This is a genomic window from Synechococcales cyanobacterium CNB (assembly GCA_030263455.1).
Lineage (GTDB): Bacteria > Planctomycetota > Phycisphaerae > Phycisphaerales > UBA1924 > CAADGN01.
This window is the reverse complement of record SZOZ01000002.1, coordinates 344,973-402,643: the sequence shown is the minus strand read 5'-3', so window position 1 is coordinate 402,643 and position 57,671 is coordinate 344,973. Positions and strand designations below refer to the sequence as shown.

48 protein-coding genes (2 of these 48 cut by a window edge) are annotated in these 57,671 nt (G+C 70.8%); 33 read left to right on the top strand and 15 right to left on the bottom strand.

Going from position 1 to position 57,671, the window contains the following annotated elements; translation table 11 throughout:
- The 3 genes from FBT69_03310 to FBT69_03300 form a co-directional block, all read right to left on the bottom strand.
- On the bottom strand, positions 1-397 hold the 5' portion of the coding sequence (locus tag FBT69_03310) for a bifunctional DNA primase/polymerase (protein ID MDL1903826.1). 2,114 nt of this gene lie to the left of the window's left edge; only the first 397 of its 2,511 coding nucleotides appear in the window; its start codon is at positions 395-397; the stop codon falls past the left edge of the window.
- The gene (locus tag FBT69_03305) at positions 394-594 is read right to left on the bottom strand and encodes a helix-turn-helix domain-containing protein (protein ID MDL1903825.1); all 201 of its coding nucleotides are present in this window, start codon (positions 592-594) and stop codon (positions 394-396) included. Before FBT69_03305 ends, FBT69_03310 begins: the two co-directional genes overlap by 4 nt.
- Before the next feature lie 589 nt (positions 595-1,183).
- Positions 1,184-2,101, bottom strand: coding sequence for a hypothetical protein (locus FBT69_03300; protein MDL1903824.1), 918 nt, complete (start codon positions 2,099-2,101; stop codon positions 1,184-1,186).
- A 448-nt stretch (positions 2,102-2,549) separates the two neighbouring features.
- Here FBT69_03300 and FBT69_03295 point away from each other — a divergent pair, with 448 nt between their 5' ends.
- The 3 genes from FBT69_03295 (at position 2,550) to FBT69_03285 (ending at position 4,738) form a co-directional block, all read left to right on the top strand.
- On the top strand, positions 2,550-3,485 hold the full coding sequence (locus tag FBT69_03295) for a hypothetical protein (protein MDL1903823.1): 936 nt from the start codon (positions 2,550-2,552) through the stop codon (positions 3,483-3,485).
- A gap of 116 nt (positions 3,486-3,601) precedes the next feature.
- Positions 3,602-3,802 carry a sulfur carrier protein ThiS gene (thiS, locus tag FBT69_03290; protein MDL1903822.1) on the top strand — a complete coding sequence of 67 codons (201 nt, stop codon included), beginning with the start codon at positions 3,602-3,604 and terminating at the stop codon, positions 3,800-3,802.
- Between the two features lie 15 nt (positions 3,803-3,817).
- Positions 3,818-4,738 (top strand): thiazole synthase, encoded by a 921-nt coding sequence (locus tag FBT69_03285; protein ID MDL1903821.1) that lies wholly within the window; start codon positions 3,818-3,820, stop codon positions 4,736-4,738.
- 46 nt (positions 4,739-4,784) lie between these two features.
- On the opposite strand, the gene FBT69_03280 is transcribed toward FBT69_03285, so the two are convergent.
- Positions 4,785-5,288, bottom strand: a complete 504-nt coding sequence (locus FBT69_03280; GenBank protein MDL1903820.1) for a DinB family protein — start codon at positions 5,286-5,288, stop codon at positions 4,785-4,787.
- 268 nt (positions 5,289-5,556) lie between these two features.
- Here FBT69_03280 and FBT69_03275 point away from each other — a divergent pair, with 268 nt between their 5' ends.
- The 3 genes from FBT69_03275 to FBT69_03265 are packed head-to-tail and all read left to right on the top strand — an operon-like array spanning position 5,557 to position 9,085.
- Positions 5,557-6,921 (top strand): hypothetical protein, encoded by a 1,365-nt coding sequence (locus FBT69_03275; GenBank protein ID MDL1903819.1) that lies wholly within the window; start codon positions 5,557-5,559, stop codon positions 6,919-6,921.
- A gap of 39 nt (positions 6,922-6,960) precedes the next feature.
- Positions 6,961-8,361, top strand: a complete 1,401-nt coding sequence (mgtE, locus tag FBT69_03270) for a magnesium transporter (GenBank protein ID MDL1903818.1) — start codon at positions 6,961-6,963, stop codon at positions 8,359-8,361.
- A 19-nt stretch (positions 8,362-8,380) separates the two neighbouring features.
- On the top strand, positions 8,381-9,085 hold the full coding sequence (locus FBT69_03265) for a methyltransferase (protein ID MDL1903817.1): 705 nt from the start codon (positions 8,381-8,383) through the stop codon (positions 9,083-9,085).
- 73 nt (positions 9,086-9,158) lie between these two features.
- Here FBT69_03265 and FBT69_03260 read toward each other — a convergent pair whose 3' ends face one another.
- Entirely contained in the window at positions 9,159-10,970 is a 1,812-nt protein-coding gene (locus FBT69_03260; protein MDL1903816.1) for a HAMP domain-containing histidine kinase, read from the bottom strand.
- Here FBT69_03260 and FBT69_03255 point away from each other — a divergent pair.
- The 5 genes from FBT69_03255 (at position 10,969) to FBT69_03235 (ending at position 15,601) form a co-directional block, all read left to right on the top strand.
- On the top strand, positions 10,969-11,331 hold the full coding sequence (locus FBT69_03255) for a hypothetical protein (protein ID MDL1903815.1): 363 nt from the start codon (positions 10,969-10,971) through the stop codon (positions 11,329-11,331). The two genes, FBT69_03260 and FBT69_03255, sit on opposite strands and share 2 nt — an antisense overlap.
- Before the next feature lie 137 nt (positions 11,332-11,468).
- A complete protein-coding gene (locus tag FBT69_03250; protein MDL1903814.1) occupies positions 11,469-12,299 on the top strand; it encodes a prepilin-type N-terminal cleavage/methylation domain-containing protein in 831 nt (276 codons plus the stop codon).
- 37 nt (positions 12,300-12,336) lie between these two features.
- Positions 12,337-13,110 (top strand): hypothetical protein, encoded by a 774-nt coding sequence (locus tag FBT69_03245; protein MDL1903813.1) that lies wholly within the window; start codon positions 12,337-12,339, stop codon positions 13,108-13,110.
- A gap of 75 nt (positions 13,111-13,185) precedes the next feature.
- Positions 13,186-13,767: a hypothetical protein gene (locus FBT69_03240; GenBank protein ID MDL1903812.1), complete on the top strand. Its 582-nt coding sequence runs from the start codon at positions 13,186-13,188 to the stop codon at positions 13,765-13,767.
- On the top strand, positions 13,673-15,601 hold the full coding sequence (locus FBT69_03235; GenBank protein MDL1903811.1) for a MiaB/RimO family radical SAM methylthiotransferase: 1,929 nt from the start codon (positions 13,673-13,675) through the stop codon (positions 15,599-15,601). Before FBT69_03240 ends, FBT69_03235 begins: the two co-directional genes overlap by 95 nt.
- 96 nt (positions 15,602-15,697) lie before the next feature.
- Here FBT69_03235 and FBT69_03230 read toward each other — a convergent pair whose 3' ends face one another.
- The 3 genes from FBT69_03230 to FBT69_03220 are packed head-to-tail and all read right to left on the bottom strand — an operon-like array spanning position 15,698 to position 21,771.
- Entirely contained in the window at positions 15,698-16,510 is an 813-nt protein-coding gene (locus tag FBT69_03230) for a class I SAM-dependent methyltransferase (protein MDL1903810.1), read from the bottom strand.
- A complete protein-coding gene (locus FBT69_03225; GenBank protein ID MDL1903809.1) occupies positions 16,507-19,599 on the bottom strand; it encodes a VWA domain-containing protein in 3,093 nt (1,030 codons plus the stop codon). Before FBT69_03225 ends, FBT69_03230 begins: the two co-directional genes overlap by 4 nt.
- Before the next feature lie 3 nt (positions 19,600-19,602).
- Complete coding sequence (locus FBT69_03220; protein ID MDL1903808.1) at positions 19,603-21,771, bottom strand: hypothetical protein; 2,169 nt, start codon at positions 21,769-21,771, stop codon at positions 19,603-19,605.
- 55 nt (positions 21,772-21,826) lie between these two features.
- Here FBT69_03220 and trpD point away from each other — a divergent pair, with 55 nt between their 5' ends.
- Positions 21,827-22,861 carry an anthranilate phosphoribosyltransferase gene (gene trpD / locus FBT69_03215; GenBank protein ID MDL1903807.1) on the top strand — a complete coding sequence of 345 codons (1,035 nt, stop codon included), beginning with the start codon at positions 21,827-21,829 and terminating at the stop codon, positions 22,859-22,861.
- An 8-nt stretch (positions 22,862-22,869) separates the two neighbouring features.
- Here the strand turns inward: trpD and FBT69_03210 are convergent, their stop codons facing one another.
- Together FBT69_03210 and FBT69_03205 are read right to left on the bottom strand one after the other, a co-directional pair.
- Complete coding sequence (locus tag FBT69_03210) at positions 22,870-25,152, bottom strand: hypothetical protein (GenBank protein MDL1903806.1); 2,283 nt, start codon at positions 25,150-25,152, stop codon at positions 22,870-22,872.
- A gap of 38 nt (positions 25,153-25,190) precedes the next feature.
- Positions 25,191-25,940, bottom strand: a complete 750-nt coding sequence (locus tag FBT69_03205; protein ID MDL1903805.1) for a sigma-70 family RNA polymerase sigma factor — start codon at positions 25,938-25,940, stop codon at positions 25,191-25,193.
- Between the two features lie 340 nt (positions 25,941-26,280).
- Here FBT69_03205 and FBT69_03200 point away from each other — a divergent pair, with 340 nt between their 5' ends.
- The 5 genes from FBT69_03200 to FBT69_03180 all read left to right on the top strand — a co-directional run bounded on the left by FBT69_03200 (position 26,281) and on the right by FBT69_03180 (position 31,339).
- Positions 26,281-27,261 carry a hypothetical protein gene (locus FBT69_03200; protein ID MDL1903804.1) on the top strand — a complete coding sequence of 327 codons (981 nt, stop codon included), beginning with the start codon at positions 26,281-26,283 and terminating at the stop codon, positions 27,259-27,261.
- A gap of 289 nt (positions 27,262-27,550) precedes the next feature.
- Complete coding sequence (locus FBT69_03195) at positions 27,551-28,606, top strand: rod shape-determining protein (GenBank protein MDL1903803.1); 1,056 nt, start codon at positions 27,551-27,553, stop codon at positions 28,604-28,606.
- A 29-nt stretch (positions 28,607-28,635) separates the two neighbouring features.
- The gene (locus FBT69_03190) at positions 28,636-29,523 is read left to right on the top strand and encodes a hypothetical protein (protein MDL1903802.1); all 888 of its coding nucleotides are present in this window, start codon (positions 28,636-28,638) and stop codon (positions 29,521-29,523) included.
- Positions 29,520-30,089 carry a hypothetical protein gene (locus FBT69_03185; protein ID MDL1903801.1) on the top strand — a complete coding sequence of 190 codons (570 nt, stop codon included), beginning with the start codon at positions 29,520-29,522 and terminating at the stop codon, positions 30,087-30,089. Before FBT69_03190 ends, FBT69_03185 begins: the two co-directional genes overlap by 4 nt.
- Before the next feature lie 35 nt (positions 30,090-30,124).
- A complete protein-coding gene (locus FBT69_03180; GenBank protein MDL1903800.1) occupies positions 30,125-31,339 on the top strand; it encodes a hypothetical protein in 1,215 nt (404 codons plus the stop codon).
- Between the two features lie 12 nt (positions 31,340-31,351).
- On the opposite strand, the gene FBT69_03175 is transcribed toward FBT69_03180, so the two are convergent.
- Positions 31,352-33,319 carry a response regulator gene (locus FBT69_03175; protein ID MDL1903799.1) on the bottom strand — a complete coding sequence of 656 codons (1,968 nt, stop codon included), beginning with the start codon at positions 33,317-33,319 and terminating at the stop codon, positions 31,352-31,354.
- On the opposite strand from FBT69_03175, the gene FBT69_03170 reads away from it, so the two are divergent.
- From FBT69_03170 to FBT69_03160, 3 genes are read left to right on the top strand one after another with little or no spacing between them, the layout of a single operon-like run.
- Positions 32,925-34,139, top strand: a complete 1,215-nt coding sequence (locus FBT69_03170) for an ABC transporter ATP-binding protein (GenBank protein MDL1903798.1) — start codon at positions 32,925-32,927, stop codon at positions 34,137-34,139. The two genes, FBT69_03175 and FBT69_03170, sit on opposite strands and share 395 nt — an antisense overlap.
- Positions 34,136-34,858 (top strand): ABC transporter, encoded by a 723-nt coding sequence (locus FBT69_03165; GenBank protein MDL1903797.1) that lies wholly within the window; start codon positions 34,136-34,138, stop codon positions 34,856-34,858. Before FBT69_03170 ends, FBT69_03165 begins: the two co-directional genes overlap by 4 nt.
- Entirely contained in the window at positions 34,855-36,960 is a 2,106-nt protein-coding gene (locus tag FBT69_03160; protein MDL1903796.1) for a hypothetical protein, read from the top strand. Before FBT69_03165 ends, FBT69_03160 begins: the two co-directional genes overlap by 4 nt.
- A 35-nt stretch (positions 36,961-36,995) precedes the next feature.
- Here FBT69_03160 and FBT69_03155 read toward each other — a convergent pair whose 3' ends face one another.
- From FBT69_03155 to FBT69_03145, 3 genes are all read right to left on the bottom strand, one after another.
- Positions 36,996-38,204 carry a PEP-CTERM sorting domain-containing protein gene (locus FBT69_03155; GenBank protein ID MDL1903795.1) on the bottom strand — a complete coding sequence of 403 codons (1,209 nt, stop codon included), beginning with the start codon at positions 38,202-38,204 and terminating at the stop codon, positions 36,996-36,998.
- Positions 38,204-39,601 carry a VCBS repeat-containing protein gene (locus tag FBT69_03150; GenBank protein MDL1903794.1) on the bottom strand — a complete coding sequence of 466 codons (1,398 nt, stop codon included), beginning with the start codon at positions 39,599-39,601 and terminating at the stop codon, positions 38,204-38,206. Before FBT69_03150 ends, FBT69_03155 begins: the two co-directional genes overlap by 1 nt.
- A 219-nt stretch (positions 39,602-39,820) precedes the next feature.
- Positions 39,821-40,393, bottom strand: coding sequence for a GNAT family N-acetyltransferase (locus FBT69_03145; GenBank protein MDL1903793.1), 573 nt, complete (start codon positions 40,391-40,393; stop codon positions 39,821-39,823).
- Between the two features lie 494 nt (positions 40,394-40,887).
- Here FBT69_03145 and FBT69_03140 point away from each other — a divergent pair, with 494 nt between their 5' ends.
- From FBT69_03140 to FBT69_03125, 4 genes are all read left to right on the top strand, one after another.
- On the top strand, positions 40,888-41,313 hold the full coding sequence (locus FBT69_03140; GenBank protein MDL1903792.1) for an acyl-CoA thioesterase: 426 nt from the start codon (positions 40,888-40,890) through the stop codon (positions 41,311-41,313).
- A gap of 38 nt (positions 41,314-41,351) precedes the next feature.
- Positions 41,352-42,326 carry a TIM barrel protein gene (locus tag FBT69_03135; GenBank protein ID MDL1903791.1) on the top strand — a complete coding sequence of 325 codons (975 nt, stop codon included), beginning with the start codon at positions 41,352-41,354 and terminating at the stop codon, positions 42,324-42,326.
- Between the two features lie 85 nt (positions 42,327-42,411).
- Positions 42,412-46,818: a hypothetical protein gene (locus tag FBT69_03130; GenBank protein ID MDL1903790.1), complete on the top strand. Its 4,407-nt coding sequence runs from the start codon at positions 42,412-42,414 to the stop codon at positions 46,816-46,818.
- A complete protein-coding gene (locus FBT69_03125; GenBank protein ID MDL1903789.1) occupies positions 46,725-47,945 on the top strand; it encodes an LOG family protein in 1,221 nt (406 codons plus the stop codon). The genes FBT69_03130 and FBT69_03125 overlap by 94 nt, the downstream gene beginning before the upstream one ends.
- A 346-nt stretch (positions 47,946-48,291) precedes the next feature.
- On the opposite strand, the gene FBT69_03120 is transcribed toward FBT69_03125, so the two are convergent.
- Positions 48,292-48,855, bottom strand: a complete 564-nt coding sequence (locus FBT69_03120) for an inorganic diphosphatase (GenBank protein ID MDL1903788.1) — start codon at positions 48,853-48,855, stop codon at positions 48,292-48,294.
- 46 nt (positions 48,856-48,901) lie between these two features.
- Here FBT69_03120 and FBT69_03115 point away from each other — a divergent pair, with 46 nt between their 5' ends.
- The 9 genes from FBT69_03115 to FBT69_03075 form a co-directional block, all read left to right on the top strand.
- Positions 48,902-50,320, top strand: a complete 1,419-nt coding sequence (locus FBT69_03115) for a glucose-6-phosphate isomerase (protein ID MDL1903787.1) — start codon at positions 48,902-48,904, stop codon at positions 50,318-50,320.
- A gap of 129 nt (positions 50,321-50,449) precedes the next feature.
- On the top strand, positions 50,450-51,229 hold the full coding sequence (locus tag FBT69_03110; GenBank protein MDL1903786.1) for a flagellar hook basal-body protein: 780 nt from the start codon (positions 50,450-50,452) through the stop codon (positions 51,227-51,229).
- Between the two features lie 24 nt (positions 51,230-51,253).
- On the top strand, positions 51,254-52,063 hold the full coding sequence (flgG, locus tag FBT69_03105; protein ID MDL1903785.1) for a flagellar basal-body rod protein FlgG: 810 nt from the start codon (positions 51,254-51,256) through the stop codon (positions 52,061-52,063).
- Positions 52,064-52,082: 19 nt separating this feature from the next.
- A complete protein-coding gene (flgA, locus tag FBT69_03100) occupies positions 52,083-53,123 on the top strand; it encodes a flagellar basal body P-ring formation protein FlgA (GenBank protein ID MDL1903784.1) in 1,041 nt (346 codons plus the stop codon).
- Entirely contained in the window at positions 53,120-53,809 is a 690-nt protein-coding gene (locus FBT69_03095; GenBank protein MDL1903783.1) for a flagellar basal body L-ring protein FlgH, read from the top strand. The genes flgA and FBT69_03095 overlap by 4 nt, the downstream gene beginning before the upstream one ends.
- An 18-nt stretch (positions 53,810-53,827) precedes the next feature.
- The gene (locus tag FBT69_03090) at positions 53,828-54,922 is read left to right on the top strand and encodes a flagellar basal body P-ring protein FlgI (protein ID MDL1903782.1); all 1,095 of its coding nucleotides are present in this window, start codon (positions 53,828-53,830) and stop codon (positions 54,920-54,922) included.
- A 182-nt stretch (positions 54,923-55,104) separates the two neighbouring features.
- The gene (locus FBT69_03085; GenBank protein MDL1903781.1) at positions 55,105-55,884 is read left to right on the top strand and encodes a flagellar protein FlgN; all 780 of its coding nucleotides are present in this window, start codon (positions 55,105-55,107) and stop codon (positions 55,882-55,884) included.
- A gap of 10 nt (positions 55,885-55,894) precedes the next feature.
- Entirely contained in the window at positions 55,895-57,631 is a 1,737-nt protein-coding gene (gene flgK / locus FBT69_03080) for a flagellar hook-associated protein FlgK (GenBank protein ID MDL1903780.1), read from the top strand.
- A gap of 13 nt (positions 57,632-57,644) precedes the next feature.
- On the top strand, positions 57,645-57,671 hold the 5' end (the start) of the coding sequence (locus FBT69_03075) for a hypothetical protein (GenBank protein ID MDL1903779.1). Its footprint extends 2,049 nt past the window's final position; the window shows 27 of its 2,076 coding nt (coding positions 1-27); it begins with the start codon at positions 57,645-57,647; the stop codon falls past the right edge of the window.

The window sequence follows — 57,671 nt, the reverse complement described above, 5'->3', positions numbered from 1 at the left end:
GGCAGGTGGCGAGGTAGTGCCCCGGGGGCCTGCCCTCGCGCCCGAAGCGAGGGAAGTCGGGGAACAGGTGCGGCGCGAGCGCCGCGGCCTCGGGCCAGTCGCAGTCGACGTCCGACAGGCCGCCGGACGTCTCGCCAAGCGCGATGCCCAGATTGCAGCCGGGGACGAACTCGTCCTGCAGCTGCGCCATGGGGCGTTCGGCTTGCTCAGGCCAACCCTTCCGCGCCCGCTTGGTCAGCGGCGGCAGCGGGAACGGCTTCCACTTCATCATCACGCGGTAGTCGGCCGCCGCCCGGCGCGCGGTCTGCTGGTTCGCGATTCCTGTCGCTGCCTCCGGGGCCTCGCCTTCCCCATCCCGGCGCGCCTCTGCGCCGTCCGCCGGATTCTCGTTGGTCACCGCGCACCACCCTTCCGCTGGGCGGCTTCCGCGGTGTTCGCCACCCGGAGCCCGGCCATGAAGTCGTCAAGCTCCGAGCGCTTGTAGCGCACGGCGTTGTCCATCTTGTGATAGACCGGGCCGCCGCCGCGGCATCGCCAGATCTCCAGGCGCTGCGTGCTCAGGCCCAGGTACGCCGCCGCCTGCCGGGTGTCCATGTACTCCTGCGCGGGCAGGCCCCGGCGCAGGATCGCGGCGACGGCCTGCTCCGCCGCCTTGGCCGCCGCCGCCTTGATCGTCGACTCGATGTCTACCGCCACCGTCAGCCTCCTTCGGGCTGGCGATGGGCGTCGCGCGTGCTGACGGTCTGCTTGGTGGGGCCGTCGGCCTGCCGACGCCCAGCGCGAGGTTCGTGGAACTTCGTTGCTGGACGTCGGCGGGGGCGGAGAGAACTTCCCTTTGAGGCCCGAGCCGAGCTCGAACGGGCCACCGAGCCGCGCCCCGGACTGTCACCGGCACGTCGGGCGGCGAGCCCGGGGGCGCGCCATCACTCTTCGCGGCACAGGCATATACGGCGGGCCTTTTCAGGGCGTTCGGCGGCGGGCGCTTTACTGGCTCGGAAACGGCTTTCCGGACGCTGCGGGGTCCACCCGCCCGGGCGACCGGCGCGGCTCCACCCCTCGCCTTGTTACCGCCTTGTTAGACCGGGCGTGGTGCGGTAAACTACACTGCTTTTCCAGTGCAGAACGAGGTGCCCCCGAGGTTTCCTAAACGACAGGTCGGCGGTTCGAATCCGCCCCCGAGTGTTCAGCCCCCCCCTGTCCGTCCCCGTGCCGCCATCGCGCGTTCGTACGCGACGAGTGCCATTGCCGCCGGGAAGAACGCCTTCTCGCCCGCGGACCGTGACAGGTCTTCCAGCGACGCGTGCTTCCCGGCCTCGACCTCCTTCGTCAGGTCCACGATCACGTTGTCGAAGACCTGCACGATGCTCTCCCAGATCGAGTACTCCTCCTCCGTCCGCGGCAGGTACCGCGACACGCCGGGCACGTTCAGCGGGGGCACCACGTACCACTTCTCGTCCAGGTCGCGCTGCACCGCCAGCCCCATCGGCGGCAGGATCGGCGCGCCGTCCCACGTCAACGCCGCCAACTCGTCGTGAATCACCACGACGCCCAGCCGCTCCTCCGACTCCGCCAGCCACCCGAACGGGTCCGCGAACACACGCTTCAACGCCCCACCCATCTGCTCCTCGCGCGCCCGCCGATCCTCCCCGCGCCGCGGCGGCCCGCCCATCCCCATCGACAACCCGTCCAGCAGCGACGCCCCGCGCCCTTCCTCCGCCGCCTCGCGCGCCTGCTTCGCCAGCGCCTCCACTTCCGCCGGATACCGCGCCTGCACCGCCACCCCCAACTCGTACAGGTGCTCCAGCATCAGCCCCACGCGCGCATACACGCGCCGCATCCCGTCCCCGTCCGCGTACAGCAGCTCCGACAGCCGCCGCGCATCCCCGTTCTCCACCATCGCCTTCGCCGATCGGATCACCGCCTCCGGCGAAGACTGGTCATAGAACCGCGGCGGCGGCTCGCGCGTGAACCACCATGCCCCCCCCAGCCCCACCAGAAACACCACCACCGCCGCCGCGCCCCAACCAGCCAACACCCGTCCCACCGACTTCGGCTGCTCTGAACCGGCACACCCCACGCCTGTTCTCTGTTGCGGAGGCATAAATGTTCTCCCAAAGTACGAACAAACGCCGCACCAGCTACATCAACCAAGTTACGCACCGAAGAATCCAAGCCCCAGGCATTCCTTAGTGTACGAGCTAACGAGCAAGATGATGCAGCCTATCCCGCCTCACCCGGGCAAGACGAATAGCTGTGGTTGACACTGGCCTGCCCCCCGTGCTTCCGATAGGCTAGAAGCCGCTAGCGATGCATGTGGCTCTGCGAGGGAGTACGCCATGTCGAACAGGTGTCGCAAGTGTGCTTGTGGGGTCGTTGCACTTGTTGTGCTGTTCCTGCTTCCCACGACCACAACGGCCCAGCCCGGCGGAGGAGGCGGTAGTGGCCAGGTACCACCCTCAAGTGTAATAGAACCGTTCCAACAGGCGCTTTCCGCTGCGGAATCGGATGCTGCAAGGGCTCAAATTGCCGAGCATGCCGCCAGCGAAGCGATGCTGCTCACCGCCCAAGGCTCTCCGTCAGCCGACACTCTGATGCGGTTTGCGGCCTCTGTGTTCGCCTCCGCAGGCCGCCGCGACGACGCGCTGTCCTGTTTGGAACTCGTTACCGCTGGGGACGGCTCGGCGTTTGACAGAGCCAGCGCATGGCGGATGATGGGCGATTTACTCTCGCGAAACGACGCTGTCGGAGCGGAAGCGGCATACCGCAATCAAATAGCGACGTTGCCCCTTGCACTCAAGACCTCCATCCCCGCTCTCTCCGGGCGTCGTGGCTTGGCGAAAGCCTTACGCGACCAGAAGCGGTTTGCCGAGGCAGTCGATGAACGTACCAGGATACTGAGTGATTTCGGGAACCGGCTTTCCGATACCCAACGCGTCTCAATCTACGTCGAATCAGGACGCGACAGCTTTGCCCTCGGGGATGCGGCCGCCGGCTTGTTCTGGTTTGATCGCGTTTTTCAAGAGTTTCCCCGCTGGGGTGAAGGCGAGGTTACTGCGGTTGCTCTTCGTCTGGAGGCCATCAAGCAGGCCCACACCCTGAGTGGCGATCGCGCCGCCTATGGAGCCAGACTGCTGGCGCTCTGGCAGAATGACTCCCTCTCAAAGAACCCCTATTCCCTGCTGATCGGCCATGAACTGGTACTGCTTCATGCCAAAGATGCAACGATGAGGGACATCAACATTCTGGACGTGATCGACCGGTACCGCCTCAACGGGCCGAACTGGAGAACTGAGCACTCGGCAACTCGCGCGGGGAAGACAGTCGAGAAGATACTTGAATCAGACCTGCGTTGGCTCTGCCTTACCCCATCTCCGGATCTCCCGGTGGATGTCGTCCTCGACGCGTGCTTGGATTTTCTCGATCTGTTTCCCGATTCGCCTCACGTGCCCGACGTTCACGACCGGATCTCGAAGCACTGCAACTAAGCACGAAGCCGATAAGCCTGCGCGCGGGCGTGCGTCTTGGTGACTTCTTCCCTGCCGCGGTTTTCCCTGGGTGATCTCAGCCTCACCCCCAGTGGCACCGCCGACTACCCTTCCACATGCGCATCCGCCTCAACGGCCAATCCCACGAGGCCCCCGACGGCGCCACGCTCGCGGACCTGCTCCGCGACCTCGGCCTCGTCGACCGTCCCGCCGCCGCCGAGGTCAATCGCAAACTCGTCCCCAAGGCCGAGCACGCCTCACGACGCCTCACCGAGGGCGACGAAGTCGAACTCGTCACACTCGTCGGCGGCGGCTGACCACGAGCAACCACCATGACCAACCACCCAACCACTACTCGCGCCACCGACCGTGCCACCGACCTCGGCTCTGCGAGGTCGGTGCCCCCCCCTCCCCCGACCCCCCCCGAACCCGGCCTCCACCCCCTCACCATCGCAGGCCGCACTGTCCGCTCGCGCCTCTTCGTCGGCACCGGCAAGTACCGCGATTTCCCCATCATGCAGGCCGCACTCGACGCCTCCGGCTGCGAGGTGGTTACCGTCGCCGTCCGGCGCGAACGCCTCTACAACGACCGCGGCCAGTCCCTCCTCGACTTCATCGACCTCGACCGCTACCTCATCCTCCCCAACACCGCCGGCTGCTTCTCCGCCGAAGATGCCGTCCGCGTCGCCCGCCTCGGGCGCGAACTCCTCGAGCAACTCGCCAACCCCGGCGCGGGTTGGGTCAAACTCGAAGTCCTCGGCGACCGCAAGACCCTTCTCCCCGACCCCGTCGGCACCCTCGAAGCCACGCGCGAACTCGTCGCAGACGGCTTCAACGTCCTCTGCTACACCAGCGACGACCCCATCTCCGCCGAACGCATCAAGGCCGCCGGCGCGGCCAGCGTCATGCCCGCAGGCTCACCCATCGGCTCCGGCCAGGGCGTCCTCAACCCCAGCAACATCGTCCTCTGCCTCGAACTCCTCAAGCAGGGCGACCCCGACTACCCCGTCATCGTCGACGCCGGCGTCGGCGCGGCCAGCGACACCGCCATCGCCATGGAACTCGGCGCGGACGGCGTCCTCCTCAACACCGCCATCGCACACGCCCGCGACCCCGTCACCATGGCCCACGCCATGCGCAAAGCCACCGAAGCCGGCCGCCAGTCCTACCTCGCCGGCCGAATCCCCAAAAAACGCTACGCCACCGCCAGCAGCCCCCTCGAAGGCGCGATCTCCTACATCCCCGGGGAGTAACCTCCCCATTTCCCATTCGGGTCGGGGCTTTTCTGGCCCCGTCTCCTCACCCTTGTTCATCCCCCGAAGGCCCGTACACCGCCGGCACCGCCACCCCGACCATCCGGTAGTACGCCGTCAGGATCGCGCGGTGGTGGATCGTGTGGCTGATGACCCACATGCGGAACGCCGCCGCGCGCGTCATCTCGAACAGTGTCTTTCCCGTCTCCTTGAACTGCCACGCCTCGCCCACCGCCGAGTCCTTGAATCCCTTGAGCGCGCGCACCGCCGCGGCCACGTTCGCGTCGAACAGAGCCAGCATCTCCGCCCGGGTTCGGAACGTCGGCGACCGGTACGGCTCGTTCCCCGACGGATTCATGTCGAAGAACGGCTCCGTCAGGATGTTCGCCGCCCACCCCGGAATCTCCGCCAGGTGGTTCGCGTTCCACCCGATCGTGTTCGACTTCTCGCACGGCTTGAAGTCCAGCCGATCCTCAGGCACGCGCTCGAGCACCTTCCGCGTCACGACCATCTCCCGCTCGAACTCCGGCAGCGTCATCTCCGCGTACATCACGCCCACTCCTTTCATGCGCACTTCGTTGCCCGCAAGCATACCCCGACCCGACCACCCCTCCGAAGCGCTGCTTCGCGGAGCGCGGAGCGTGAGCGAGGGCATCTTCCCTCCCCAGCGTAAGCCCTCCCATCGCTGTTGGATGTTGACTGGCCGCTATCCCCGGTGGCGAGGGGGAAGCAGCATCGGATCGATGGTCAGGGCGTGGCTTCCCTCCGCCTCTCGGTCTGCCAAGGATTGACCGTTCCGTGAGATGGAGAGCCGAACGATGGCGATGCAGACTGGCGGGTTGGCGTCCGAGCGGGCGTTTCACTGGGAGCCGCAGCCGAGGGCGCAGGCGGTGGTGGACGAGTTGGTCGCTTCGTTCCTGGCGGCGTGCCCCCCCGCCCGTGGGCTGGCCGAGCGGATGCGAACCCAGACCGGCACCCGATTCCGCGACTGGATCGACTTCATCGAGGCTCCCGAGGCGGGCGGCCTGCGCGGACGGCTGGAAGGTGCGGGTTTCACGGCGCGGCCGCAGCCTGGGGCGATGAACCGGCTCGTTCATGAGGGGGGCCTGTTCCCGGCGGTGCTGCTCGGGCGCGGCCCGGGGATGCGCGTTGGCATCAAGGTCGAGCGCGTGGAGGACTTCCTGGCGGCGCAGGGCGTGAGCGGGCGAGTCGAGATCGAGGGCGAGCCGCTGTCGCGGTTCCGGTGGGCGAGGGCGTTCGCGTCGCCGGGGGCGGAGTTGTGGGCGGTGGAGCGGCACGGGTATCACCTCGCGTCGCTGCGGCACTTCGATCGCCTGTGCCGGCGCGAGCGGGCGTTCGACCGCGACGAGGACGGCTTCGCGCATCTGCACCGGCTGCTGGACGATGCGATCACCGACCTGGGCACGGACTGGGCGTGCGACGTCTTCTTCGCCGCCGAGCGCGACTACTGGATGCGCCGCAACAAGGCCGGTCGCTTCCAGAAGTTCCGGCAGGACGGGCTCGGCCTCGGCTGGGCGAACCACGACCACCACACCTACCGCTGCGGGCGCGCGACGTACACGCGCGTGATCGCCACGCTGGAGAAGGTCGGCCTGCACTGCCGGGAGCGGTTCTACGCGGGTGAGGAGGCGGGCTGGGGAGCGCAGGTGCTGGAGCACCCGGTGACGGGCATCACGGTCTTCGCGGACGTGGACCTCGGGCCGGAGGAGATCGCGGGCGACTTCGCGCACCAGCCGCTGCCGCGGCGCGGGGGCGTCGGCACGATCGGGCTGTGGGTGCGTCTGCACGGTGAGTCGATGCTGCAGGCCGGGATGCACCACCTCGAGGCGCAGTTCGACTGGCATGCGCTGAAGGAGCAGCTGGAGAAGGAGGGGGGGGTGAAGACGATGGACCCCTTCACCACGCTGCCGTACCTGCGACAGGCGTTCACCGAGGCCGAGATGTGGCCGGTGGATGAGCGACGGCTCGCGGGGCTCGTCGCGGACGGCTCGATCACCGCGGCGCAGGCGGAGAACTTCCGCAGGCACGGGGCGATGGGGTCGCACCTTGAGAACCTGCAGCGTGAGGACGGGTTCAAGGGGTTCAATCAGAAGGGCGTGAGCGACATCATCGCGCGGACCAACCCGGCGAAGGCCCACGCTCCCGTCGCGGCCGGGGCGTGATGCCCGACCGGGGCGTGGCCTGGGTGTACCATCCCCGCGATGAGCGGCACGGGTCACCTGCTGGCGCCGGACCTGAAGGAACTGATCGTCGAACGCCGGTTCGTCGATCTGCGGGCAGCGCTGCGCGAGCTCGACCCGGCCGACGTCGCTGACGTCCTTACGGAGATGGACCCGGAGGATGCCGCGCTGGCCTTCCGGGTGTTGAAGCGAGACGTGGCGGCGGAGGCGTTCACGTACCTCGAGAGCGACCTGCAGGAGCGGCTGATCGAGGAGTTGGGCGCGGAACGATCGATGCGTCTGCTCGAGGACATGGACCCGGACGACCGCGTCGCGTTCCTCGACGAACTGCCGGCTGAGGTGGCGACGCGCCTCATCAACGCCCTCAGCCCGGACAACCGTCGCGTGACGCAGGCGATGCTCGGCTACCCGCCCGAGAGCGTCGGGCGCATGATGACGCCCGACTATGTCCGCGTCGATGCGGCGTGGACGGCGGCCCACGCCATCGAGCACGTCCGCAAGCACGGGCGCGACGCTGAAACCATCCACTGGATCTACGCGGTGGGGCCGGACGGGCGGCTGGTGGGGGACCTGCACATCCGCCGCCTGCTTCTGGCCGACCCCGAGACACCGATCGGCGACCTGTGCGAGAAGAGGCCGCCCGCGCTGCGGGCGAGCGACGACCGCGAGGAGGCCGTGCGCGTCATGGGCCGCTACGACCGCACCGCGCTGCCCGTCGTCGACGCGGACGACAAACTGCTCGGCATCGTCACCTTCGACGACGTGGCGGACGTGGCGGAGGAAGAGGCGACCGAGGACATCCAGCAGTTGGGCGGCGTGGCCGCGCTGGACCAGCCCTACATGGAGACCGGCGCGGCGGAGATGTTCCGCAAGCGCGGCGGGTGGCTCGCTGCCCTCTTCATCGGGCAGACGTTCACCGTCGCGGTGCTGAGCATCTTCGAAAACCAGATCCACGCGCTGACCGCACTGGCGGTCTTCATCCCGCTGGTGATCTCCTGCGGCGGGAACTCCGGCTCGCAGGCGGCGACGCTGGTGACCCGCGCCCTCGCGCTCGACGAGGTGACACCGGGCGACTGGGCGCGGATCGTGCGGCGCGAACTGTTCAGCGGGCTGATGCTGGGGGCGACGCTGGGCGCGCTGGGGCTGGTCACGGTGCTGATCTGGAACACCTACCGCCGGTCGGTCGGCGCGGGCGACGAGGCCGCCCCGATGCACCTGATCGCCATGACGATTGCGCTGGCGGTAACGGGCGTGGTGACGTGGGGAACGATCGTCGGCTCGCTCCTGCCGCTGATCCTCAAGCGTGCGGGCTTCGACCCGGGCGTCGCCTCGACGCCGCTGGTGGCGACGCTGATGGACACCTCGGGGATGCTGATCTACTTCGCGGTGGCGGTCGTGCTCCTGCACGAGGCGCTGGGGTGAGGTGGCGGGAGCACGCAGCATGGACATGACGCCGGAGCGGTGGCGGGCGACGTGCGCGTATCTCGGCGAGGTCTTCGGGCCGCTCGGCGATCCGATCGACGACCAACTGGCGACGCTGCGCCAGCGCGCGGTGGCGGCGGGGCTGCCGGACATAGCGATCTCGCCGGACGTGGGGAGGCTGCTGATGCTGCTGGCGTCGATGGCCGGGCCGGACGGGAGCGGGGCGCTGCTGGGCGTGGAACTCGGCACGCTCGGCGGCTACTCCGCGCTGTGGATCGCACGCGGGTTTGCGCCGGACGGGCGTCTTATCACGGTCGAGCCGGAGGCGAAGCACGCCGACTTTGCGCAGGGCGAGTTCGAGCGGGCGGGGATGGCGGATCGGATCGAACTGCGCCGGAGCCTGGGGGCGGAAACGCTCGCGCGGCTGCTCTCAGAGCACGGGCCGGGCTCGCTCGACTTCGTGTTTCTGGACGCGGTGAAGAGCGAGTACGCGACGTACGCCGTGCTCGCGTCGCATCTCCTGCGCCGGGGCGGGCTGTTGGTCGCGGACAACTGCCTCGGCTCGCGGTGGTGGGTCACGGATGCGCCTGGCCCGGATGCGGATGCGGAGCGCGACCGCGCCGCGATGGACCGGTTCAACCGCTGGCTCGCGGGGCCGACGAGCGGGTTTCTCTCGGCATGCATCGCGAACAGGGAGGGAGTTGCGGTGGCGAGGAGGAAGTAACGGCGTGATGAAAGAGAGCGCACGCTCGGGGAACAGAGATCGCTTCGGGCGGTTGTTTCCTCGAGCGCGTTGCTCACGTCCAGTCGCGTCTGCCGGCGAGCGCGCCGCGGAACCTGGCCTCGAGGGTTCGTTCGGCGATGCGTTCCGGGTCGAGGGTGACGGGCACGATGAGGCTGAACATGGACCCGCGTCCCGGCTCGCTGACGAGTTGGATCTCGCCCTGGATGAGCGAGGCGAGTTCGCGGGCGATGGCGAGGCCGAGGCCCGTGCCGCTGTGCTCGCGTGTGTGGGCGGCGTCGAGTTGGCGGAACTTCTCGAAGATGGTCTCGTGGTGCTCTGGCGGGATGCCGGGTCCGTTGTCGATCACGCTGACGCGCACGCGGTCCGTTTCCGAGTCCGGGCCGGGGGGGAGCCGCTCCGCGCGCAGGGTGACGCGACCCTTGCGGCCCGTTCGCTCCTCAGGCTCGATGAACTTCACCGCGTTGCTCAGGAAGTTGAAGACGATCTGCTGGAACTTGCGCGGGTCGGTCTCGATGACGGGCAGGTCCGGCGCGGCCTCGACGCGCACCTCGATGCCGCGGCGGTCCGCCAGGGGGTGGATCAGGCCCGCGAGGGCCTCGGTCGCCTCGCGCAGGCTGAGCCGATCGACGTTCAGTTCGACCCGCCCCGCTTCGAGGCGCGCCATGGCGAGCAGGTCCTCGATCATGTCGAGCAGGTTGCGTCCCGCGGCGACGATGTTGTCGAGGTAGCGCACGCGCTTGGCGGCCGACCCGGTCTCGCCCGGCGTCTGCTCCGCGCGGGCGATCTCGAGCAGCAGCTCCGCGAACCCGATGATCGAGTTGAGCGGCGTGCGGAGCTCGTGGCTCACGTTCGCCAGGAACTCGCTCTTCAGTTTCGCGGTCTGGTACAGGGCGACGTTCGCCTGGGCCAGTTCGGTCAGTTTGAGGTCCATCGCGGCGTTGATGGCGCGAAGCTGGTCGTGGCTCTCCTCGAGGTTGGCGAGCATCTGGTTGAAGGTCGCGGCCAGTTCCTCGAACTCGTCGCCCGTGGTGATGTCCGAGCGCACCTGGAGCTCGCCGCCGCGGACTCGTTCGGCGGTGCGCTTCAGCTGCCGCACCGGGCTGAGGATGATGCGGTGGATGATCTGGTAGAAGACGACGACGGCGAGCGCGAGCACGAAGAACGCCGCACTGAGCAGGTAGAGCGTGTTCACGGCCAGGAGCGTCGGCGCGCCCTCGGATCGCCGCTCGAGCAGCAGGATCGAGTCGATCCGCCCGCCCTCGGCCCGCTCGGCCTTGGCGTAGCGATAGACGCGTGCCGGCCCGTCCCACGCGGCCGCGTGGTGGTCCGTGGCGGGGATGTCGCGCTCGAATCGTCGCAGGGCATCGCGCACGAACGGCTCCCTGGCAGCACGCCGGCGCGCCTCGGCCAGCGTGATCCGCTCGGCCTCCACGCCCGCGTGCGACATCGGTCCGAAGTCCGGGAGCGTTGGGTTCGTCGCGTCGCTGCGCAGCCACACCGAAGCGAGCGTTCGTGAGAGCTCGAGTTGCCCCTCCTCGACCAGCGCAAACATGCGGAACCACGGCGCGGCCAGCGCAACGCACACGATCAGCACCACCGCGCCACCGAACAGAACCAGACACTTGTCGGCGAGCGACAGGCCGCGGATCCACGAGACAGGCGATCGCCGACTCATTCGCGCCAGTCTAGGGAACCCGAGGGGTTGCGCGGGCATCATCGTCTCGTATCGAGCGGAATCCGCTTGACCTGCAGGGGGCGTTTCGGCAACACTTCCTTCGGAGTCGATCATGGCGGCACGGCGCGACACACGCAGGCAAGGCCGACCCGCCCGCCGGGGCGGATTGTTCGTTGCGATCGTCGCCATGATGGCCTGCGTGCTCTACGCCGCGCTGCCGGTCGTGCAGGCCGCACACTCCCGCGCTGCCCACGGGCGCGTGTCGCCGGTCGAGCCGGCCGCCGTTGTTCATGCCTGCACGCACGACGGCCATCACCATCATCAGCCCTCCGAACCGGCCGATGAGCCTCGTCCTGCCCACGATCACGACGGCTGCCGCGTCTGTCTGGCCATGAAACTGGCCCGCGCGAGCGGCATGCCGGAGTTCTCCGCTCCTGGCGTCGTCGCGTTGCTCCCCACGTCGCTTGATCGGCTTGTTCCGGTCGGGGCGCTCCCCGCGCCCGTGCCGTCGCTGACGAGCGCGCCACCGCGCGGCCCGCCGCGGGCGTGATGCACCGCGCGCGTCGGACTCTCGCTTCATCACGCACATTCGAGTCGGATCGTCATCGCGCGGCGGGCGCGCGGGCTTGACGGGCATGGCCCCGTCACGCGCCGGGTGTCTGCCCGTGAGCGATCGGGAGGTCGGCCATGGGCCGCCGCGGATTCACGCTCGTCGAGCTGCTGGTCGTCATTGCGATCGTCGCGCTGCTCATCGGTCTGCTGCTGCCCGCCCTGGGCAAGGCACGCCGGGCTGCCCTCGCCGCCGTCTGCCTGAGCAACGTTCGCCAGCTGGAGATCGCGCACACACTCTACATGAACGACAACAACGACCGCTTCATCGACGCCGCCCTCTCGCACGGCGGAGCGTCCGGCTCCGTCCGCGACTCGTGGATCAGCACGCTTGCGCCTTACTACGGCGGCTCGCCGGTTGTGCGCTCGCCGGGCGACCGCAGCCCGCACTGGCACACGAGCGAGGGCGGGCAGTGCGAGGGCGTCACCCTCGCCCAACTGCTGAACCTGCTCGCGGACGACGACCCCGCCAACGATCCGGAGCCGGGCGACGTCTGTCGCTGGACCAGCTACGGCCTCAACGACTACCTCACGAGCAAGGGGCCGACGTACGTCGATCCGAGGCTCGGGCGCATCACGCACTTCGACCGCATGGAGCGCGTGCCGCGGGCCTACGCGACGGTGCACTTCCTGATGATGACCGAGGGTACGGGCCGCTACGCCGATCCGGAGTACGCGCGCACCGACCACGTCCACGTCTACGAGTGGGACGGCACGGGCGTCGACCCGGCCGACCGCCCCAGACTCGCAGCCGCACACATGGAATCGGACGCCCACGGCGGCCGGCACGGCGCATGGGACGCCGTTGCCAACTACGGCTTCCTCGACGGGCACGCGGAGACGCTCCGCTTCGACCGCGTGTACACCGACTACTACGACAACCGCTTCTTCCCGCCCGTGGCCAAGTGAACGGAGATTCGACCTCAACCAACGAAAGGAGACCGCCATGCGATTGTTTCGCTCGGTCTGGATGCTGGCTCTCGCGCTCGTCGCCGGCGCTGCCGTCGCGCAGCCCCACGGCGGGGACGTCGTGCTCACGGTGACCGACGGCAGGATCGTCACGAACGTCTACAACGGCGGCGTGACGGAGCCTTGGTGCCTCTTCACCGGTGCGTTCGGCGGCACGAACCAGACCAACAACCCCGGCTTCGACAGCGTCGCGGGGACGTTCCCCGCGAACGCCGAGATCGGGTTCACGATCCGGCGCGCCGTCCGCACGTGGGACGGCACGGACTTCTCGACGATCCCGCCGGAGAGGATCGCCATGTCGTGGGGGCCGCTCGGGCCGGTCGAGTCGCCTGCGAGCGACGTACCCGTGCATGGCTTCACGCTCAATGCCAGTTCCAACGGGTCGTTCCATTACCACTACACCTTCCGTCTGTCCGCGCCGGCCTCGCCCGGCGCCTACCTGCTCGAACTGGAGTTGTGGTCCACGCACCAGGCGGTCGGGCCGAGCGAGCCGTTCTGGCTCGTGTTCAACAAGGACCTTGACGCGGCCGAGTTCCAGCGGGCCGCGGACTGGGCCTTGAACTCCGTTTCGTCGTGCGGCACGGGCTGCCGGGCCGATTTCAATGGCGACACCACGGTCAACACGCTGGACTTCGTGGCGTTCCTCAACGCCTTCGTCGCGGGCGACGCCGCGGCCGACTTCAACGGCGACACCACGGTCAACACGCTGGACTTTGTCGCGTTCCTCAACGCTTTCGTGGCGGGGTGCTGATCGGCTCTGCCCGGCTTTCACATTTGTTCACTTCAGCAATCGCTCCGCTGGAGCGGCAGAAAGGGAGAGTTCCTGATGCGTACCCACATGATGACGAGTGTTCTCACGATCACCGGCCTGGCGTTCGCCGCGGCTGCAAATCCGCACGACGGCGACTTCATCGTCGGTGTCAACGGTCTCGGCAAGCTGATGATCGAGGCCGACCTCGACGAGGCGTTCTACCTGCCGCCCTTCAACGCCGGCGGCGTCGTCGGCTGGTTCGGCGACGATCCCGGCTTTGCCTCGCTGGACGAGGACGAGCCTGGAGAGGACTTCTACACGCTCAAGACCGGCGCGGACGTCTGGTTCGTGCTCGTCGCTGTCGATCCGGCGTTCAAGGTCTACGACCCCTTCTTCAATCTCATGTCGCCGGGCGATTCGTTCTGGCTCGGCGGGCACGAGTTCGACGTGCACCCTTTCTGGCATATCGACTCCGCCGACCCCGCGTTCGACCCCGCGCGAACAGAGTGGCACGCCACCTTCCGTCTGATCGACCTGGGCGGCACCGGGTACGGCGTGAGCGATGACTGCAGGGTTGCGTTCACAAACGTGCCGACGCCGGGGGCGGGCGCATTGCTCGTGCTCGCGGGCACTGCATGGGTGCGCCGTCGCCGCTGAACCCACGAACCCCATCGCCCAATGGCCGCCGGCGGGGCCTCGTCGCTTGGAGGAGAGCGCGAGGCCCCGCCCCTTGTTTCGAGCCGGCGCACGCGGCGTCTACACTTTCTCCACAATGCCCGGCCGCACTGTCTATCTCGAGACGTTCGGCTGCCAGATGAACGAGCTGGACTCGGAACTGGTGGCGGGTGAGCTCGCGCGCCTCGGCTATGCCTTCACGGGCGACCCCGAGCGGGCCGACGTCGTGCTCTACAACACCTGCTCCGTGCGAGAGCACGCCGAGCAGAAGGTCTGGAGCCGCCTTGGCGAGATGTCCGTGCGCAAGCGGCGCGAGCCGTCGCTGGTGGTTGGCGTGCTCGGCTGCATGGCGGAGCGCGACGGCGAAGACCTCATCCGTCGCATGCCCGTGGTGGACGTGATGTGCGGGCCGGGCGAACTCGACAAACTTCCGGCGCTGCTGGACAACGCCGTGCGCACGAAAGAGAGTCTTGCCGGCGATGGCGGCGGGGGAGCAGCTGCCGGGACCGCCGCCCCGCGGGCAAACGCGATGATCTCTGCACGGCAGGTCGCTCTCCAGGGCAACGCCAGCCGGCGCAGCGCGACGCTCGCCGCGGCCGAGGACAACCTCGAGCTGCTGGACCTCTCCCGGGCAGTCTCGCCTGTTGATCCGGCGTCGGGTGCGAGCCGCAGGTCGGCGTACGTTCGCATCACGCGCGGGTGCAACAAGTTCTGCACCTACTGCGTCGTTCCCTTCACGCGCGGAGCGGAGGTCCATCGCCCGCCGGACCACGTTGTGGACGAGTGCAAGCGACTCGCCGACGCGGGCGTCGTCGAGGTCACGCTGCTCGGTCAGACCGTGAACCACTACCGTTTCGAGCACGGTGCGGCCGTCACCGTCGGGGGCGTCACGCAGCCGCAGAAGGGGCGGAGCTACCGCGGGGGGCACGACCGTGACCCCTTCGCGGGTAAGAACGTGACGACCTTCGCCGACCTGCTCGCTCGCATTCACGACGAGGTTCCCGCGATCCGGCGGTTGAGATTCGTCACCAGTTACCCGCGCGACTTCGGCAACGACGTGCTCGAGGTGATGCGCGACCACCCGCGTATCTGCCGCTATCTGCACGTGCCGGCGCAGAGCGGGTCCAACCGCGTGCTGGCGAAGATGAACCGCGGCTACACGGTCGAGGAGTACGAGGAGTTCCTCGCTCGCGCCCGCGAGTTCCTCGACCAGCCGGGGATCGGTCGCCCGCTCATGCTGTCGGGCGACGTGATCGTCGGCTTCCCGACCGAGACCGACGAGGACTTCGAGGCGACGGTCGGGCTGCTGCGCCGGGCGCGCTACAAGAACTGCTTCATCTTCAAGTACTCGCCGCGGCCCGGCACGGTCGCGTTCGAGCGCATCCCCGACGACGTGCCCGAGGCCGTCAAGCGGCGCCGCAACAACGAACTGCTCGCGGTGCAGGCGGAGATCTCGGACGCGATCGCGCGCGAGCAGGTCGGGCGCGAGGTCGAGGCCTTCGTCGAGGGTCCGAGCAAGCAACAGATGAAACGCGAGGGCCTGACCACCGGCCAGATCCGCAGGGTCGGCGGGGCCGTCACGCTCACCGTCGGCGGGCGCGACCCGGCGGCGGACCTCGACCCCGGCCACGCCCCGACCGCGACGGTCGAGGTCAACGGCGCGCCGAGCGTGCAACTCTCGGGCCGCACGGACGGCGACCTGATCGTCTTCTTCGAGGCCCCGCGCGAGGCGGTGGCGGGACTGACGGGCGAGATGGTGCGCGTGCGGATCACGGCGGCCGATCGGCTGAGCCTGCACGGCGTCGTGATTCGCTGAGCGCACGCGACCGGAATCAACGAGCCGCGCCGGCAGGGAGCGGTTGGTATGCGCACCAGTTCGCGAGAGAACCGCTCCCTCTCGGTCGCGGCTCGTTCATGAGCGTCCGGGTTCATTCTCTCGCGTGGCCAAGTACACCAGCACCTCGTACATCAGCCCCACGCGACTGTCCGCCGCCGCGTGTCTCGTGTGCAGTTCCTGCAGGCCGCGCACGAGCTGCTCGGCGCGCGGGCCTGTCCTCGGCACGTAGGACGCGCTCATGGCCCGGCCGATCAGCGAGGGCTTGTCCAGCCGCTGTTCGTTGCGGAAGCGCAGTCGGCGCACGCGGGCGGGGTCAAAGGGGGGGGCGAACGTCGGGTTGCGTGCGGCGGACTGGTGGCTCGTCGGGCCTGCGCCATCGCTCGCCTCGCGGACGAGGTCGTAGTACCCGCGGGCGACGGGGTCGGTCTCGTCGCCGTCGTTCCACACAAGAGCGAGGCGACCGCCGGGGCGCAGGATGCGTGCGAACTCACGGCAGGCGGCCCTCGGCTCGAACCAGTGGTAGGACTGTGCACACAGCACCAGATCGACGGAGGCATCGGGCAGGCCGGTGGCTTCCGCGGTCCCGGACCGCCACTCGATGAGCGGATGCTGGCCGGCGGCCGATCGCATCGCGTCGTTCGGCTCGACGGCGATGACGTGCACGCCGCGCTCCGCGAGCAGGCGAGCAGAAATGCCGGTGCCCGCCCCGATATCCGCCGCCATCAACGGGGCCTGCAAGGCCCCGCCCCGCGTCGCGGGGGGCAAGCGGTCGAGGATCGCGTCGATCGCTTCGGCCGGGTAGGACGGGCGGAACTTCGCGTAGTCGGCGGCTCGGTCGGAGAAGCGCGTCGTCGGGCGCATCTCGTGCAGCGGCTCCCGAGCGGTCATTCCTCGTCCTCCTGCTGACGTTCGATGCGTTCGCGGGCGCGCCGCTTTGCCTCCAGCAAGCCGCCGGAGGGGGTGGCATCCTCGCTCTGAACCCGCTGCCTGGGCTTTGCTTGTTCGTAGCCGGCGGCGGCCTCCCTTGGCGCGACCTTCGTCCGCTGCTCGCGGATCGCCCGCAACGCCTCCTCGCGGTCGCGAACGCGCCTGCGTGCGGCCTCCTCGGTAATGCGCCGGGCCTCCGCCTCGCCCAGCGTGCCCGCCCGCGGCTCTGCCCGCGCCGCCTCGCGTGTCCCGCGCAGCCCGGCGAGCGTTCGACGCGCCTCCTCGCCCCGATCGGCGAGCGCCTCGGCCGCGGCGCGGCGCAGCTCCACGCCGAACTCGCGCGAGACGAATCGGTCCCACGCGATGCGCCGCGTTCCCACGTCCAGCATCAGCACCACGATCGCTGCGATGAGCAGGTGCCGCCAGAGCGGGGCGCTCGCCAGCCTCGGCGGCGCGGCGGCACGGTCGAAGACGGTCGCCGCGTCAAGGCTGTCGAGTGTGAGCACGCGCCCGCCGGTGATCGATGCCACGTCGCGGAGCAACGCGGCGTTTGACCGCAGCGAGCGGTACTCCTCGCCCGATGAGATCGTCGTTCCGCCGATCGCCGGCGGCAGCGGCCTGCCCGCCTGCCGGGGTTTGACCACCGCGACGTATGCCCCTGTTCGACTTGCCTCGACCGACCCCTCGTACACGCCCGGCCCGGTCTGGTCGAGGCGGATCGTCGTCGGTTCCTCGCCCGGTCCGTACACCGTCGCATCGACCGCGAGCGCATCCAGGGGTGTGCCCGCGTCGTCCGCGGCCTCGAAGCGCACGCGCAGCCGGCCGTCGCGCACCAGCGTCATCAGGTCGTACCCGTGCGTGGTCGCGGGGCGCGAGAGCGTGCGCACGACCTGCGTCCACATCCGCGCGTAGCCGGGCCAATCCAGCCATCGTGCGGCCCAGTGGTGCGCGTCGGACGTGAACGCGGCGACCTGCCCCAGCCCGACGTTCCAGTGGGCGAGCAGAGGCTCGCCGTCGGGCGTGAGCATCGCGCTGATGATGGTCGGCTCGCGCCGCGTCTGCGTGAGGACGAGACCGCCGAGCATGGGGGGGGTGCCGATGCTCTCGGTCATGGGCGAGCCGCTGGGTGTGACCACGGGGCGGAACGGCGCCTCGCGGATCATCGGCGAGCGGACAAGCCGCACGGTTTTCACGAAGATGCTCGGCAGTGCGTTGGGGTTCACGACGTAGTGGTGTTGTCCACCGCCCTGTTCGGCGATCGCGCTCATGGTGGCGATGTCTGCTTCCTGACCGACGCTGATGGTCGAGACGCGGATGCCCCGCTCGAAGAGGTCGGCCGCCGCGCCGGGCAGCAACTCCGCGTTCATCGAGACCCCGTCGGAGAGGACGATGACGTGTCGCACCTCGGCCCGGGCGGATTCGAGCTGTCGCGCCGCTTCTTCGAGCGCGGGGAGCAGGTTGGTGCCGCCCCCGGGGCTGATGCCGCGGATGCGGGACGCGAGCGTCGCGGGGTCGCTGTTCGGTGAGAGCGGGTGAACGACGCGCGGAGCGTTGCTGAACGCGATGACGCCGACGAGGTCCGCGCGGTCGAGGATGGTGACGGCGTGAGCGGCGGCCTCGTTGGCGATCTGCTGCTGCGTGCGGGACGAGCCGAACACTCCTCGCCCCATCGACCCCGAGTTGTCGATGACGAGCACGATCGCCGCCGAAGGCACGATCAGGCTCTCGGGCAGGTCGAGGCTCACCGGCAGGATCGGCTCGATGGGTGTGCCTTTCCATCCGCCCGGGCCGAACGAGTCCGGTCCGCCGATCATGACCAGCCCGGCGCCGAGGTCGCGCACGTGCGCGGCCAGTGCGTGCTGCGCTGTCGGGTCCAGCGCGTCTGCGGGCACGTTCTGGAGGATCACGAGGTCGTAGAGCTGCAGCGAGAGCGGGTCGCTCGGCGCAGCAGGGGGGGGGAGGACCGTCACGCCGATGCCCGCCTGTTCCAGCGAGCGGGCGAGCGTCGAGCCGGCCTCGCCGGGGCGGCCGTCCGAGACGCCGTCGAGCAGCAGCACCGAGCCGCGGCCGGGCGTCACGGTGAACGCTTCGGCGCGGTTGTTCTCCGGGATTGAATCGCCGAGGGCGAGCGTCGTGCCGTCCGGTCCTTCGGCGGTCTCCGGCTCCCAGACGGCTTCGAAGCGGTGCACGCGAGCCGGCGGCAGCGCGACGCGCACGAGTTCTACGTGCCGACCCGGCGCGAGCGACAGCGCCCTTCCCGCGCCGGCACCCGCGCCCATGTCGATCGGCTCGCCGTCCCGCAACATGTGCAGCGTGCCGCGGGCGGGGTCCGTCGCCGCGAGCACGACGCGCACGGTTACCGTTGATTCGGACGCGGCGGCGGGGGGGGCATCGACATGCTCGACCATCACCTCGCCGCGCACTTCGTACTCGACCGGCACGGCGTCAACCGGGAGCGAGCCTCGGGCGCCGCGCGCCGTGGGGAATCGCCCCGCGAGTTCGCGTGCGGCGGCGCGGGCGTCGCCGGTCGTTTCAACGCCGTCGCTCACGAGCACGAGCCTGCCCGCAGCGTCCGCCGGGATGAGCGACGCGGCGAACCGGAGCGAGGAGGCCACGTCCGTGCCCTCGCGCAGGCGGACGTCGAGCGATCGGCCCGTGATGTCCCCACGCGTGGGCAGGGCGACCGCGGCGGCCGAGCCGTCGAAGACCACGACGCCGAGCAGGTCGTCCGGCCCTCGACCCGCGGCCAGCCGATCGATGGTTGATCGCGCACGCTCGACCAGCGGCGGCCCGTCCGAGCCGTCCGCGTAGCGGCGTACCGAACCGGAGACGTCGACCACGAACACGACCGCGAACCGGTCAACGGGTCGCGTTCCCGCCGCGCCCGCGAGGAGTGCGGCCAGCAGGAGCGTGAGCAGGGTGCGGGCGACGACCGCCGACCACCGCCGCACGCGGCTCATCGCGGCGAACCACCGCAGGCCGATCCACGCCAGCGGCAGCGCGGCCAGAACGGCGATCAGCCACAGCGGGCTTTCGAACCGCAGGCCCATCGATCAGCCGCCCCCCCCCTGCTGCGATTCGGCCCGCTTCTGGTAGCGCTCGAACACACGCCGCACAAGGTCGCGACGGGCGGGCGGCACCGCCTGCTGTTCGAGCGCCTCCTCCGCCGAGCGAGCCGCCTCGCGGATGCTCTCCTGCATCACCCGGTGCGATGCGCCGTCCTCCGTCCGTCGGCCGTCGGCGAACCACTGCGCGACCACGCGGCCGTCCTCGCCCGTCTCGCGAGGGTCACGAGCGTCGATCGGTGTCGTCTCGGAGCCCCACGGCTCGTCCGGCGGCGGCGTGTCTCGTGCGAACTCGCGCTCGTCGGGCCACGGGCCTGCGGGGGCGTCGCCAGGCTCGCGACCGAGCAACCGGCGTGCGTGCTCGCGCAGGTCGCGGGCGCGCTCGCGCTCGTCGCGCCCCGGCCGCGCCAGTTCGCGAAGCCGTTCGGCAAAGCCTTTCACTCCGCCGGGTGTGTCGTCTCCGCCTCGTTCACCTCCGTGATGCTGCCGCGGCGTCCGTCCCGGCTGTTCGCCGGGCTGTTGGCCGTCGGGGCGCCGGCCATCGTGTGACTCGCCCTGATCGCCGGGCGTGGGGCGCGGCTCGCCATGCTGCCGCGGGGTCTCGCTTTCGCCCGGTGTCGCTTCGCCCTGCTCGCTCTCACGCTCCTCGCCGGGGACGGGCTTCGGCGTCTCGCCGGGCGCACGCTCGGGCGACGCTGGTTGCTGCGCGTCACCATCGCCTTCCGTCGGCTTCGGCTGCGCTTCGTCTTCGCGAGGTTTGGGTTCGCCCGCTCCTCGCTCACCTTCGCCTTGCCGCGGTTGCCCCTCACGTGGTTCTGATCGCTGCCGTTCCCCTTGCCGCGGTTCGCGTTGGTCGCCATTCGGAGCGAGATCCCTTGTTTCATCGGGTGGTCGCTCACCGCTGTCGGACCGCGGCTTCGGCGGTTCGCGCAGTTCGCGGGCCGCGTCCTCCGCGGCGCGGCGGAGTTCCTGCTCGCGACGCTGGGCTTCTTCTTCGGCCTGGCGGCGCCGGTTCTCCGCCGCAATCTCGCGGGCGGCCTGCTCCGCGGCCTCCGGTTCGAGGCCGGCATCGCGCAGTTGCTTCTCGATCTCGCGAGGGTCGGTCTCGGATGCCAGCCGCTCCAAGGCCTGCTCGTCGAGCGGCAGGGGGGGGGTCGGGAGCGGCTCCGGCGCGCCAGATCGCGGCTCGGCGAGTGAGCGGGCCAGGTCCTCGAGTTCGCGGGCGAGTTGCTCGCGTGTCGCCGGGTCGAGCCGGTCCATCTCCGCGGCGAGCCGCTCGGCCGTGTCGGCTGCGCGGGCAGCGTCGCCAGCGCCGATCGCTCTGGCGAGATCGGACCATGCATCGTCGGCGTCGCGTGCAGCCTGCGCTGCGCGGGCCATGCGTTCGCGCACGCTGTCCGCCGCGGCCTGCTCGCGCTCGGCCTGATCTTCGAGCCGGTTCGCGAGGCGTTCCACCGCGTCCGCCGCCGCGGCACGGGCCTCGCGCGGGTCGCGCCTCGCATCGGCCAGTTCACGCTCGATCTCGTCGAGCGTTGCCAGTTGCTCGGCCGTTGCCGGGTCGGCCCGCGCTTGATGGACGGCATCTCTCGCCGCGCGCGACGCCTCGGCAATTTCGCGCGCCGCCGCCTCGCGTGACGCTCGCGCGAGGGCGGGGTCCTCGGTCGCGCTCCCTCGCTCCAGCCGGGGCAGGAAGATCGCCACCACGACCGCCAGTACCGCCACGACCGGCCACGCGCCCCACCGCCAGTCCGGCCGCACGGGCACGGCCCGGCGAAGGCTGACGCTCTGCGCGGCGTGTTCCGCCTCGCGCTGCGCCAGGCCCGCGAAGGGATCGTCCGAATGCGAGAGCGCAAGCCCGGAGGACAGCCTGTCGCGCAGCCCGAGCGCGTGGTCCAGGGCGACGGCCGCCCGCAGAAGAGACCATCGGCGACGCCATGCGTCCGCGATCACGATCATCGCGGCGACGCCCGTGGCGACGGCAAGGTACGCCCACCATTCGGGCCGCCAGAGGTTGAGCCGGTCGAGCGCGGCCGCGAGCAATCCCACGGACGACCCGGCGAGGAGGACGACCCCTGCTCGCCGCACCGCGTCGGCGAGCAGCGCGCGCCGGGCCGCGCGTCGCGCCACGCCTGCCGTTCTGGGGCATGGGCCGTCCATGCACGATGGTATTCGACCGGGGGCGTGCGCGGTCGGGGCGCGGTATCGTTCCGCGATGGAACCGCACGATGCGCTCGCCACGCTGGTCGCCGGCGGCTCGCTCAGCGCGGAGCAGGCTGAGGCCCTCTTCGAGCGACTGCTCTCCGGCGGCATGGACGACGCCCAGATCGCGGGTGTGCTCTCGCTCATCCAGGCGCGCGGGGCGACGACGCCGGAGGTCATCGGTGCCGCCCGGGTCATGCGCCGCCACGTCACGCCGACGCCCATGCCGAGCGTGCTCGGAGCGACCCTCATCGACACCTGCGGCACGGGTGGAGCGCCCAAGACCTTCAACGTCTCGACCGCGGCGGCCATCGTCGCGGCGGCGGCACGATCGGGGGGGGGGCGGCGGGCGATCGTCGCCAAGCACGGCAACCGCTCGCGCACGGGGCGAGGGTCGGCCGAGGCGCTTGCGGCGCTCGGCGTGCGCGTGGACGCGTCGCCGGAGGTGCAGTCGCGGTGCCTCGCCGAGGCGGGCGTGTGCTTCTGCTTCGCGATCCACCATCACCCTGCGATGCGCCACGCGGCCGGGCCGCGACGGTCGCTCGGGTTCCCGACGATCTTCAACCTGCTCGGGCCGTTGACGAACCCGGCGGGCGCCCGTCGGCAAGTGATCGGCGTCTACGAGGCGAGGCTGGTGCCGCTGATCGCCGAAGCGCTCGCGGGACTCGGAGCGGAGCGGGCGATCGTCGCCCACGGGCGCGACGGCATGGACGAACTGACGACGACCGCGCCGACGATCCTGGCGTTGGTCTTGGGGGGGGGTGTGCGGATCGAGGAACTGGACGCTCGCACGCTCGGCCTCGCTCCGGCCCGGCTCGACGACCTGCGCGTCGCGAGCGTGGACGAGGCCGCCGGGGCTGTTCGCGCCGTGCTGGCGGGCGAGCCGGGGCCGCGGCGAGACGTGACGCTCCTGAACGCTGCCGCCGCGCTGCTCGTGGCGGACGTTGCGGCTTCACTCGCCGATGGGCTGACGCTCGCGGCGGAAGCGGTGGACTCGGGCAGGGCGAGGGAGACGCTGGAGACACTGATGCGCGTATCTCGTGGATGACCGGACGGTCAGCGTGTCATGATCGCGTTGATCGTGTCCAGCGCGGATCGAGACCACGCCGTCCAGTCCTCGCCGCGCGGGGCGACGAAGAGGCGTGCGAGCGGCCCCTGGCGTGAGCCGTCGGTCGCGGGCGTGAGCCACAGCACGGCGTCGGCTTCGGGCGAGGCGGCGAGCCAGGTCTCGATCGCGGCCGCGGCATCGGGGGAGTCCAGCGGCGCCTGCCCGCGAGCGAGACGGACGGCTGCGGCGAGGTCGAGGTCCGCGGTCATCGCCTCGGAGCCGGATTCCGCGCCGGGCGCCGCGCCGCGCAGCTCCATGCCGGCCGAGTCGAAGGACGCGAGCAGAGCATCGACGCGGGCGCGGGTGGCTTCGTCCAGAGGCGGGAGCAGGTCACTGACGACCAGCACGCGCGCGCCATCGACCGGCGCGCCGGCGAACGCGGGCAGCGCGGGCGGCTGGGGCGGGGCAGGGATGGGCGCGGCGGTATCACCGTAGACGACGACGGTGCCGCGCTTCGACGCGGCGAAGCCGATGACGATCGCGGCGATGCCAACGCAGGCGGCCAGAAACAGGAAGAGCGCGACGGCCACGCCGGGGTTCATGCCGTTGTTGAATCGTGCCGGTCCGGCCGCGGCGGCGCGTCCGCCGATGCGCCTGGCCGCGCGCGTGCGGGCGGCCTCGACACGGGCGCGGGCGCTCGCCAACTGCTGTTGCGCCGGGGCCCGCTGCACGCGAGGGCGCGCGGGACGCTGCGCTGGTCCCGGGCGCGGCGTTCCCGCGGCGCGCACCGGTTCGTCCGGCGAAACGACATACTCGCCGCTCCACCAGTTCGTCACGCGCAGGCGCGGGCGCGAACGCCGCTGCGGCGGTTGAGGCGGTGGGGGGGCGAAGCCGGGGGAGCCATCCGGGCGGGCGCGGAGCGCGTGCGACGCGGCCACAGCGCCGGCAAACACGAGTTCGTCCTCTTCGCGGTACACGGCGTGCTGAGCGTCGCCCTCGACGCCGCGCATACTCGGCAGTTCCGCCGGGCGCACCGCGAACGGGTCCGCCGCCGCGGCCACGTAGCGCACGTCCTCGAGCATCGCCAGGGCAGTTGGGTAGCGCTTGTCGTAGTCCGCCATCGCGCGGCGCACGATCCACCGCACGGCGTCGGGGCAGCGGCGTGTGATCTGGCTCAAGGCGCCGTGCGCGGGGAACGAGTTCTCGACCACGGCGTAGAGCACCGCGCCCGCGGCGTAGACGTCGAACTTCGCCCCATCCACCTGGTGGACCTTCACGCCGCGCAGCGCCATGCGCACCATTTCGGGGTCGCGGAAGTATTCCGTGCCGTGCGTCGTGAGCGTCATCGCCGAGCGGATCGGCGTGAGCAGGCCGAAGTCCACGAGGTGCGCCTCGCGCCCGTGGACGATGATGTTGTCGGGTTTGACGTCCTTGTGCCACAGCCCGCCGCGGTGGTAGCGGTCCAGCGTGGCGAGCAGCGAGCCGAGGTACCCGAGCACCTCGTGCAACTGCGCGTTGGTCAGGCCTGCAGCGGGGGCGCGGCCGTGCAGTTTCTGGGTCACCAGGCTCAGCGGCTCGCCGGGCACGAAGCGCATCACGTAGTAGAAGCGTTCGGGCGTGAGTTCGTGGTCGAGGACGAGCCCGAGCTTCTTGGCCGCATCCAGCGCTCGGCTCTCGCGCACGATCTGCGGCAGGCTCGACCCGTCCTGGAGGCTGAACGACTTGATGACGACCTGGTCCACGTCGTCGATGCCCTGGCGTGCGAACGCCGCGCGCCGGATCTCGTCCGGTTCGGCGACGTACAACTTGCCCCCCGAACCGCCCCCGGGCAGCGAGCCGACGATCACGTAGCCTTCGAACTTGCCGGTGCGCCGCGAGGGGGTGTCCGCGGTCGGTGCGGCCGCCACCACCTCGGGAAGCCTGCGCTCCAGCCCGTCCACCAGCGAGTTCAGGCACAGGAAGCGTGCCGGGTGCCCGACGAGGATGCGGTAGATGCACGCTCCTCCCGCGCCCATCTCGCCTTGGATCGCCCGACCGAAGTGCGCCGCCGCCGACCATCGTCCGATCACCACGTTCGCGATGACGAGGAACGCGAAGACCACGGCCGTTACCAAAGCGCCGATGAGGCGGAGTGCGTCGCGGATCTCGCCCCCGATGAACGCGGCGAGGTGGCGGACCAGCCAGCCGATGCCCTTGAAGAGCGGCACGACGACGTACATGACGAGCAGCACGAGCAGCACGATGCCCACGACCGCTCCCAGCAGCACCAGCAGCACCCCAGGCCCGGCCATACCTTCGCTCCTGCCCCGGCGGGCGTCTCGTCGGCGTCCTATCGAGCGGCCTGCTCGTCCATCCGCCGAAGGTCCATCTGGCGGTGGTAAATCTCCGCGACCGCCTCGTCAAAGAGAGCGTCGTCGGCCTTGTTCGGATCGAGGTCCAGCCCGTTTCGGCGCGGCTCGGACCGCTCGGCCTCCGTGAACGAGTACGTCTCCACGGCCTCCGCGATCCGCCGTCGCAGCGCGTCGCGCACCTTCGCCAGTCGCCGGCTCACCGTCGGCTCGCTCACCCCGATTGCCGCCGCCACGTCCTTGCCGCTCGTCCCGTCCAGCACCCGCATCCGGTAGATGGAGAAGTCCGTGAAGTCGCACTCTTTCTGTACCTGCCGGATCGCGGCCTCGACCTTCGCCCCGAAGACCGCGGCCTCGTAGGCATCGTCCGCGCCGATCGCCGACGAGCCGGCCATCCATGCCTCGTCGAGGGACGCCGCCGTTCGCCCGCCGCCCCGCTTCATGGCCATTCGCCGGTCCATCTCGTCGCCGAGGACGTGCTTGGCGATGGCGAGGAGCCAAGTGCTGAAACGTGCCCCGCGGGCGGGGTCGTAGCGGTCGATCGAGTCCGACAGGGCCGCGAGCGTCTCCTGGGAGAGGTCGCGCACGGTCTCGTGCCCGATCCGCCCGCCTCCCCAGCGGGTGAGTTGGGCGCGGACGACAGGGCCGAAGGTCTCCCACAGCTCGAACCAGGCGGCCTGGTCGTTGGCCCGCAGGCGGGCGATGAAACTCGTCGTCATCGAGGAGAGCACCGTGCGACTCCTTGCGCCAGCCCGACCCTGGGCTGCGCCGAACCCCCCCGGGGCACGGCGGGACGCCCGATCGTTCCGGGTTTCGCACGCCGCGTTTCGGGCGGAGGCGAGTTCTCCCCAAGGATACCGCCGGACATGGTCCGAACGAAGTCGATCGCCTGCACACCAACAAGAGATTGAAGTGTCTGCTCGCTATCGGGCCTGCGGTTCCTGTTTCGGCGTGTGAAAGCGGGCGGGCCGGCCTCCCAATGAGACCCGGACAGGCCCGAGTTCGGGCGGCCGGACATGACGGGGCGGCACGATCGGCCCGTGACGGACGGCACATCCAAGGAGGTTCGCCATGCCGTGCATCGTCAAGTCTCTCGTTCGTATGGGCGTCATCGGGACGGTCGTGGGCGGCGCGGTGCTGGTGCCGGCGGTGGTGATCGCCGGTCCGGATCGCGTGGCCGCGCTCTTCACGCAGGCCCGCCACTCGATCAACTCGAAGATCGACGCGACGATCGACGATCCGATCGCGCTTCGTCAGCAGTTGCGCGCCCTGGAGGCGGAACTGCCCAGGAAGATCGCCGCGGTGCAGGGCGACCTGGCCGAAGTGACGCACAACGTCCAGCAGCTCGAGCGTGAGCTGCTCGTGAGCCGGAAGGTCATCTCGCTCGCCGACGCCGACCTCGGGCAGATGCAGGACCTGCTCGCCCGTGCCGAGAGCGCGCGGTCGGAGAACGGTTTCAGCGTGGTGAGGGTGCGCCTCGACGACAGGTCGTTCAGCCTCGACGAGGCGTACGCCAAGGCCAACCAGATCAGCCAGTTGCGATCGGCCTACGCCGACCGGGCCGCGGACATCGAGCGAGACCTGTCGCTGCTGCGCTCGCAGCAGGATCGGCTGAGCGAGCTGCTGGGCCAGTTCGAGTCTGAGCGTGTGAAGTTCCAGAACGAGCTCTGGCAGCTGGACCGGCAGGTGGACGCCATCGCCCGCAACACCCGCATGGAGCAGATGCTCACCCAGCGTCAGGCGACGATGGACAAGTACGACCGCTACAGCGCGGGCAGCCTCGACCAGGTGCAGGGGCGGATCGCCAAGATCCTCGCCGAGCAGGAGGCCCGCCTGACCTCCCTTGCCGGTCGCTCCACCGTGGACGATTACAAGGCCCGCGCCCAACTCGAACTCGACACGACCATTCGCGCCGGGCAGGCCTTGCGCGGCAGCGGGAGCGCCCTCCCCGGCGCGAAGGCGATCGAGATCACCCCGCCGGTGATCGAGGTCGGCCCCGAGAGCGACAAGCCCGCTGAGCCGGCGCGTCCCCTTGCCTCCCGCGACCGCTGACCGAGCCTCGCGCCGTCCGGGTTGGGCAAGCCGGGACGGTGACCTTGGATGACCCCCCTTTCGCGGCCTTCTGAGTCCGCGAGACCGCCCCGGTTCCTCACCGAGCCGGGGCGGCTTTTTCGCTCCTGACAGCCCGCCCCACTGGCGGTTTGGGCGGATTGGCGGTACTGTCTCGGCTCGCGGGGCGAATGATGTGCGCGCCCCGGCGCGGCGGGCGCGCCCCACCGTGGGGCCGACCGGCGCGCGCCTGCCACGGAAGGCCGCGCGCAGCGGCGGGCAAGGAAGAAGCGTGCTCTTCGATCGGTTCCTGGGCCTGTTCGCGGTTGACATGGGGATCGACCTCGGCACCTGCAACACGCTCGTTGCGGTCCGTGGGCAGGGCATTGTGCTGAACGAGCCGAGCGTCGTCGCCGTGCGCAAGGGCACCAACCAGGTGCTGCGTTCCGGCAACGAACTCGCCGTCGGCTGGGTCGCCAAGGAGATGCTCGGCAAGACACCCGGCTCCATCTCCGCGATCCGCCCGCTCAAGGACGGCGTCATCAGCGACTTCGAGATCACCGAGGCGATGCTGGGCTACTTCATCCGCAAGGTGAACGGCAGCCCGCGCTTCATCGGCCCGCGCGTGGTCATCTCCATCCCGTCGGGCATCACCGCGGTCGAGAAGCGGGCCGTCTTCGATTCGTCCGAGCGTGCGGGTGCGAGGCGCACATATCTCATCGAGGAGCCGGTCGCGGCGGCGATCGGCGCGGGCCTGCCCTTCGCCGAGCCGACGGCGAGCATGATCGTGGACATCGGCGGCGGGACGACCGAGGTCGCCATCATGTCGCTCGCCGACATCGCGGTCTGCGAGAGCGTGCGCGTCGCAGGCGATGACATGGACGAGGCCATCATCAACCACATGAAGCGCACCTACAACCTCATGGTGGGTGAGCAGACCGCCGAGCGGATCAAGATCGAGATCGGGTCCGCCGCGCCGGTGGGCGAGGAGACCACGATGGATGTCCGCGGGCGCGACATGATTTCGGGCCTGCCGCGCAAGGCTCCGATCAGCAGCGAGGAAATCCGCGAGGCCCTGCAGGAGCCGGTGAACGCCATCATCGAGACGGTGACGCGCACGCTCGAACGGGCCGAACCGGAACTCGCCGCCGACCTCGTCGAGAACGGCATCACGCTCGCGGGCGGCGGCTCGCTGCTGCGAGGGTTGCCGCAGGTCGTGCAGAAGGCGACGGGCCTCGACTGCCGGCTTGCCGAAGACCCGCTGACCTGCGTGGCGCGCGGAACGGCGATCTATCTCGAGAACATCGAGGTGTGGGGGCCGAACCTCGAAACGGACATGGACCTCTAGCCCGCCCCTTTTGTCGGGCGGCTGACGCGATGGGACGACGCCCGGGCCAGACCGCTGCCTCGCGCCGGCTCCTGCCGATCACGATCGCCGCGCTCGTCGTGCTGGCGCTCGTGCCCGTTCGTTTCATGGCCTTCGCGGGCTGGTTCGCCGACCTCACGGCCGTCGTCGCCGCGCCGGTGAGCCAGCCGCTGCGGGCGCTGGCCGCGTGGGTCGCGCCGGCGCGCACGGGCGGCTCGCCCACGGAAGAGATCGCTGAACTCGAACAGCAACGCGACCACTACGCCACGCTGTACCACCGCGTGCGCGACGAGAACGCGCGGCTGCGGGAACTCGTGCGTCAACTCCAGGGCGGCATCGCGCTGAACCCGGAGCTCCCGCTTCGCCTCTACACCGCCTCGGTCGTCGGCGCGTCGAGCGACCTCTCCAGCCCGCTGCTCACCGTGCGCGCGGGGCGACGCCACGGCGTCGAGCGCAACACCGTCGCCACGGTCGCGGGCGTGCAACTCCTCGGCCGCGTGGACCGCGCCGCCGAGCGGCTCTGCTACGTCCGACCCATCACCGCGCCCGAGGCCGGCTCGATCATCGGCACCGTCATGGTTTCCGACGAGGGCGGCCTGCTCTGCCGGCTTGCCCCCGTCGGTGACGGCACGCTCCGCGGTGACGTCGAGTACCCCGCCTCGCCCGAGGGCAGGCCCACGCCGGAGGTCGCGCCCGGGCAGCTCGTCCGCCTCTCCGATCCCGTCTGGCCGCCGAGCGCGCAGATGCTCATCATCGGCCAGGTCGAGCGGGTCGAACCCGCGCCGGACGCCCCGCTGCGCCGCGTCATCACCGTGCGTCCGACCGTTCGCCTCGAGCGCGTCAGCGAGGTCGTCCTTCGCATCCTGCAGGAAACCGGCGAGGGGGGGGGCGGGCCGTGAACTGGCTCACCTTCGCCATCGCCGCGTGGTTCTCCCTCGGCCTCGAACTGGGCCTCCGGCCCGCCCTGCGCCTCGGACCCGAGGCCCTCGCGCCGAGTTTTGTCCTCCCGCTCGCCGTCTTCGTCTGCCTGTGGGCGCCGCACCGTGTCGCGCTCTGGGCCTGCCTCGCCTGCGGCCTGCTCGTCGACCTCACCTGGCGACACCCGATCTCCGGCGGCGGGGCGGCAACGATCCTCGGACCGTACGCCCTCGGCTACCTCCTCGGCGGCCAGCTGGTCCTCACCCTCCGCGGCGTGCTCATCCGCGGCAACCCGCTCACCATGGCGGTCATGTCGATGCTCGCCGCGGCCGTTGCCCACGTCGTCGTCGTCGCCGCCATGACCGTCCGAACGCTCTACGGCGATCCCGTCGACTTTGCTCCCGCCTCTGAACTGCTTGTGCGCTTCGGCGCGTCCGCCTACACCGGCGTGGCGGGGCTGGCCCTCTCCCTGCTGCTCATCCCGCTCACGCCCACCTTCGCCTTCCAGCAGCAGGCGACCCACCGGAAGATCGCCCGCCGCGCCTGAGCGACTCGCACTCCCTCGTTCGGTAGACTGGCTTCATGCGTTCCGCCGTCTTCTTCGACGACGCCCGTGCACGGCTCGAACCCCTCACCGGCCTCCGCCCCGTCTTCGACGTGCGCCTCGGCCCGCTGAGCACGCTGCACCGCGTGACGGCATCGCTGGATCTGCGCGTCGTCGCCCTCTTCGTGCCGCCGGAACTCGAGGCCATCACCGGCGAACGCCACGACCTGCCCATCAACCGGCTCCCCGCGCGTGTCGCCGGACCTCTCCTGCTCGTGAACGGCCGGTGCCCGATGCCTCCTGGCCAACTCGCCTTACTGCGCGAGGGGCAGGCGCTGGTCGAGTCGGCGAGCGGGGATGTGGTGGCCGCGCTGCTCGCGCCGGACGCCGCCCGCGCCCTGCTCGAAGGCGACGACGGTGGTGCGGAGCGCGTCGAGTTGGACGAGTCGGTGCTGCTGAGCCGCCCGTGGCATTTCCGCGCCGTGCGCGACCAAGCCGTCGAGTTTGACCTGGACCTGCTCGCCCGCGATGCGCGCCCGCGCGATGTGCCCGCGGGCGTGACGGTGCTCGGCGACGCTTCGTTCGTGCAGATCGATCCGGACGCGGAGGTTCTGCCCGGTGCGGTGCTGGACGCCGAGGGCGGTCGCATCACCATCGGCGCGGGGGCGATCGTGCGGCCCGGAGCGGTGATCGTCGGACCGTGTTATGTCGGGCCGGAGTCGCGCGTCGTCGAGCACGCCGTGCTGCGGGCGCACACCTGCGTGGGCCGCTGCTGCCGCGTGGGCGGGGAGGTCGCTGGGGTTGTCTTCCAAGGCTACGCGAACAAGGTGCACGAGGGCTTCCTGGGCGATTCGTGGGTCGGCGAGTGGGTGAACCTCGGCGCGGGCACCACGAACTCGAACCTTCTGAACACCTACGCCGAGGTCATCGCCCGCGCCGATCCCGCCGGCCCGAACGAGCGCACCGGGGAGACTTTTCTCGGCGCGATGATCGGCGACCACGCGAAGACGGCGATCGGCACGCGCATCATGACGGGCGCGGTGGTGCATCTGGGGACGATGTGGGCGGCGAGCAGGCCCGTTTCCGGATGCGTGCGCCCCTTCGCCTGGGCGACGGACGAGGGCGAGCGTCTGTACCGCCTGCCGAAGTTCCTCGAAGTGGTGCAGGCGGTCATGGCAAGGCGGAACATCGAGCCGACCGACGCCTATCTCGCTCGCATCCGCTCGCTGCACGCGAGCGCGGCAGGCGCGTGAGCGTCGTTCGCATCAGGCCTGCCCGCTGCCTGTGACGGCCTTGCGAGCCTCGTCGATCAGCCGCTCGATCTGGAAGGGCTTGAAGAGCACGCTCTGCAATCCTTCCTGGCTCGCGCGCACGATCGAGTGGTGCGGATCGTACCCGAACCCCGTCATCAGGATCACCGGCACCCCCGGGAGCGAGGTTCGCGCCGTGTTGAACACTTCGTACCCGTTGCGGTCCGGCATCTTGATGTCCGACAGCACCAGGTCATACGGCGGCTCCTCGCCGCGACCGCACGCCTCCAGCCTGGCGATTGCCTCTGCGCCGTTCTCGCAGACCGTCACCGTCGCGCCGCGGTTGCGCAGCACGTCCCTGATGATGCGCCGGATCTTCGGCTCGTCGTCCGCCACCAGCACTCGCTTGCCCACCAGCGCGGGGTCCTTCTCGCGCACCGCCAGCGCGCGCTCCGCGCCCAGCAGCGTCTGCGGCCCGGCGGCCACGTTCCGCACCCGGGCGCGGATCTTCTCGACGTCCGCCTTGATCCGCGCCACGTGGCTGGCCGTCTCGGGGTCGCGGGCCGCGAACCCGCTGAGCCACTCCGCCTCGGAGATGATGTCCTCGAGGCACTCGCGCAGTTCCCCCTCGACGCGCCCGCTGACCGACTGGTTCACCGCGCTGCGCTCGACGACCAGCAGGTCCAGCATGTGCAGCGCGATCGCCACATAGCGGGCGAAGATCTCGCCGAACTGCCGGTCCTCGTCTGTGAACGCCCCCGGCTTCTGGCTCTCGATGTCCCAGATGCCGATCACCTTGTCGTGCAGCCGCAGCGGCACGGTGAGCGAGCTGCGCGCCCCGGCCAGCCCAGGCAGGAACTTCTCGTCTGTCTCCGTGTCCTTGCAGACGTAACTCCGCCCGGTCGCCGCGACGTACCCGCTGATCCCGCTCCCCTCCAGTTCAGGGTAAAGATCGAAGTCCGCGACCTCCGGCGGGATGCCCGAGCACATCACCATCTCCAGCTTCCGCGTCCGCTCGTCGATCAGCCGGATGGCGAAGTTGTCGAAATGCAGCAGTTCGCGGCTTGTGCGCACGATCTTGTTCTCGAGCAGCCGCAGCCGCTCGATCGCGTTCATCTGGCGCACCGCGTCGGCCTCGAACCCGACCAGTTCGCTCCCGGCCCGGTCGATCGCGTCCATCTTCTGCTGGGTGCGCCGCACGGCCGTCACGTCCCGCCCGACCGCCGCCACGTGCCGCGCCTCGCCCCCGAGATCAACCCGCGTCACGTAGACTTCGAGCACGCGCCGGCCCTGGTCCGCGAGCACGTCGAACTTGCAGGTGGGAGGCTGGCCGTCGTCCTTTCCGCCGCGCGCTTCGGCAAAGACCCGCGCTGCCGCCGCGCACACGCCCGCGATCTCTGCCTGGGCCGCCGAGTCGAGCGAGCGGAAGCGCTCGTTCGCCCACACGACGCTCCCGTCGTCGCGGGCCAGGCAGAGGGCGTCGCCGATCGAATCCAGCATCGCCAGCGCCGGCGCGGCCGCGAGGTCCGCACCGATCGGGCTGAGTGTCCCGGCGTCCGCCAGCAGCGCCTGCACCCCGCCCTCGCGGATGGCCTCCGCCGCCGACTCAGGGTCGCCCGACGAGACTTCGTACCGGTCGGCGAGCGCAGCCCGCAGTTCCTCGGCCGGAACGTTCGGACCCCCGACGATGAGCAACTTCGGACGCCCGGGCGTCATCGCGTGTGCGTGCCTCCCTCGCGGACCCCGACAGAGTCTAGGGCCGCGGCACTGGCCTCCTGCCCGACCCGCGGCGCGGGTCGCCCTCTTGACATCGGCTCGCCCGGCCCCGCTACTGTGCCCCTGCATGATCAGGGTTGCCGGCATCGCCAAGTCCTTCGGCCGGGTCCGCGCCGTCCGCGGCGTGTCGTTCACCGTCGAGCCTGGGCAGGTCGCGGGTCTGCTCGGGCCGAACGGCGCGGGCAAGTCCACCACCATCCGCATCATCACCGGCTACCTCCCCGCCGACGTGGGCACCGTCGAGGTCGCCGGCTTCGACACGCGCCGCGCCTCGCTCGACGCGCGCCGCCGTCTCGGCTATCTCCCCGAAGCCGCGCCCCTCTACCCCGAGATGAGCGTCGTCGGGTTCCTGCGCTACCGGGCGCGCCTGTTCGGCATCGCCCCGCGCGACCGCGCCCGCGCGATCGGGGCGGCGATGGAGCGCTGCCGCGTCGAGGCCGTGCGGGGGAGGCGGGTCGGGCACCTCTCGCGCGGCTACCGCCAGCGGGTGGGCCTCGCGGCCGCGCTGCTCCACGACCCGCCCGTGCTGGTGCTGGATGAGCCGACGAGCGCGCTCGACCCGTCGCAGGTGGTCGAGACGCGCGAACTCATCCGCGACCTCGGGCGCACGCGCACGGTGCTCGTCAGTTCCCACGTCCTCGGCGAGGTCGAGCGGCTCTGCTCACGCGCGCTCATCATCGCCGGTGGCATGCTCCTGGCCGACGGCACGCCCGCCGAGCTCGTGCGTCGGCACGGCGGCCCAGCCCGCTACATCGTCGAAGCCCGCGACGAGGCGCGCAAGGCGGAGCCTGCCCTGCGCGCCGTCATGGGCGTCGCCGCCGTGCGAGAGGAACGCACCGAAGGACACTGGCGGCGTCTCGCCGTCGAGGCGGGCACCGACGCACCCGACCTGCGCGAGCCGATGGCGGCCGCGCTCGCCGGCGCGGGCGTGCCCGTGCGTGAACTCTCCGCCAGGCCCGCCTCGCTCGAGGATGTCTTCCTGCGCCTGCTGCGTGCCGCCGACCCTGCACGGGAGAACGCGGCATGAGCGCGGCGGCAGTCATTGCGGGGCGCGAGTTCCGATCCTTTTTCAGGCTGCCGGTCGGCTGGGTCGTCATCGCGCTCTACGCGGCGCTCACCGGCGTCGTCTTTGCTGCGGGCACGCTCCAGCCCGGCGGCGTGGCCACCATGCGCGACTTCTTCGCCCTCGCCGGGTGGCTCATGCTCCCTGTCACGCCGGCGATCTCGATGCGCGTGCTGGCCGAGGAGGCCCGCTCCGGCACGCTCGAAGCGCTCGTCACCTCGCCGGTCTCGGACGCGCACGTTGTGCTCGGCAAGTATTTCGGTGCGCTCGCGTTCCTCATCGCGGTGCTGGCGCCGACGCTCGCGTTTGTTGTCACGCTCTGGCTCGTTTCCGACCCGCGCCCCGAGGCCGGGCCGATCGTCGCGGGATATCTGAGCCTGCTGCTGCTCGGCGGGCTGTACCTTGCGGTCGGCACCTTCGCCTCGGCCCTCACGAGCAACCAGACGCTCGCCTTCCTGCTCACCTTCTTCTTCCTGGTCGCGCTGCTGCTGGCGAGCGGCACGCGACTCGACTTCGTCCCCGCGTGGGCGCAGAACGCCTTCTACGCCGCCGCGATCCAGCGGCGAGTCGCCGAGTTCGCCAAGGGGATCGTCGGTCTGGGGGACGCCGTGTTCTTCGTCAGCGGGGCGGCGTGCTTCCTCGCGCTCGCCTGGGGCGCGCTCGAATCGAGGAGGTGGCGATGAGCGTGCTGCGCCGCCTCGTGCCGGCGTCAATCACAGCCGCGACGGTGTTCGCGGTGGTCGCTGTCGCCGTGGTCGCCGCGATGCTGGCCGCTCGCTTCGACGTCCGGCTGGACCTGACCGCGGCGGGCGATCAGTCGCTCGCGCCGCGCCTCTCGGGTGCGATTGACCGGGCGGCGCAGGCGGGGGGGGGCTTCGAAATCGTGCTGGTTGCCGACCGCCGCGCCGCCGATCCGCAGGCGTGGCGCGCCGTCGGCGACGTGCTGGACCTGGTCGCCCGCGCCGGCGACGCCGTCGGGGTGACGCGCATCGACGCCGGCTCGCCCACCGGCGTCGAGGAGTACCGCCGCCTGGTGGATCGGCTCGTGGAGCGCGACCGACCGGAACTGGAGTCGCAGTCCGCACGCATCGCCGAGGCAGGTGCGTTCGCCGGCGAACTCGCCGACTGGCTCGAAGGCACGCTCGCGCCGGCCCTGGCGCACGTCGCCTCGCTCATCGAGCCGGTCGCCGACGCCGACGCCAACAACCGCCGCTTCTTCGAGGAGCGGTCGGCCGTCGCTCGGCTCGCGGCCCGTCAACTCCGCGACGCCGCGCGTCGCGCCGGGGCTGCCGTCACCCCGCAGCAGGGGGGGGGCGTCGCGTTGCCGCGCCCTGACGAGGCCGCTCCGATCCTCGCCGACGCCCTCGCCGAGCGTTCCGCCGAACTCGCCGCCGTCGCGCAGGAGTCCGCCCGCTTCGCCGTGGGCGGCTCGCCCCCCGCCGCTGCCGACGCCGCCCGCCCGATCGCCGGCGCGGTCGCCCCGCACCGCGACCGGGCAGCCGCGACGGCCGACGCCCTGCGCCGCCTGCCTCGCCCCGGCGTGCTGCGCGTGGCGGGCGCGCTCGAATCGGCCGAGGCGTTGCTCGCCATCGGCCCGGCGGGGGTGGGCATCGCGGCCGTGGACGCCGCCTCGCTCCTCGCCCCGAGCGAGACTGCCGTCCGCGCCGACACGCGAGCCCGTGCGCAGGAACTCGTCGCCGGAGCGCTCGCCTCGCTCGTCGAGCCGGACCGCCCCGTCGTCGTCATCGTCCACGGCGAGGCCACCCGCTTCACGCGCACCCTCCCCGTCTTCACGCACGCCATCGAGCGCCTCGAACGCCGCGGCATCGACGTGCTCGAGTGGGCGCCCGTCCTCGAACCCGACCCGCCGCACACGACCGACCGCGACCGCATCGGCTCGCGCCCCGTCGTCTACGTCGTGATCTCGCCCGACAGCAGCGCGTCCTCGCGCACGCCCGCCGACAAGCCCGGCGCGGAGCGCGCCGCAACGCTCGGCCGCGCCCTCGAACGCCTCGCCGACGACGGCATGCCCATCCTCCTCTCGCTCAACCCTTCCGTCATGCCGACCTACGGCCAGCCGGACCCGGTCGCCGCCGTTCTCAAGCGCTTCGGCCTCGAAGCCCTCTCCGGCACACCCATCCTCCGCGACGAAGTGCTCCCCACCGGTCGCGTCGTCCTCACCGACCACCTCGTCATCCCGACCGGGGGCGAGCACCCGATCGGCGCGGCCGTGCGCAACCTCGGCATCGCACTTGTCTGGCCTGTCGCGCTGCGTCGCGCCGACGAAGCAGGCTCCGGCGCGACCGTCACCGAGCTCCTGCGCATCGACGCCGATCGCGGCGCGTGGCGCGAGTCGCAGTGGCTGAGGCTGTGGCAGACGCCGCGCGCCCAGCGCCCGTACCTCCCCGACCCGCCCGCCTTCGACGAGGCCCGCGACCACCGCGACGGCCCGTGGCTGGTGGCCGCGGCGAGCGAGCGCGGCCCGCTGCGGCTGGTCGTGGTCGGCTCGAACAACTGGCACGTCGATCAGGTCGTGTTCGAGCGGCGCGAGGCCGAGGGCCGCCTCGTCCCCGCCTACCCCGGCAACGCGGAACTGCTCGAAGCCTCGGTCTGGTGGCTGGCGGGGCAGGAATCGCTCATCGCCCGCAGCGCGGAGGCCCGCTCGACCCCGCGCATCCGCCCCCTCGCCGACCGCGACCTGCTCGCCCTGCGCTGGGGCCTGGCCGCGGGCATGCCGCTTCTGGTGCTGCTGCTCGGCGCGATCTGGCGCGGCGTGCGGGGGTGAGTGGGGGGGCTTCGGCCGCGCAGGCGGAGTGAGGTTCAACGCGAACGGCGCGGCCCAAAGACCACCGCGAGCGCGAAGATCGCCAGCGAGTGCGGCGTTGGGATGGGGATGTGGGCGATCCAGCCTTCGTAGAAGCCGTTTGGGCTGAGGCCGTGGCCGGCGATGGTGCGGCCGTCGGCGGAGACGCCGTAGGCGAACTCGAGCTGCCAGCCCATAGCGAGCACGTCGATGCCGTAGTCGAGCAGGAGCGCCTCGATGGTGACGGCTTCCTTGCCGGCGAGCCAGACCGTGGCGTAGGTGCGGCCGGAGTAGTCGTGATACACCACGTCCGTCGAGCCGACCGCGGTGCCGTCGTCGGCGACGTCGGCCACCCGGCTCACAAGTCCGAGATAGTCCACGGGCAGGTTGGGCAGCGCGGTCATCCCGGCGTCCTCAGACCAGATGAACGCGCGGGTGAAGTTGCCGTTCGACTCCTTGACCGCGCTCTGACCGACAACGAAATGCCCGTTGGGCGAGATGGCGGTCGCTCCACTTCCGAATCCGTCCGGGAGCGTGCCGAGACTGACCATGCCAGTCTCCTCGCTCCATCGGAAGGCTCGTCCGCCTTCCGCCGAGTTGCTGCCGCCGACGATCACCTTGCCGTCGTCGGATATTCCCGATGCTGAACTGCTCTTGTACGAGCCGCCGGGGAGGAATCCGAGCCCGACCATGCCGGTCTGCTCGGTCCAGCGGAAGGCTTCGGCCAGTCCGTTGCTCGCACCCCCCCCGCGGCTGGAGCCGACAACGATGGAGCCGTCGCCGGAGACGGCCTTGGCCTGGCTCCAGAAGTCGCCGCCGGGGAGGTCGCCCAGCCCGACCATGCCGCCGGACTCGGTCCAGCGGAAGGCCTGCCAGCCGGGGTCGGAGTTGCCCGCGCCGACGATCACGCCGCCGTTCGTGGACGCGCCGAAGGCGGTGCTGTTCCTCGCCGTGTCGGAGAGGAGCCCCAGCCCTTCGATGCCGGTCTCGGCGCGCCAGCGCATCGCCTGGAACCCACCCAGTCCGTCGCTGTAGCGGCTGTCGCCGACGGGGGTTGATCCGTCGGCGGAAAGGCCGTACACCCAACTGCCGCGTGATTCCTGGTTCAGGAATCCGATGCCTGTGAACGTAGCATTCTGCGCGCACGCCGTTGCCGGCGCAACGACGGCGGCGAGGAGTGCGGCCGCAAGCCGCGGAAGGCGCGGTGTCATCGTCCGTCTGCTCATCACGGCACCCACCCGATGGTCATCTTGTTGATGAGGACGCTGATCGTGTGCGGCTGGCCGACCGGCGCGTCGTGGTTCGCGACGATGATGTCGTCGAAGCCGCTCTGCGTGAGATCGGCGCAGACCGCCTGGATCGACCGGGTGCCGTTCACCTGCACGTGGTACCGGCAGTCCGTGCGCACGTACTGGAACGTGCCGTCGCCGTTGCCGAGCAGGAGCGTGACGTAACTCTCGTTCGCGTTGTGCGGGAGCGTGGTGACGAGGTCGGGCTTCGTGCCGCCGTTGAGGCTGCCGAGGGCAACGCCACGCCAGTTCGCGACCATCGGGAGTCCGGGCAGGCAGGCGGCCGTTGCGGTGTCATCGTAGACGTCCGTGGAGAACGGCGTTGTGCAGTCGAAGTTGAACGTGCCGTTGACGTTGCCGTGCAGCACGTGCAGGCTGCCGCCGGATGCCTGGATGGCCGCGATGTCCTCCTGGAGCGAGCCGGACGTGAAGCGCCCGGTGACCGCGTCGAAGAACGTCACGGTCCACAGGGGCGCGCACGGGTTGTCGTGATTGGCCGGCGAGAACTGCCAGCTGCCAAGCCCGGTCAGGACCGAGAGCGCGGAGGGGTTCGCCGCCATGAAGTGGGCGGCCACGATGTCCTTGCGCGGCGCGCCGGGCGTCTTGTGGAAGTCCCCCGCGAGCAGGACCGTCGGGGAGTCGTAACTGGTGTACTGCTCCATGTTGAGTGAGATGGGCGCCTTGGGGAGCAGATCCCCAGGGTCGTTGGGATTGTTCTGGAGAACGTAGACGAAGTCGCTCTCGCCTGCGCCGGACGTGAACAGCGCGAAGTCCACGCACACCGCCACGTCGTTGAGGCCGTCGTTGTCGAAGTCGGCGACGGCGAGGCCGCTGACGGGCATCGGGGTCTCGACGTGCTTCTTGAGAGAGAACGTGCCGCCGTTGTTGATGAAGACGTAGACGCCCCAGGTGTCCGTCGGCTGCTGGTTCCACTGGTCGGGAACGCTCGCGCTCACCACGAGGTCGAGGACGCCGTTGCCGGTCATGTCGACGAGCGCGACGCGACGAGGCGAAGAGTTCGGGAAGCTGATGATCTGCTCGATCTCAAGCCCGTTCGCCGGGTTGTTCCAGTTCTTCGTGTTGCGGAAGATCGTGACCGTGCCCTGCGCGTTCGGCTCGAACGTGTTGAGGTCGAAGCCGCCGTTCGCGACGACGACGTCAGGGTAGCCGTCAAGCTGGCCAGGCTCATCAGAAACGATGTCACCAGCCGCAAGCCCGAACGGGTTCACGCCGAAGGTGTTGAATGTGGCAGGGGGTTTGAACGTCGGAATCTTCTGCTGCCCCCACGCCCTCTCCCCGGCACCGACGCCCCCCGCCACGGCCAGCGCGGCCACGACCCTAACCCCCCCCCGAACGAATCACCGAAAGAGATCGCTCCGCGAAGCCCTTCATGCTCGTTGCCGCCATCGTCGTTCTCCTGTTGTGTGTGTGGCGCTCCCACCACCCGGCCCGCGCGGGGCAAGCCGGGAACCCGTGGCCCACGGGGTCAATATGCAACGAGGATGCGGGGCTGGCAAGGCGATGCAAACAACAAAGTTCGCCCCGCCGATCCCTCACCCCACCCGCTTGCTCAGGATGCAACTCCGGTAGTTCGTGTACGGCCACTGCCAGTGGCAGACGAAGCGGTACCCGCGGCGTTCGTAGTACGCCCTCAGCGCCCCGTCCGGCTCGGCCATGCTCAGGGCGAGTTCCGTCGCGCCGATCTCGCGCGCGCGCTCCTCGCACTTCGCCAGCAGCAGCCGCCCGATGCCCAGCCCCTGCAACTCCGGCTCGACGCCGAACATGGCGAAGTGCGCCACGTCCGGCCGCAGGAAGAGATCGGGAAACGCCACGCGTTCGTGCTCCTTGAACAGGATGACGCCGACGATGCGTTCCGTGCCGTCCTCGTGGGGGAGCAGGGCTAGGTAGCACTCGCTGTTCAGCACGCGGTCGAGCGTGGTCTTGTCGTCCTGCCGACCGGCGAGCGGGCGCAGGCCCATCGCCGTCTGCCCCGCGTAGGCGCGGTGCAGCAGGGCAGTGATCTCGCCGATCGGGTCGCCGGTCATGAACCGGCGCACGACCACCCGCCCTGTTTCGAGGGCTGGTCGCTCGGTCGGCTGGCTCGGCAAGGCTCCGGTCTGCGGCATAAGCGGAGACTGTAGGGGGGCGTTCCCCCGGTCGAGTGGTTGGGATCGTCCGCCCGCACCGCACAGCCTGTGCCGTCGCGGGTCACACTTTTTTTGCGCGAACACTGTCCCCTCGTTCCCGTGAATTACGCACCTTGACACGGAGGGGCGAGCAAGCCCCCCACCGTGCTGGCTGTCGAGTCGGCCGACCGGAGACGCGAGTCCTCGCCCCCGACGACCCGTACCGGCGGCCGGCTATCAGGCGGGGCGGGGGTCGTGAGTGGGCCCCGCTCCCGCCATTCCCGGGGGATCGGCGGCGAGGTGCGTTCGGAGGGGAACGCGCCCGCCGCCGGCCACCCCCAGCTCTCGTCTCTCCGCCGCGGCGGGAACACCCCCAAGCACAGACCGCCACCCGGTGCAGCGGGTCGTCCACCCGCCGCGGCGGCTTTGCGCCGAGGCCGCCGATAGAGTCCGGCGTGTCCCGCCGATCGCCTCCGCCGACGCCCGACCACCCCGTGCCGACCCTGGGCACGATCCCCGTTCGCGTGCGCTACTGCGAGTGCGACCCGATGGGCGTCGCGCACCACGCCGCCTACGTGCCGTGGTTCGAGATGGGACGCACGGAGTTGCTCCGGGCGTGCGGCCTTTCCTACGCCGCGCTGGAGCGTGCGGGTGTGCTGCTGGCGATCGTGCGTCTCGATGCGCGCTACAAGCGGCCGGCCCGCTACGACGACCTGCTCGAACTCACGACGCGCGTCATGGGTTCGAGCCGCGTGAAGATCGAGCACGAGTACGAGTTGCGGCTGCTGGAGCGCACCGACGGAACCCCTCACGCGCCGGGCGAACTGCTGGCGACGGCTTCGACGACGCTGGCGTGCATCGACCGCGACGGCAGACCCGCGGCGCTCCCGGACTGGCTGGCTGGGGATGGGGCGCGATGACGCGGTGTGTATGCTGGCGACCGACCCGAGGAGGCGGCATGAGTCAGAGCATCGAGCGTCGCCGGTTTCTTGGCGCGTGCACGGCCGCGGTCGCGTGTGCGGGGCTGGCGGCGTGCGCGCGACGAACGGACCGTCAGCAGGCCGTCGCGACGCAGCCGGCCGAGCCGGAGGAGCGACCCGTGGCCCCGAAGCAACTCTTCAGCATTTCGCTGGCGCAGTGGTCGCTGCACCGTACGCTCTTCGCCAAGGAGATGGACAATCTCGACTTCGCGCGGCGCACCCGCGAGGAGTTCGGGCTGGACGCGGTCGAGTACGTCAACACGTTCTTCTTCGACCGCGTGCGCGACGCGGACTACCTCGCCGAGATGAAGCGTCGCGCCGACGAGGCGGGCGTGCGCAGCCTGCTCATCATGTGCGATCGGCTGGGCGAGGTCGGTCACCCCGACACCAGCAAGCGCACCGAGGCCGTCCGCAACCACGTGCCGTGGATGGACGCGGCCGCGTTCCTCGGGTGCCACTCCATCCGCGTGAACGCCGCGAGCCAGGGAACCTACGAGGAGCAGCAGCGGCTGGCAGCGGACGGCTTGCGCAAACTGACGGAACTCGGCGCGCAGCGCGGCCTGAACGTCATCGTCGAGAACCACGGCGGCCTCTCCTCCAACGGAGAGTGGCTCTCCGGCGTCATCCGCCTGGTGGACCACCCGAACTGCGGCACACTGCCGGACTTCGGCAACTTCAACCTCACGAAGGACGAGCAGTACGACCGCTACAAGGGGGTCGCCGAACTCATGCCCTTCGCCAAGGCGGTGAGCGCGAAGAGCCATGACTTCGACGAGCAGGGGAACGAGACCGGGACCGACTACCGTCGCATGTTGCGGATCGTCGTGGACGCGGGCTACGACGGGTACGTCGGCGTGGAGTATGAGGGCACGCGTCTCCCGGAGCCGGCCGGCATTGTCGCCACGCGCGACCTGCTCATCCGCGTGCGGGACGAGATGCAGGCAGGGCGGTGACGAGTCGCCTCCGCACGAAGCCCGAACTGCGTCGTCAACCCGGGAGCGATCTGGCCAGTAGGATGATGTCGGCACCCTCCGTCCGATGAAGCGACCACGCGCCGACAAGCCGTCCCAGCCCTCTGCCCGCAGGCCGCACAGGCGCAGGTGGGTCGTCGCCGCGGCGGTGCCTGTCGTGCTGCTCGGTGCGGTGCTCGTGGCGACCCGTTCGCCCGTGGCGGCATGGCTCGTGCTGCCGTCGCTCGGTCGCACGCTGGGGGCAAAGGTCGAAGCCGATTCGGTGCGGCTCGGGCTGGGCGGCACGCACACGTTGCGCGGCGTGCGTGTGCGCGTGCCCGGCATCGACGGCCCGGCGGGCACCGTCTTCGAGGCCGACCGTCTCGAAGCGGATGTCCGCTGGCTCTCGATCTTCTCCGGCTCGCCCGTCGTCGAGCGGCTGCACCTCGACCGCCCGCTCGTACGCCTGAGCGTCTCGGACGCGGACGGCACGCTGAACGCGGGCGTGCTGCGCCTGCCAGCGCCGTCGGGCAAGGATGGCGCGCTCGTGCTGCCGAAGGTCTCGACGCGCGAGGCGGCACTGGAACTGGGCGAGCACGGCGTGCCCGGCGTGCCGTACACCGCGCTTCTGCGTGTGCCGCTGATGGGTGAGGTGACGCCGCTGCCCGACCCCTCGCACGAGGGGTACACGATCACGCTGCGCGAGGCCGCACCGCCCGGGGGGGGGCGGTCGCCGATCGCGCTCAGCGGCGCGGTGGACAAGGACGGCCGGCTCTCGCTCTCGCTGGAGCGCGTGCTGCTGGAGCAGTGGTCGCCGTCCGCGGTCCCGAGCCGGTTCCGCCGCGTCTTTGAGGCGATGGATCTGCGCGGCGCGGTTGCGGGGGCGAGCTTCAGTTACGACCCGGCGACAGGCGTGCTGGCGCGCGTGGACCTCGAGCGCGTCGCCCTGACGCTCCCCTTCGAGGACGAGGGCAAGCGCGTTCGCATGCACGACACGAGCGGGAGCATCGCCTTCACGACGGACGGGTTCGTGGCGGTGCTCACGGGCATCGTGGGCGACCTGCGCTACGACACGCGACTGATCTACACGGGCTTCGAGCCGGACTCGCCGTTTGAATGCGTGCTGACGACGCGCGGGTTCCGCATGGAGGAGCAGCCGGCGCTCATCCCGCTCGCGCCGGAGATCGCGCGCCGCTGGCTCGGCAACTTCTCGAACCCGACGGGCCTGGTCGATGCCGAGGTGCGCGTCAGCCGCGCCGAGCCGACGGACGGCCAGCCCGCGCCGGTCATCGTCCGCGGCGTGCTCGACGTGCGCGAGGGCACGGCCTCGTTCGTCGACTTCCCCTACCGCTTCGGCTCGCTCGAAGGGCGCACGACCTTCGATGAGCACGAGATCCGCGTCGAGCGCGTCACCGCGGTCGCGCCGACCGGGGCGCGGCTTCGGGCCTCGGGCGTCATCCGCCCGCCGCGCGTCGGCGCCTCGGTGGACATCGTCGTCGAGGTCGAGGATGTGCCGGTGGACGGCACGCTGCTCGCGGCGATGAGCGAGGGGCGCCGCAGGCTCGTCGAGGCGCTCTTCAGCCGCGAGCGCTACGAGGAGATCGTCGCGCTCGGGCTGGTGCTCACGCCGGCGCGGGCGGAAGAACTCCGCCGCCGCGTCGCGGAGATTGAGCAAAGCCCCTCGCCGCCGGGAGAAGCGCAAGTCGAGGAGCTCATCGCCGCTCGGCGCGCCCTCGAAGCGCCGGTCTTTGAGTTCGGCGCGAGTGCGGGCGTGCGTGTCCACGTCACGCGCGAGGAGGGCGACGAGACCGACTACGAGCGCACGATCGAGGTGCGCCTGCCGCGCGCTGGGCTTGTGCCCGAGCACTTCCCGCTCCCCATGGTCGCGCGCGGCGCCGTCGTCGTCATCGACGAGCGCTACGCCGTCCTCGAACGGGGCGAGTTCACCGGTGCTGCCGGGGGTCGCGCCGAGGTCGCCGCCTCCGCCGACGTCTCGACCGACCTCGACGTCCCGCCGGAGGTCGAGATCATCGCCCAGGCCTTCCCGATCGACGCGCGGCTCATCCACGCCCTCCCCGGCCCCGCCGACCGGCCCACCGGCGAGGGCGTCAGCCTCAAGCGCATCCTCACCGACATGCGGCTGCGCGGCTCGATGGACTGCGTCGCCAACATCTGGCCGCGCGAGGACGGCGCGCTCGCCTTCAGCGTGGACGCCGCGCTCGAAGGCGTCGAGGCCTCGCCGCTGCACGCGCCGCGCGAATCGGGGGCCGAGCCGTTCGGTCTGCGCGGTCTGACGGGCACGGTCGCGGTCACGCAGGAGCGGCTGGCGCTGCGGCTCGCCGCGGCCGTACCGCCCGCTTCGCCAGGGCGTGCGACGGGCAGCGCATTCATCGACGCCGACGTGCGCTTCGCACCCGAGGGCACGAACACGCCGACAACCTTCACCGCTTCCGTCGAGGCGCGAAGTCTCGACCTCTCGCTCGCCATCGAGGACGCGGCCTCGGTCTTCTCGCCGAACGGCGGCGCGGCCATCGCCGACCTTCGCGCTCGCTACAGGCCCGCGGGCATCGTTGACGGCATCGCGTCGTTCTCCGGGACCGTCGATTCGCTCGGTTCCGCCGCCGTCGTTGTAACCGGCGGCGAGGCGCTCGCCTTCGACGCCCTCGACGGCCGCGTCCTCCTCGACACGCTCACGGGCGTCGTTCGCGCCGAGCCGATCGGCGCGGAGGAGGTCGTGCTCGACAACGTGCGCGCGTCCGTCGCCTTTGCCGGCGAGGACGCGGGTCGGCTTGTCGCTGACGGCCGCTTTCCCATGCGAGGCCGCTGGGGCGACGGGCACTCGCTCGCCGTCCATGCCGAGGGCTGGGGCTTCGAGCACGGTCTGACGCGCCGCGTCCTTCGCGCCGCCATCCCCGGCGAAACCGCCGACACGCTGGACGCCCTCAACCCCCGCGGGCGGTTCGATGCGCTGCTGCAACTCACCCCTCCCGCGCCGGCGATCGACGCCGAGGGCACGGACTTCGACGTGCGCGGCACGATCAGCCCGAGGTCGCTCTCGCTCACCAGCCGGGGCGTCGAGGCGCACTGGCCCGGAGTCTCCGGCAGCGTCACCTTCACGAGAAGCGAGGGGCGCGTCGAACACATCGTCTGCCGGGCGGACGGGTGGACGCTCTGGCTCGACGGCTCCTGGGTCGTGCCGCGGCCCGACGCCATCAGCCTCAGTGCGTCGATCTCGCTCGACAGCCCCGCGGGCCTCGCCGATGCCCACCGAGCGCTCCTGCCGCCCGAGATCGACGAGATGCTCCGCGCGCTCGCCATCGCCGTCGACGGCCCGTTGACGGCGCGCTCCGTCGAACTCTCGATCGTCGCCGACGCGGCGGGCACGCCGGCGCGGTTCAGAACCACCGGCCTGCTCTCGTTCGCCGACGCCTCGCTGAACGTCGGCGCGCCCGTCACGCACGTCAAGGGCGTCGTGGGTTTCCGGGCCGAGCGCACGCCCGAGCTCCCCTCCCCGGAGTTTCGCGTCGATCTTGCCGCGGACTCGCTCCGCGTCGCCGGCATCGACATGACCGACGGGCGTGCCCGTGTCGAGAGCGGCACCGACGAACGCCGCGTCGTCGTTCCCCTCATCGTCGCGCACTGCCACGGCGGCCGCATGACCGGCGCGGCTGTCGTCCATCCGCTTCGCGGCGACGCCCCCGGCCGCGACTTCGAGGCCCAGTTGCGCCTCGTGGACGTGCCTCTCGTCGCTGTTCTCGCCGACTGGGACCGCGAGCGAGCCGACCTCGCCCTGCTCGCGGGCGACCGCCCCCCCCCGAGCGACGAGCCGGAGACGCGCTGGGGCGGCGCGCTGTGCGCCTCGCTCGACGTCGCCGGACGCATCGGCGAGCCGCGGCGCACCACAGGCCGCGGCCAGGTCATCGTCACGGGCGACCGCGGCGCCCGCGTCCTCGACCTGCCCCTCATGCTCCCGCTCATCGAGTTCAGCAACCTCGCGGTGCCCACCGGCGACACGCTCTCGCTCGCCGAGGCCGAGTTCTACGTGCGCGACGGCTCGGTCTTCTTCGAACGCCTGCTCGTCAGCGCGCCGAGCGTCGAGATCGTGGGCTTCGGCTCCATGTCCTGGCCCCGGGCCGAGCTCGACCTGCGCTTCAACTCACGGCGCACGCGCCGCGTCCCGTTGCTCAGCCCGGTGATCGAGGCGATGCGTGACGAGATCATCACCACTGCCGTCCGGGGCACGCTGGGCGAGCCGCGCATCACGGCCGAGCAGTTCACCGGCACGCGCCAGCTGCTCGCGCGCCTCGCCGGACGGCGGCTCTCCGAGTCCGAGGAGCACCTGCGCCGGCTCGAGCGTGACGCCCGGGAGGAGGCCGAGCGGCGCTGGCGGGTCACGCCCGCATGGCGTTCCAAGCTGCGTCAGGTCGTGCCGCCCGTCGCGCCCGAGCCTCCCGCCTACCCTCCACCTCCCGAGGACGAGCGGGACCGTCCATGACCGAGCACAACCGCCAGGAACTCGACCCGCCCGCCGACACCGCGCCCCGCGACGAGAGCGCCGCGCCGCCGGAGATGCCGCGCCAGAAGCGCGCCGACGATCCCGGCGTGCAGGCCGCGCTGGACGCGCTCATCGCGGAGGTCGCCGGGCGCGAGTGCGACGCCTTCGACGCCCGACTCGTGCGCGACCTGATGACGGCCGCCCTCAAGCTCATCCCCGACGGGCGCGACACCGGCGAGCTGAAGCTGATGACCGCCGCCGTCAAGGAGCTCCGCTACGCCTTCCGTGTCTTCGGGCAGTACGCGCGGCCGCACAAGGTCTCGATCTTCGGCTCGGCCCGCACGCCCGAGACGCACCCCGACTACGCCGCCGCCGTCGAGTTCGGCCGCCTCATGGCCGAGGCGGGCTGGATGGCGATCACCGGCGCGGGCGACGGCATCATGAAGGCGGGGCACGTCGGCCCCGGGCGCGGCGCGTCGTTCGGCGTCGCCATCCGCCTGCCCTTCGAGACCACCGCCAACGACGTGATCGCCGGCGACGAGAAGCTCATCCACTTCCGCTACTTCTTCACGCGCAAGCTGATGTTCCTCTCGCAGGCCGAGGCGGTGGCCCTCTTCCCCGGCGGCTTCGGCACGCTCGACGAGGCCTACGAGACGCTCACGCTCGTGCAGACCGGCAAGGCCTCGATGATCCCGATCGTGCTCGTCGAGGGCGAGCGCGGGCCGGGCGCGCCGTCGTACTGGGCGCAGTTCGACCGCTTCGTGCGCGAGGCCCTGCTCGCGGGCGGCTTCATCAGCCCCGAGGACCTGAACCTCTACACGATCGCGGCCACCCCCCGCGAGGGCGTCGAGCACGTGCTGCGCTTCTACCGCACCTACCACTCCTCGCGCTACGTGCGCGATACCTTCGTGATCCGGCTGCAGCGCCCGCTGCACCGGCGCGACGTCGAGCGGCTCAACGACGAGTTCGGCGTGCTGGTCAGGAAGGGCCGCATCGAGCCGTGCGGCCCCTTCGACGCCGAGGACGACCACCTCGACCTCCCGCGCCTCGCCTTCGTCCACACCCGCCACAAGTTCGGCCTGGTGCGAGCCCTCATCGACCGCATCAACGAGTTCGAGCCGGAGTGAGCCACCCGCGAGGGGGTGCGGAGGGGGCGAGGGCAGAGGGGGTGGCAGGGGTGGCGGGCCGAATCCGGCGGGCGAAGGTCCGGCTCGCCCGCGCGAGCGGCGTTTCCGCGAGCGCGAAGGTCGCGTCCCCGCGCGCGAACCTCGTCTTCGCGCGCGCGAACCTCGTCTTCGCGCGCGCGAACCTCATCTTCGCGCGCGCGAACCTTCCGTTCGCGCTAGGGAACGGGCCGTCCGCAGCGCACGGACTGCGCAAAGGCGGGGATGTTCCCCCGGTCCGGGGCCACCGATGCGGCCCACAAGACCCCGCCCCAAGGAGCAGAAGCCCCTCGGCCCCTCCCGCCGTCCCTCAGAACATCCCCTTCGCCCCGCCGGTGCGGCGGGCGGTGTCGTAGCGGGCGAGGGCATCCTCGATGATGGCGTACGCGACCTCCGCGGGCATCACCTCGTCCACCTCGACCTCCTTGCCCTCGAGGGTCTTGTAGTCCTCGAAGAACCGGCGCAGCATCTTGAAGGTGTGCCGGGGGAAGTCGCTCGCCTTGCGGTAGTCGGCGTACTCGGGGTCGTTCACCAGCACCGAGATGATCTTGTGGTCCGGCTGCCCGTCGTCGATCATCGTCATCATCCCGACCGCGCGGGCGGCGCACAGGCACATCGGCTCGATCTTCTCGGCGCAGAAGACCAGCACGTCCAGCGGGTCACCGTCCTCGGCCAGCGTCTGCGGCAGGAACCCGTAGTTCGCGGGGTAGTAGACCGCGCTGGAGAGCACGCGGTCGAGCATCAGCATCCCCGAGCCCTTGTCCAACTCGTACTTGTTCCCGGAGCCTTTGGGGATCTCGATCACCGCGCGGAAGACCCCGGGCAGCGGGTGCCCGGGGACGGCCGGCGTCACGTCGTGCCACGGATGGATCATGGCGGGAGGGTAGCGCGGGCCGCGCTCCACGCGGTATCCTCCGCGCATGCTCACGCTCGACTACGCCAACTGCCTCGCCGACCGCGTGGGGCCGCATGGCCTCGACCCCGCCCGCCTCCAGCCCGGCGCGGAGGGCCACGCCGCCTGCGCCCACCTGACCGGGCTGCTCGCCGCGTCGCGCGGCTCGGGGTGGGAACGGTGGCGCGAACTGCCCTTCAACCCGATGCGCTCCGCGCACCTCGCCGCCGTCCACGCCGCGGCCGAGCGCCGGCGCGGGCACTACGACAACCTCGTCGTGCTCGGCATCGGCGGCTCCGCGCTCGGCAACGCGGCGCTGCAGTCCGCCCTCCGCCCGCCGACCTGGAACCTGCTCACGAGCGAGGAGCGCGGGGGGCTGCCGCGGCTGTTCGTGCTCGACAACGTGGACCCGGCCCATTTCGGCGCGACGCTCGACTTCTGCGCCGGGCACGGCGGCCTCGAACGCACGCTCTTCAACGTCGTCAGCAAGTCCGGCGAGACCGCCGAGACCGCGGCCCAGTTCATGATCGTCCGCGCCATGCTGGCAGATGCTCTCGGCCCGCGGGCGAAGGAGAACGTCGTCGCCATCACCGACCCCGAGCGCGGCACCATGCGGGCCATCTGCGACGCCGAGGGCTACGACACGCTGCCGGTGCCCGAGGGCGTGGGGGGGCGGTTCAGCGTCCTCTCCCCCGTCGGGCTGTTCAGTGCGGTCATGTGCGGCATCGACGGCGCGGCCCTGCTCGACGGTGCGGCCGACATGGACCGCCGCTGCTCGGACCCGGACCTGCTGAAGAACCCCGCCGCCATGCTCGCCTTCCTGCTCGTCGAGCTCGGCACCCGCAAGGGCAAGCCCAACCACGTCCTCATGCCCTACTGCAACGCGCTCTACGGCTTCGCGGACTGGTTCCGGCAGTTGTGGGCCGAGAGCCTCGGCAAGCGTGTGGACCGCCAGGGCGAGGAGGTCTTCGCCGGCTTCACGCCCATCAAGGCCCTGGGCGCGACGGACCAGCACTCGCAGATTCAGCTCTACCGTGAGGGGCCGAACGACAAGGTCATCGGCTTCCTCGAAGTGGGGGACTTCGGCCGCGACGTGCCCATCCCCGCCGGCCTCGGCGTGGCGGCGATCGCCTACCTCGAAGGCAGGACGCTCGGCACACTCATCAACGCCGAGAAGCGGGCCACCGAGTACGCCTTGGTCGAGAGCCAGCGGCCGAACTACACGATCCGCTTCCCCCGGGTGGACGAGCGGCACGTCGGCGAGTTCATCTGTCTCTGGGAAGTGGCGACCGCCTACGCGGGCCTGATGCTGAACGTGGACGCCTACGACCAGCCCGCCGTCGAGACCGGCAAACAGGCGACCTTCGGGCTGATGGGCCGCGCGGGATTCGAAAAGCACTTGCGCCGTGTCGAGGCCGCACTCGTCGAGACGCCTTACCAGATGTAGATGCAGGCGAGAGCGCACAACGTGCGCGTCCGGCCCGCCCTTCCACTCTGGCACGCCGATTGAGAGTCGCTCGCCGGACCCGTTCGGGAGCGCACGCCACGCGCCCCGGCGTCGTCACGGAAGCGCGGCGTGAACCACGGCCTCTCCATCTCGGCTTCGGGCGCACTCACCGCCCTCTACAGGCAGGACCTTCTCGCCGGCAACCTCGCCAACCTCGACACCATCGGCTTCAAGCCCGACATCGCGATCACTCGCCAGCGCGACCCCGTCCGACTCGAGGACAACCTGCCCGCCTGGCCCTCGAACGACCTGCTCGAACGGCTCGGGGGCGGCGCGCAACTCGCGCCCAATCGAGTCGCGTTTCGCCAGGGTGTGCTCCGCGCCACCGGCAACCCGCTCGACGTCGCCGTGGAGGGAGAAGGCTTCCTGGTTGTCCGAGTCGCGGGCAGCGGCACGACGGATCGAGTTCGCCTGACGCGCGACGGACGACTGGCTCTCGACGGCCGAGGTCGGCTGGTGACCGCGGCCAGCGGCCTTCCTGTCCTTGACACCGGCAACCGCGAGATCCGCCTGACCGAGTCCGGCAGCATCTCCATCGCACCCGACGGCACGGTGAAGCAGGGCGACACCGCCGTTGCGCAGTTGGCGCTCGCGCGCGTGTCGGACCTGCGCTCCCTGCGCAAGGACGGCCCCGGCCTCTTTGTGCAGGACGCAACCGCGGCCGCATCGCGCACGCGGGCGTCCGGTCGCATCGTCCAGGGTTCCGTCGAGGAGTCCTCGGTGGACGAGATCCGCGTGCTCATGCAGATCCAGGACGCCGCCCAGGCGGCCCAGGCCAACATCGGCCTGATGACGTACCACGACCGCATCATGGACCAGGCGATCAACCGGCTGGGCCGCGTGGCCTGAACGCGGCAAGGGGAACAACGGGCCATGGCGAGCATCGCACTCCAGTCCGCCGCCTCGGGGTTGAGCGCGCTCAACACACAACTCGACGTCATCGCCAACAACCTGGCGAACGTCAACACCGCCGGCTACAAGTCCAGCCGCGCCAACTTCCAGGACCTGATCTACGTCGAGCGCGCCCAGCCCGGCGTCGAGAACGCCAACGGCGACCAGAGGCCGACCGGCCTCTACGTCGGCCTGGGCGTCAAGGTCAGCGGCACGCAACTCGACTTCTCCCAGGGCGCGCCACTCACGACCAACCGCACCCTCGACGTCATGATCGACGGCATCGGGTTCTTCCAGGTCCGCGTCCAGGACGACCTCGGCTCCGGCGGCGTCGCCTACACCCGCGCCGGCAACTTCGACGTGAACGCCGACGGCGAACTCGTCCTCGCCAACGACCAGGGCAGGCGTGTCGATCCGTCGATCCAGATCCCGGCCGACGCCCTCTCCATCGACATCGACTCGACCGGCCGCGTCTTTGTCGCCATCCCCGGCGAGGCCGAGCCGCAGGAAGTCGGCCAGATCGAGATCGCCACCTTCGTCAACCCCGCCGGCCTCAAGCAGATCGGCGAGAACCTCTACGTCGAGTCCGCCGCCAGCGGGCCGCCCATCCTCGGCGAGCCGGGCCTCGAGAACCGGGGCCGGCTCATCCAGGGCATGATCGAAGCCTCCAACGTCGATCCCACGCGAGAACTGATCGAACTCATCCGCACGCAGCGCGCCTTCGAGATGAACAGCCAGACCATCCGCACCGCCGACGAGACGCTCCGCTCCGTCGCGCAACTCCGCCGCTGACGCTCGACCACTACGCCGCATGAACCGAACGTTCGCCATCCTGATGCTCGCCCTCGCCGCCGCCATCGCGCCGGCGCAGGAGATCGCGCTGCGCGGCTCGGTGCGCATCGAGCCTGGCCGGCCCGCGCTGCTCGGCGACGTCGCCGAGCTTGCCGGTGCCGGCGCGGACGCGCTCGCCCGCGTCGTCGTCGCGCCGGACACGATGGCGCTCGCGTCCGGCTGGGTGCGGATCGACGCGGACGCTGTTCGCGCCGCCATCGCCGCCAACGACGAGACGCTGGCCGAACTCGCCACCATCCGCGGGGCGGCGTGTCACGTGCGGGCGCACGCGCCGCCCGCCGCCGCCGACCGGCCCTCGAGACCCGCCGAGGACCCCGCGCCCGACGCGCGCCGCTACGTCGGCGAGCCGACCGTGCGCGGGCACGTCGCCGCGCGCATCGCCTGGATTCTCGGCGTCGATCCCGCCGACCTGCGCCTCTCCTTCGAGGGCAGCGACGCCGACCTGCTCGCCACGCCCACCGCCGACCGCGTTGTTGAAGTCCAGCCCACCGGCCGCTCCGACCGGCTGCCCCTCGCCGTCCGCGTCTACGACGCGGACGGCATCGTCGCCACGGGGACCGTCCGCGTCGGCGTGCTGGTGCGACGCCACGCGCTCGTCGCCTCACGCTCGCTCCGCCGAGGCGAGATCGTGACCGCCGCCGACGTGACCGGCGACGAACACTGGCTTGCGCCGGGCGTGCGCGTCGCCACGCCCGCGGATGCGATCGGCGCGGCCGTCCGCGGCCGCATCGAGCCGGGCGAGCTGCTGACCGTGGACGCCCTCGACGCGCCCATCGTCGTGAACAAGGGCGACCTCGTGACGATCTCCGCGGTCTCCCCCAGCGTCGTCGTCACCGAGATCGCCCGTGCGGTCGAGGCCGGGCGCGTCGGTGACGTGGTTCGGTTCGAATCGGTTGACGGCAAGCGGCGGACCTTCGCCGCGCGGATGAGCGCGCGCGGGCGCGCGGTTGCTTGGGCCGGCTCGGCGACCGTCGCCGCCGCAAGGGAGGACGCACGATGAAACCCGCACGCACGCTCGCCGCCGCCGTTGTCCTGGCGGGTCTCGCGGCCCCCGCGCTTGCGCAGAGCTTCTTCACCCGCGAGAGCGAGGTGCAGCGTGACACGCCCGGCAAGATCGACCCGCACGCGGCGCTGCGCGCCGTGAGCCTCTCGTTCGTGCATCCGCCCATGCCGCGCGAGTTCGCCATCCATGATCTTGTCACCATCATCATCGACGAGACGAGCCGGAGCGAGTCGCAGCAGAAGCTGGAGACCGAGAAGGAGTACGACATCCAGGCCGCGCTCAGGCAGTTCCCGAGCCTGCGTCACCTCATCCAGGGACAGTTCGAGAACGGCGACTCTCAGCGCACCATGCGTCTCGACCTCAGCGGCGGGCACGAGTTCAACAGCGAGGGCAACGCCCGGCGCAGCGACCGCTTCATCGCCCGCATCACCGCCGAGGTCATCGACGTCAAGCCCAACGGCACGCTCGTCCTCGAGGCCCGCAAGCAGATCGTCAAGGACCGCGAGGTGCAGACGATCGTCCTCTCCGGCTCGTGCCGACGCGAGGACGTCACGACGAACAATACCATCACCTCTTCGCAACTCGCCGGGCTGACCGTCGTCCAGTCCACCGACGGCGACCTCAGCCGCGCCACGAAGAAGGGGCTGATCCCCCGCGTCTTCGAGTCCATCTTCAACTTCTGACCCGCCGCACGGAGCCGCATCGTGCCACGACTGTTCACCCTCCTCGCTGCTCTCGCCTGCCTTGCCGGCGCGGCCGCGGCGCAGACCGGCAAGACCACCGTCCGCGAACTCACTCGCTTCGCCGACGAGAGCGAGTTCGTGCTGCGCGGCCTGGGCCTCGTCATCGGCCTCAGCGGCACGGGCGACTCGGGCAAGGACCTCGCACTCGCCCAGCAACTCGCCGAGGTCTTCCGCAACAGCGGCAACCCCATCCCCGACTACAAGACCCTCGAACGCACCAAGAGCGTCGCTCTTGTCATGGTCACCTGCTCCATCCCACCCGGAGGCGCACGCGTCAACGACGCGCTCGACGCCACCGTCTCCGTCGTCGGCAGCGCATCCTCGCTGCGCGGCGGCGAACTCTTCATCACCCCACTCCAAGGCCCGACGCCCGGCTCGCCGCTCTACGCCATGGCGTACGGGCCGGTGACGCTCGAGGACTCGTCCGTGCCCACCCGCGCCCGCGTGCGAATGGGAGCGAAGCTCACCCGCGACGTGAAGGCCGACGCGCCGACCGGGCGCCTCGACCTCGTGCTCGACCCGCCCTTCCGCGGCTACGCCTCGGTGAGCCAGATCGCGGGCACGATCAACGACACGTACTTCAATGCGCCCGTCGCGGGCGAGCGGCGCATCGCCCGGGCGATGGACGACCGCACGATCCGCGTCGAGATTCCCGAGGTCGAACGGGCTGACCCCGCCCCGTTCATCGCCGAGATCCTGGCGACGCCGATCGACGTCGCGCTCCTGCGCCTGCCGGCCCGCGTGATCGTCAACAGCGCGACCGGCTCGATCGTGATGACCGCGGACGTGCGCATCAGCCCCGTCGCCATCACGCACAACGGCCTGACCATCACGACGACGATACCCCCCCCTGTGCCCACCGAGATCGACCCGCTGATCGACCGCACGCGCTGGGCGGGGCTATCCACCGGCGCGCGGCCCGCCGACGCGGCCCGGCTCCAGGATCTCCTCACGGCCTTCAAGCAGCTCGACATCCCGCCCGCCGACCAGATCACCATCATCCAGCAGCTCGCCAAGAGCGGCAACCTGCACGCTGAACTCATCGTGGACTGACGCCGTGCCGACGCTCCCGCTCAACCCGATCGCCGCCGGTACGATGCCGACCCGCATCGTGGGCGCGCCAACGAGCCGCGACCGTCAGGGAGCGGTCCGGCTGCCGTCGTTCACGGACCCGTTGCTGGCCGACGCCCAGCGCACGTTCGCCGAGTCGCTCTCGATCGCCGAGCGCAGGCCGGATGGAACGCGAGCGTCCGCCCGTGAGACCGCCGAGAAGCTCGTCGCCATCACCTTCGTCGAGCCGGTGCTCAAGCGACAGCGCGAGTCCGACGGTGCGGCCCCGCCGTTCGCGCCCGGCCCCGGCGAGAAGCAGTTCCGTGCGCTTCTGGACTCGAGAGTCGCGCACGACATCGTGCGTGCAGCACGCCTGCCCATCGTGGACCGCCTGGCACACGATCTGCTCCGGCGTTCGGTCGGCGCGGGTGGCGATCCGGCACGGAGAGGAGTGGACGGCCATGCATGACGCCCGCATGAACGCGGCCGCGGACCTGGAGGCGGCGCTGCGTGCCCTCGCCGACGCCCACGGCGCGCTGCTGGAAGCGATCGAGTCCCAGCGAGAGGCGGCGCGGCGCGCCGACCCGAGGGGTGTCGAATCCGCCACTCGCGCTCACCTGGCCGCCCTCGCCAGGATCGAAGAAGCCGACGCCGCGCGCCGCGCCGCGGTCGAACGGCTCGCGGGTCCGGACGCGGCATCGATCCCGATCGCCACGCTCGCCGCGGGGCTTCCCGCGCCCGCGCGCGACGTGCTCGAACGCGCCGCCGCCGCACTGCGGCCGCTGGTCGAGCGTGCCGGCCGCGAGCGTGCCCAACTGAGAGAGACGTTTACCGCGCTCGTCTCGCACATGGACGGGCTGATCCAGCAGGTCCACCGCCGACTGAGCCACGCGGGCACCTACGGCCGCGCAGGCCGGGTCGAGACCGGGCGCGTCGTCGTGAGCGGTGTGGACGTGGTGTCGTGAGGAGGATCGTGTGAGCCTGACCGCTGCCATGCTCGCTTCTCAGTCCGCCCTGCACGCGGCGCAGGCCGGCATCCAGGTCGCCGCGAACAACATCGCCAACGCCGCGACTCCGGGCTACTCGCGGCAGGTCGCGCACCTTTCGCCCATCCGGGGCGTCGCCATCGGCAACGGGGGCACCATCGGGCGCGGCGTCATCGTGCAGGACGTCCGCCGCCAGGTCAACGAGGCTCTCCTCGCCCGCTCGTGGGGGAGCATGTCCGAGCACGCCGCCGCCGAGCAGCGCTTCCAGTCCATGTCCGCCGTCGAGAGCGCGCTCAACGAACTCAGCGGCTTCGACCTGTCCTCCGAGCTCGCCGCCTTTTTCAACGCATGGTCCGAGCGGGCGAACCTCACCGAGTCCAGCGCGGTCGTGGTGCAGCGCGGCCTGCAACTGGCGGACTCCGTCCGCCGCCTGCGCTCCGACCTCGGCGCGACCCGCGCGCAGATCGACGGCCAACTCGCCGGAGAGGTCGCCCAGGCGTCAAGCCTGCTGGACCGCATCGCCGAGATCAACCGCACGATCGCCGATGCCGAACAGGGGGTTCGCACCGCCAACGACCTGCGCGACCAGCGAGACCTGCTCGTCGGCCAGCTCGCCGAGATGATCGACGTGAACGTCGTCGAGCAGCCCGATGGCCGATACGACGTCCTCATCGGCTCCTCCCCCGTCGTGCTCGGCGGCACGGCGCGCGGGCTGGAGATGCGCCAGGTCACCATCGACGGCGTCACGCAGGTCCGGGTCACCATCCGCAGCAGCGGCCAGGAGGTCAGGCCGAGCGGTGGACGCATCGGGGGCCTCCTCACGGCGCGCGGTGACGGCATCACCCGCACGATCGACGCCCTCGACACCGTCGCCACCCAACTCATTTTTGCCGTCAATGGCGCGCACGCGACCGGCACGAACGCCTCGGGACTTCCCGATACGTCCTCCGAACTCCGACTCTCGCCCGCCGATCGCTCGCTCGCGCTCAACGATCCCGCGAACTCCGCTCTCGCCTCGCTCCCCTTCGCCCCGCGCACCGGCGGCTTCCTCGTCAACGTCCGCCACGTCGCCACCGGTCTCGTCCAATCCGTTCGCATCGGCGTCGATCTCGACGGCATCACGGCGTCCGGCACAAGCGGGTTCGCCGACGACACGTCCGCCGAATCCATCGCTGCCGCGCTGAACGCGGTCGGCAATCTCTCCGCGGGCTTCACGCCGGACGGCCGGCTCCGTGTCGCCGCCGGCACAGGCTACGACTTCTCGTTCTCCGACGACACCTCGGGCGTGCTCGCTACGCTCGGTGTGAACGCCTTCTTCACCGGGCGAGACGCTTCGGACGTCGGTGTTCGATCCGACCTCGCCGCCAATCCCTCGCGTCTGATGACGGGCGCGATGGTTGACGGGCGGTTCGTCGAGAACGCCACCGCGCTCCGCATCGCAGGCCTTCAGGACACGGCGATCGAAGGCTTGGGCGGGCGCACGCTCCGCGCCGCATGGTCCGACGCCGTGCAGACCGTCGCGGTCTCGACGCAGGCCGCTCAGCTCCGCGCCGAGGCGGCCCGCGTCGTCCGCGACAGCCTCGATGCCCAGCGCGCTTCCGTCAGCGGCGTCAGCCTCGACGAAGAGTCCATGAACCTCCTCAACTTCCAGAAGCAGTACCAGGGCGCGGCCCGCGTCATCGCCCTTGCCGACCAGCTCCTCGACTCCCTCATGTCCATCCTCTGACCGAGCGACCACCATGAGCATGATCCCGTCGAGCCTGACC

Coding starts and splice junctions, on each gene's coding strand:
- FBT69_03305 (MDL1903825.1), bottom strand. CDS start 594: ATGGACACCCGGCAGGCGGCGGCGTACCTGGGCCTGAGCACGCAGCGC.
- FBT69_03300 (MDL1903824.1), bottom strand. CDS start 2,101: ATGCCTCCGCAACAGAGAACAGGCGTGGGGTGTGCCGGTTCAGAGCAG.
- FBT69_03295 (MDL1903823.1), top strand. CDS start 2,550: ATGCTGCTCACCGCCCAAGGCTCTCCGTCAGCCGACACTCTGATGCGG.
- thiS (MDL1903822.1), top strand. CDS start 3,602: ATGCGCATCCGCCTCAACGGCCAATCCCACGAGGCCCCCGACGGCGCC.
- FBT69_03285 (MDL1903821.1), top strand. CDS start 3,818: ATGACCAACCACCCAACCACTACTCGCGCCACCGACCGTGCCACCGAC.
- FBT69_03280 (MDL1903820.1), bottom strand. CDS start 5,288: ATGTACGCGGAGATGACGCTGCCGGAGTTCGAGCGGGAGATGGTCGTG.
- FBT69_03275 (MDL1903819.1), top strand. CDS start 5,557: ATGGCGATGCAGACTGGCGGGTTGGCGTCCGAGCGGGCGTTTCACTGG.
- mgtE (MDL1903818.1), top strand. CDS start 6,961: ATGAGCGGCACGGGTCACCTGCTGGCGCCGGACCTGAAGGAACTGATC.
- FBT69_03265 (MDL1903817.1), top strand. CDS start 8,381: ATGGACATGACGCCGGAGCGGTGGCGGGCGACGTGCGCGTATCTCGGC.
- FBT69_03255 (MDL1903815.1), top strand. CDS start 10,969: ATGATGGCCTGCGTGCTCTACGCCGCGCTGCCGGTCGTGCAGGCCGCA.
- FBT69_03260 (MDL1903816.1), bottom strand. CDS start 10,970: ATGGCGACGATCGCAACGAACAATCCGCCCCGGCGGGCGGGTCGGCCT.
- FBT69_03250 (MDL1903814.1), top strand. CDS start 11,469: ATGGGCCGCCGCGGATTCACGCTCGTCGAGCTGCTGGTCGTCATTGCG.
- FBT69_03245 (MDL1903813.1), top strand. CDS start 12,337: ATGCGATTGTTTCGCTCGGTCTGGATGCTGGCTCTCGCGCTCGTCGCC.
- FBT69_03240 (MDL1903812.1), top strand. CDS start 13,186: ATGCGTACCCACATGATGACGAGTGTTCTCACGATCACCGGCCTGGCG.
- FBT69_03235 (MDL1903811.1), top strand. CDS start 13,673: ATGACTGCAGGGTTGCGTTCACAAACGTGCCGACGCCGGGGGCGGGCG.
- FBT69_03230 (MDL1903810.1), bottom strand. CDS start 16,510: ATGACCGCTCGGGAGCCGCTGCACGAGATGCGCCCGACGACGCGCTTC.
- FBT69_03225 (MDL1903809.1), bottom strand. CDS start 19,599: ATGGGCCTGCGGTTCGAAAGCCCGCTGTGGCTGATCGCCGTTCTGGCC.
- FBT69_03220 (MDL1903808.1), bottom strand. CDS start 21,771: ATGGACGGCCCATGCCCCAGAACGGCAGGCGTGGCGCGACGCGCGGCC.
- trpD (MDL1903807.1), top strand. CDS start 21,827: ATGGAACCGCACGATGCGCTCGCCACGCTGGTCGCCGGCGGCTCGCTC.
- FBT69_03210 (MDL1903806.1), bottom strand. CDS start 25,152: ATGGCCGGGCCTGGGGTGCTGCTGGTGCTGCTGGGAGCGGTCGTGGGC.
- FBT69_03200 (MDL1903804.1), top strand. CDS start 26,281: ATGCCGTGCATCGTCAAGTCTCTCGTTCGTATGGGCGTCATCGGGACG.
- FBT69_03190 (MDL1903802.1), top strand. CDS start 28,636: ATGGGACGACGCCCGGGCCAGACCGCTGCCTCGCGCCGGCTCCTGCCG.
- FBT69_03180 (MDL1903800.1), top strand. CDS start 30,125: ATGCGTTCCGCCGTCTTCTTCGACGACGCCCGTGCACGGCTCGAACCC.
- FBT69_03170 (MDL1903798.1), top strand. CDS start 32,925: ATGGCCTCCGCCGCCGACTCAGGGTCGCCCGACGAGACTTCGTACCGG.
- FBT69_03175 (MDL1903799.1), bottom strand. CDS start 33,319: ATGATGCGGATGGTGGTGGACTTGCCCGCGCCGTTCGGCCCGAGCAGA.
- FBT69_03165 (MDL1903797.1), top strand. CDS start 34,136: ATGAGCGCGGCGGCAGTCATTGCGGGGCGCGAGTTCCGATCCTTTTTC.
- FBT69_03160 (MDL1903796.1), top strand. CDS start 34,855: ATGAGCGTGCTGCGCCGCCTCGTGCCGGCGTCAATCACAGCCGCGACG.
- FBT69_03155 (MDL1903795.1), bottom strand. CDS start 38,204: ATGAGCAGACGGACGATGACACCGCGCCTTCCGCGGCTTGCGGCCGCA.
- FBT69_03145 (MDL1903793.1), bottom strand. CDS start 40,393: ATGCCGCAGACCGGAGCCTTGCCGAGCCAGCCGACCGAGCGACCAGCC.
- FBT69_03135 (MDL1903791.1), top strand. CDS start 41,352: ATGAGTCAGAGCATCGAGCGTCGCCGGTTTCTTGGCGCGTGCACGGCC.
- FBT69_03130 (MDL1903790.1), top strand. CDS start 42,412: ATGAAGCGACCACGCGCCGACAAGCCGTCCCAGCCCTCTGCCCGCAGG.
- FBT69_03125 (MDL1903789.1), top strand. CDS start 46,725: ATGGCGTTCCAAGCTGCGTCAGGTCGTGCCGCCCGTCGCGCCCGAGCC.
- FBT69_03120 (MDL1903788.1), bottom strand. CDS start 48,855: ATGATCCATCCGTGGCACGACGTGACGCCGGCCGTCCCCGGGCACCCG.
- FBT69_03115 (MDL1903787.1), top strand. CDS start 48,902: ATGCTCACGCTCGACTACGCCAACTGCCTCGCCGACCGCGTGGGGCCG.
- flgG (MDL1903785.1), top strand. CDS start 51,254: ATGGCGAGCATCGCACTCCAGTCCGCCGCCTCGGGGTTGAGCGCGCTC.
- flgA (MDL1903784.1), top strand. CDS start 52,083: ATGAACCGAACGTTCGCCATCCTGATGCTCGCCCTCGCCGCCGCCATC.
- FBT69_03095 (MDL1903783.1), top strand. CDS start 53,120: ATGAAACCCGCACGCACGCTCGCCGCCGCCGTTGTCCTGGCGGGTCTC.
- FBT69_03085 (MDL1903781.1), top strand. CDS start 55,105: ATGGAACGCGAGCGTCCGCCCGTGAGACCGCCGAGAAGCTCGTCGCCA.